Genomic DNA, 55339 nt, shown 5'->3' with positions numbered 1-55339 from the left:
GCTGGCGCCCTCGACGAGCCCCTGAACCCCGGGGAGCACGCGACCGGCCCGGACCTCGCCCGTCTCGCCGACGCCGACGACCTGCGCGCCGCCTTCGTCGAGGCCGCGCGCGCCTGGGTCCGGGCCGTCCGCGACAACGAGGAGGTGCGCGCTCTGCGCACCCTCGTCGCCGCCGAACTCCACCGCTTCCCCGAACTCGGCCGCGCCTGGCGCGAGCACGGCCCGGCCGGCCACCACCCCGCCGTCGCGGACGCCCTGCGCACGCTCGCGGACCGGGGCAGGCTGGAGATCCCCGACCTGGAGGTCGCCATCATCCAGCTGTACGCGCTGCTGATCTTCCCTCAGATGGTCTTCAGCCAGTACGGCACGGAGCTGGGCGAGGACCTGACCGAGCGGCTGATCGTGGACGGGGTGGACATGTTCCTCGGACGGTACGGCCGCCCTGAAGGGACCGCACGGGCGGCGGACCGGGCCCCCGGCGAGAGCCCCGCCGAACGCCCCGCCGAGCACCTCTAGCGAGAGCCCCGCCGAACACCCCTAGCGCTAGTCCCGCCGAACGCCCCGCCGAGCACCTCTAGCGAGAGCCCCGCCGAAGGCCCCGCCGCCCCCCTAGAAGGAGCCCTCGCGCAGGCGCGCCAGGGTCGCGTCCATATCCGTCCCACGGGCTTTCGCGCGGTTGTACGGGAGTTTGCCGAGGGCCACGGCCATGCCGCAGGTGTTCGTGAGCGCGGAGAAGACGAGGCCGCCCGCTATGCCCGCCGACAGGAGCTGGAAGGCCGGGTGCACCCACAGGCCGAGGGCCAGGCCGATCAGGACGAGGGACCCCGCGGCGAACCGGACCTGCCGCTCCATGGCCCACACCGGGCGCGCCGGAGCGCCCTCGGGCCGGGCCAGCTCGTGACCGCGCGCGACCCAGCCGCCCGTGCCGCCGCTGAGACTGAGCGCGGGCACGCCGTGCTCGGCGAGCCGGGCGCAGGCGCTCGCGGAGCGGCCGCCCGACTGGCACACCATGATCAACTCGCCACGGCCCGCGGCCTCCTGGAGCGCCGGAACGGCACGGCCGAGTTCGTCGAGGGGGATGTTGAGCGCGCCGGGCAGATGGCCGGAGGCGTACTCGGCGGGCGTACGGACGTCGACGACGGTCAGTTCGCCCAACCGGCCGCGGGCCTGGTCGGCGTCGAGGGAGGGGGGAGTCTTCATGACAGGCGGCATCCTCGCTTCGTGGGCGGCCTCGGCCACCCGTTCGGAACCCCCGTCCGAAGCAAAATACCTCCGGGGGTCCACCCCCGGAGGTACGTGACGTGCTGACCGCGGCGCGCCGCGGTCAGCCACAGCGCGGTGACGGGGCGTCAGTCCGTGGCGAGGCCCTTCAGGCGCTTGGCGATCTTGGCGAGGCGCTCGCCCTGGTAGCGGGCGGCCCGCAGGGTGTCCTCCTCCGGGGTGCCGTTCGCACCCGGGTGCGCGGTGCCGTAGGGGTTGCCACCGGCCGCGTAGACGGCCGGGTCGGTGTAGCCGGGCGAGACGATGACCGAACCCCAGTGGTGGAAGGTGTTGTAGAGGGCGAGCAGCGTCGACTCGTTGCCGCCGTGCACGTTGTGGGCGCTGGTGAAGGCGGTGGCCGGCTTGTCGGCCATGACGCCCTGCTGCCACAGCCCGCCCGTGGTGTCGATGAACTGCTTCAGCTGCGCGGCGACGTTGCCGAACCGGGTCGGCGAGCCGAGGGCGTAGGCGTCCGCCCACTCCAGGTCGTCGAGCGTGGCGATCTCGACGTCGCCGGTGGCGTCCACGTGGGCCCGCCAGGCCGGATTGGAGTCGATGGCGGCGTCCGGGGCCAGCTCGGGCACCCGGCGCAGACGCACCTCGGCACCGGCCTTCTCGGCGCCTTCGGCGACGGCCTGGGCGAGTTCGTGGACGTTCCCCGTGGCCGAGTAGTAGACGACAGCAACCTTGACGGACATAGCGAGCCCCTCGATCCCTCAACCGGATTGTTTTCCGCTTCAACGCATCCGAGAGTAAGTGGATAGACCTCCGCTTCGCAAGGGGAAGTCGAGAGAACCGGATAGCGCTCCGTTATGCTCGAGTCAGGGACCGGACCGAGGGGGCGAGGGGACGAAGGGCAGGCGGACGATGAGCGCGAAGACACCCGAGGAGCGACGGCAGGAGGGAGCGCGGGAGACCCCGCCCACGCCGCCCGGCACGGGAAAGCGGACGCCCGGCGCCGGAGACCCGACGCCCGGCGCCGGAGACCCGACGCCCGGCACGGGAAAGCGGACGCCCGGCGCCGGAGACCCGACGCCCGGCACGGGAAAGCGGACGCCCGGCGCCGGAGACCCGACGGCCGACACGGGAAACCTGAGCGCGGCAGGCCTGACGCCCAGCACTCGAGACCTGACGCCCGGCGGTCCGCCGCTCGACCTTCTGCCCACCGCCGGCCAGCCCACCCCCGAGCGCGCCGACGCCGCCCGCAACCGGCGCAAGATCCTCGACGCGGCAGCCCGGATCGTCGCCGAGGTCGGCCCCGAGGCCGTCACCATGAACCAGGTCGCGCACGCCAGCGGGATCGGCGTCGGCACCGTCTACCGCCGCTTCGGCGACGTCGCCCAGCTGCTCTGGGCCCTCCTCGACGACCGGGAACGCCAGTTCCAGCAGGCGTACATGAGCGGACCGCCTCCGCTCGGCCCCGGCGCCCCCGCCGCCGAGCGGCTGTCCGCGTTCTTCGACGCGCTCATCGACCGCGTCATCGAGCAGCGCGAACTCCTCCTCGCCGCCCAGGCCGCCGCGCCCAGCGCCCGCTACACCAGCGGCGCGTACCTGGCGATGCACACCCATGTGGCCCTGCTGGTCACCCAGCTCCGACCGGAGGCGAACGGCGCACTCCTCGCCCACCTGCTGCTCGCGCCGTTCTCACCGAGCCTGATGCACCACCTCACGGTGGAGCGGAACCTCTCCGCCGAAGAACTCAAGGCGGGAGTCGCCGACCTGCTCACCCTGACGGGCCCGGCCTGATCCGCCCCGGTCAGCCCGGTATCGGCCCGCCATCGGACCGGGTCGGCGCGCGCGTCACCCCGAGGGGATGAGCGCCGCCAGGCCGTCCAGCACACGGGCGAGCCCGAAGGCGTACGCGTAGTCGGGGCTGTACATCCCCTGGTACGCCACCGCCGACGCCTCCCCCACCCGCGCCGCCAGCGGGAACCGCTCATCGTCGAACACCCGTGCCAGCAGGGGCTCGTGCGCCGCCCACCACTCCTCGTCCGACATCGCGCTCTCCCGGTCCACCGCCCGCGCGTCCAGCTCCGCCCTGGCCGCGGACTGCACGAACCCCAGGACGTGCGTCAGCGCCGAGTCCATGGCCACGTCGTCGAGGCCCAGGCCCTCGAAGGCGCCGAGCTCGTGCTCGTACTTCGTCATCACGCCGGGCCCGAGCGGCGGCCGGTGGACCCGTAGCTCGGCCAGCCAGGGGTGGCGCAGATACAGCGCCCGGTTCCCGTCGGCGACCGCCGTCACGCGCGCCCGCCACGGCTCGTCCGCCGCGAAGGCGGTACGCGGCATGCGCAGGAAGACGGTGTCCAGCATCAGGTCGAGCAGCTCGGCCTTGCCGGGGACGTAGGTGTAGAGCGTCATGGGCGTCACACCCAGGCGCTGGGCCACCGCGCGGATGGTGAGCGCGTCGAGCCCGCCCTCGTCGGCGAGGCCGATCGCCGTGTCGACGACGGCGTCGACGCTCAGTCCCGGCCGGGGCCCGCGCCGGCTCCCGGGAGCGGTCGCGCCGTCCCGCCACAGCAGCTCCAGGGTCCGCGCCGGATCGCCCGCGCCGCTGCTCCGCTCCTTCGTCGCCATGACACCCATTCTCGCAGGTCAGAACTAAAGTCATTTTTATTGTACGCCGTATAGAGTACTCTGTACGGAGATTGGGACACCCACAGGACCACCTTCGGAGGGCGCACGCATGAACACCCCCGCTTCGACGAACCAGGCGGACAGCCACCACGTCATCCAGGTCCGCGGTGCCCGGGAGAACAACCTCAAGGACGTCTCCGTCGACCTGCCCAAGCGCCGTCTCACCGTCTTCACCGGCGTCTCGGGTTCCGGAAAGTCCTCGCTCGTCTTCGGCACCATCGCCGCCGAGTCGCAGCGGCTGATCAACGAGACGTACAGCGCGTTCCTCCAGTCCTTCATGCCGTCGCTGGGCCGGCCGGACGTCGACGGACTGCACAACCTCAGCGCCGCGATCGTCGTCGACCAGGAGCGGATGGGCGCCAACTCCCGCTCCACGGTCGGGACGGCGACCGACGCGTACACGATGCTGCGGATCGTCTTCAGCCGCCTCGGCACCCCGCACATCGGCACGTCCGGCGCGTTCAGCTTCAACCTGCCCGAGGGCATGTGCCCGCGCTGCGAGGGCGTCGGCCAGATCTCCGACATCGACATCGACCAGCTGGTCGACCGCGAGAAGTCCCTCAACGAGGGTGCGATCACCGTGCCCAACTTCGCCGTGGACTCCTGGTACTGGCAGATCATGGCCCACTCCGGTTTCTACGATCCCGACAAGAAGCTGAAGGACTTCACCGCGGAGGAGTGGGCGGACTTCCTCCACAAGCCGCAGGTCAAGGTGAAGGTCGGCAGCAACAACTTCACGTACGAGGGTCTGGTGGTGAAGGTCCAGCGGACCATGCTCACCAAGGACCGGGACGCCATGCAGTCCCACATCCGGGCCTTCGTCGACCGGGCCGTCGTCTTCCGCGACTGCCCGGAGTGCGGCGGCACGCGGCTCACCCGGGCCGCCCTGTCGTCGAAGATCGACGGGGTGAACATCGCGGACTGCTCGGCGATGCAGATCAGCGACCTGGCGGAGTTCATACGCCGGATCGACGACCCGTCGGTGGCCCCCCTCCTGGCCGGCCTGCGCGACCTGCTCGACTCGCTCGTCGAGATCGGCCTCGGCTATCTGAGCCTGGACCGGGCCTCCGCCACGCTCTCGGGCGGCGAGGCGCAGCGCGTGAAGATGGTGCGGCACCTCGGGTCCTCGCTCACCGACGTCACGTACGTCTTCGACGAGCCGACCACCGGTCTGCACCCGCACGACATCCAGCGGATGAACGACCTGCTGCGGCGGCTGCGCGACAAGGGCAACACGGTCCTCGTCGTCGAGCACAAGCCGGAGGTCATCGAGATCGCCGACCACGTGGTGGACCTCGGGCCGCGCGCCGGTTCGGCGGGCGGGGAGGTCTGCTACAGCGGCGACGTGGCCGGCCTGCGGACCTCCGGCACCCTGACCGGGAACCATCTCGCGCACCGGGCGAAGCTGCGCCCCGAGGTACGCGAGCCCACCGGCTTCCTGTCCATCGAGGGTGCCTCGCAGCACAACCTCCAGGATGTGAGCGTCCAGATCCCGACCGGCGTCCTCACGGTCGTCACGGGGGTGGCCGGCTCCGGGAAGTCGTCCCTGATCCACGGGAACCTGCCGGGCCGGGAGGGCGTCGTCGTCGCCGACCAGTCCCCGATACGCGGCTCGCGCCGCTCGAACCCGGCGACGTACACGGGTCTGCTGAACCCGATCCGGACCGCCTTCGCCAAGGCCAACGGCGTCAAGGCGGCCCTCTTCAGCGCCAATTCGGAGGGGGCCTGCCCGAAGTGCAACGGCCTCGGGCTCGTGTACACCGATCTGGCGATGATGGCGGGCGTCGCCTCCGTCTGCGAGGAGTGCGAGGGCAAGCGCTTCACGCCGGAGGTCCTCACCTACACGCTGAACGGCAGGAACATCCACGAGGTCCTGTCGATGTCGATCGAGGAGGCGTACGACTTCTTCACGACGGGGCAGGCGCGGACGATCCTGGGCCGGCTGCAGGACGTGGGCCTCGGCTATCTGCGGCTCGGGCAGCCGCTCAACACGCTCTCGGGCGGTGAGCGCCAGCGTCTGAAGCTGGCGATCCACATGGCGGAGAAGGGCGCGACCTATGTCCTCGACGAGCCGACGACCGGCCTCCATCTGGCCGACGTCGACCAGCTGCTGGCGCTGCTCGACCGCCTGGTCGAGGCGGGCAACACGGTCGTCGTGATCGAACACCACCAGGCGGTCATGGCGCACGCCGACTGGCTGATCGACCTGGGCCCGGGCGCGGGCCACGACGGCGGCCGGATCGTCTTCGAGGGCACACCGTCCGAACTGGTGGAGAAGGGCGACACCCTGACCGCCCGCCATCTGCGCGCGTACGTGAGCTGAGACCGCCGGTCCCCCGCCCCTCGGTGGGCGGGGGTTCGCGTTCACCGGGCGTGCTGCCTCAGCAGGTCGAGCGGCCCCGCCGACCGGGTCCTGCTCGTCGCCCCGCCCTCGCCGAGCGTCACCAGGTCGAACGGCCCCGCCGACCGGGTCCTGCTCGTCGCCCCGCCCTCGCCGAGCGTCATCACCGGCATCCCCGCGATCGCCGCCTTCGCCACCGGGCTCGACCTCGCGGACGTACGGCTGAAGGCCCCGACGCGGCTCGTGTACGGCGCGGAGGACCCGCACCGCCCCGGAGGCGCGGCCGCGCACTACGGCGACCCGCTCTCCCTCGACCGCGACCTCGTCCCGTCCGGCGGGCACCTGGGCATCCCGGCCGGCTACGGGGAGTGGCCCTCGGCCCTGGAGTGGTGCGAAGACCCGGCGGTACGGTTGCGCACCCGGTAGGGCGGGGCGGCCGACCGCCTCACCGCGTGACCGCGTGACCACGGAGAGGTGAACCCGACTCGGCCGGAAGGCAGAGCCCGCACGCGCGCGCACGGCCGTCGCGCGGGATCATCGGATCATGAACACCGAGATCCATCTCGCCCAGCAGCCGGAGGCCGACGAGCTCCTCGGTCGCAGCCCGCTCGCCGCGCTGGTCGGCATGCTGCTCGACCAGCAGGTCCCCATGGAGTGGGCGTTCTCCGGGCCGTACACCATCGCCCAGCGGCTCGGCGGCGACGATCTCGACGCGCACGAGATCGCCGCCTACGACCCCGACGCCTTCGCCGCGCTCCTCTCCGCCAAACCGGCCGTGCACCGCTACCCCGGCTCCATGGCCAAGCGGATCCAGCAGCTGTGCCAGTTCCTCGTCGACGAGTACGGCGGCGAGGCCGAGGCCGTCTGGAGGGACGCCGGGACCGGCAAGGAGCTGCTCGGCCGGCTTGTCGACCTGCCCGGGTTCGGCAAGCAGAAGGCGCAGATCTTCCTGGCCCTGCTGGGGAAGCGGTACGGCGTACGGCCCGAGGGCTGGCGGGAGGCGGCCGGGGCCTACGGCGAGGCCGGCTCGTACCGCTCGGCGGCCGACATCACCGGACCCGAGTCCCTGGCGAAGGTGCGCGCCTTCAAGCAGGAGGCGAAGGCAGCCGCAAAAGCGGCCAAAGCCATGGGGAATTGATGATTTCGGGCGTCAATCATGCTCAATGTGACAGGAATTGCGGCCGATCTGTTCCCAGGAAGCACCGGAGATCGCTAACTTCCCCTCAACCTCGTTCGCACCGGGAAGGACCTCTGTGAACGCATCCCATCGCAGAGCCGCGGCCACTCTGGCCGCAGCCGCACTCGCGACCCCGCTCCTGCTGGCCGCCGCCTCCCCCTCCACCGCCACTCCGGACCCCGGGGCCGCACCGGCCAGGGACGCCGCGAAGCTGGCGAAGAAGCTGGTCCGCGAGACCTCCGCCGACGGTGCCTACAAGCACCTGGAGATGTTCCAGGCCATCGCGGACTCGGCCGGCGGCCATCGCGCGGCCGGCTCGCTCGGGCACGACGCCTCCGCCGCGTACGTGTACCAGCAGCTCAAGAAGGCCGGCTACAACGTCTCGTACCAGAAGTTCGACTTCGACTACACCGAGACGCTGGCCGAGAAGCTCTCCGTCGTCTCGCCCGCCCCGCGCGCGGTCGAGATCAAGGCCATGACCTACACCAAGTCGACGCCGGTCGGCGGCATCAAGGCCGACCTGGCCGCCGTCCCGGTCGACGCCGACGGCACCTCCGGCTGCGAGCCGGGCGACTTCGCCTCGGGCACCTTCACCGGCAAGGTGGCGCTGATCAAGCGGGGCGGCTGCGCGTTCGCCGTCAAGCAGGAGAACGCCGCCGCGGCGGGCGCGGCGGGCGCCATCGTCTACAACAACACCGAGGGCGTCCTCTCCGGCACCCTCGGCGACCCGGCGGCCGGCAAGATCCCGACCGGCGGCATCACCCAGGCGGAGGGCGAGAAGCTCGCGGCCGACCTCGCCAAGGGGCCGGTCAGCCTCTCCTTCGAGATCCGCCAGCTCCAGGAGAAGCGCACCACCAACAACGTCATCGCGGAGACGAAGGGCGGCAACGCCGCCAACACCGTGATGCTCGGCGCGCACCTCGACTCCGTCACCGCCGGCCCCGGCATCAACGACAACGGCTCGGGCTCCGCCGGTCTGCTCCAGGCCGCCCTCGAGCTCGCCGAGTCGAAGGACAAGGTCCGCAACAAGGTCCGCTTCGCCTGGTGGTCGGCCGAGGAGAACGGTCTGCTCGGCTCCGAGCACTACGTCTCGAAGATGAGCGAGCTGGACAAGAAGGAGGTCAAGCTCTACCTCAACTTCGACATGATCGCCTCGCCCAACTACGGCCTGTTCGTATACGACGGCGACAACTCGGACGGCGTCGGCGCGGGCCCGGGTCCGGCGGGCTCGGCCCAGCTGGAGCGTGACATCAACGCGTTCCTGGACAAGCAGGGCACGCCGCACGAGGGCACCGACTTCACGGGCCGCTCGGACTACGGTCCGTTCATCGAGATCGGCATCCCGTCCGGCGGCACGTTCACGGGTGCCGAGGGCATCAAGACGGCGGGCCAGGCGGCGAAGTTCGGCGGGACGGCGGGTGTCGCGTACGACGTGAACTACCACGCGGCCGGCGACACCATCGAGAACATCAACATGACGGCCTTCGACGTCAACATCGACATCATCGCCAACGCCGTGGGCACGTACGCCCACGACATCAGCTCCCTGAAGAAGCCGGTCGTCTCCACCCCGACGGACGGCGACGCGGGCAGCGGCGGTGGCCTCCACGACGGTCACGACCACGAGGTCACGGAGTAGCCACGACCACGAGGTCAGGAGTAACCGACCAGCGGTTCCGGAAGGCCCGGCCCACAAGGGCCGGGCCCTTCCCCTGCTCTCCTGGCCCGGTCAGGGTCTCGGAGCGGGTCGGGCGGCGGCGCTACCGCCTCCGCCGTGCCGTACCGAAGACCGACCGGCTGATCTCCCGCCCCAGCTGCGTCCCGATGGACCGGGCAAGGGACTTGAAGATCCCGCTGCCCATGACCTGCTCGGCGAGCGACTCGTCCCGCCGGGACGGCGCCTCCTCCCGCTCTTTCCCCGCTCTCCCGACGCCTTTCCCCGCGCCTCTCTCCGCCTCTTTCTCCGCCGCGGCCTCCTCCGCCGCCTTCAGCGCCGCCGCCTCCGCCGCCCGCTGCTCGGCCGTCAGCTTCTCGTACGCCGACTCCCGGTCCACCGCCTCCGCGTACCGCCCGTACAGCGGCGATCCCCGCACCGCCGCCTCCAGCACGCTCGCCTCGACCGGCCCCATACGGGACTGCGGCGCCCGCAGCCGGGTCGCCGCCACCGGCGTCGGCGCGCCCGTCTCGCTCAGGACGGTGATCACCGCCTCGCCCGTGCCGAGCCCCGTCAGCACCTCCTCCAGGTCGTACGCCGAGTTCGGGAAGGTCCGCACCGTCGCCTTCAGCGCCTTGGCGTCGTCCGGCGTGAACGCCCGCAGCGCGTGCTGCACCCGGTTGCCCAGCTGCGCCAGCACGTCCCCCGGCACGTCCTTCGGCGTCTGGGTCACGAAGAAGACCCCCACCCCCTTCGAGCGGATCAGCCGCACGGTCTGGGTGATCGACTCCAGGAACGCCTTCGACGCCCCGTCGAAGAGCAGATGCGCCTCGTCGAAGAAGAAGACCAGCTTCGGCTTCTCCAGGTCGCCGACCTCCGGCAGATCGTGGAAGAGGTCCGCCAGCATCCACATCAGGAACGTCGAGAACAGCTGCGGCTTGTCCTGGACGGCCGGCAGCTCCAGTACGGACACCAGCCCGCGCCCGTCCGACGCGGTCCGCAGGAATTCGCTCGTGTCGAACTCCGGCTCCCCGAAGAAGCCGCCCGCCCCCGCCTGATCGAAGGCCGTGATCGCCCGCAGGATCACCCCGGCCGTCACCGTCGACAGGCCGCCGATCCCCTTCAGCTCCGCCTTCCCGGTGTCCGACACCAGGAACGCCACCACCGCCCGCAGGTCCTTCAGATCGAGCAGCTCCAGACCCTTCTGATCCGCGTAGTGGAAGATCAGGCCCAGTGACTGCTCCTGCGTCCGGTTCAGCTGGAGCACCTTCGACAGCAGCACCGGCCCGAAGCTGGTGACCGTGGCCCGGACCGGGATGCCGGGGCCGGTTCCGCCGAGCCCGTAGAACTCGCAGGGAAAGCCCTTCGCCTCCCACTCCTGCCCCACCTGCTCCGCCCGCTGCCGGAGTCTGTCGCTGTCATCCCCCGGCGCCGAGACGCCGGAGACATCGCCCTTGATGTCGGCGAGGAAGACCGGTACGCCGTTGGCCGACAGCTGTTCGGCGATGAGCTGGAGCGTCTTCGTCTTGCCGGTGCCGGTGGCGCCGGCGACCAGACCGTGGCGGTTGAGCATGGCCAGGGGGATACGGATCCGCGCGTCCGGGTGACACTCACCGCCCCAGAGCAGCGCGCCGAGTTCGAGCGCGGCGCCGGTGAACCCGTATCCCGCCGCGATCTCGGCGGCCGGAGACTCTTCGCTCACGCTCATGAGAGGACCCCAATTCCGGGTTTACTACGGTCTGCGACGGTTTGCCCCAGCATCCCACCGTGTCCGCGTGGCTGCGCCGGGAGCCGCTCGCCCGGTAGGCTTTCCGTGTGATCTTCAAGCGCATCGGTAACGGGCGGCCGTATCCCGACCACGGCCGGGAAAGCACCCGGCAGTGGGCGGACGTGGCGCCGCGCCCGGTCCGCCTCGATCAGCTGGTGACCACCAAGGGCCAGCTGGACCTGGAGACGCTGCTCGCCGAGGACTCCACCTTCTACGGCGACCTCTTCGCGCATGTCGTGAAGTGGCGGGGCGATCTCTATCTGGAGGACGGGCTGCACCGCGCGGTCCGCGCTGCCCTCCAGCAGCGGCAGGTGCTGCACGCGCGCGTCCTGGAAATGGACTGACCGGAGCAACGCTCACGCCGTCACTGACCCTTTCGGGGCCACTTCCCGCCCATCCGGACGCGATCACATGATCATCCAGTAGGCATCGTCGGCGGGCGGCATTACGCTGCGCTCATGAGCATGCTCACTCCCCCCGGTATGGGCGGAAAGTACCGCATCACGGGGAACGCGTACCCCCGTATGCGCCGCCCTCACCGCCGGCGCAGGATCGTCCTCGCGGCCGGCACCGCCGTGATCGTGCTCGGCGCGGCCGGTTGGGGCACGCTGCAGCTCGTCGAGGTCTTCTCCGGCGGCGACGGCACGCGGAAGACGGCCGCGCGCGGGACCGACTGCAAGCCCGCGCCCAAGCCCACGGCCGCCCAGGTCGCCGCCTTCCCCAAGCCCGCGCAGATCACCGTCAACGTCTACAACGCGACCCCGCGCAGCGGCCTCGCCAAGGCGACGGCCGACGAGCTGAAGAAGCGGGGCTTCCGGATCGGCAAGGTCGGCAACGCGCCCGTCGCGTACGACAAGAAGGTCCCCGGTACGGGAATCCTCCTGGGGGCCCCCGGCGCCGCCAAGGGCGCCTTCCCGGTCCTGGGCACCCAGCTGAAGGGCGCCACGGCCAAGACGGACACGCGCTCGACGGCGGACGTGGACCTGATCCTGGGCACGGCCTTCAAGAACCTGGACCCGAAGCCGACGGCGGACGCGGCCCTGGTCGCTCTGAACAAGCCCAAGGCCGCGCCCGCCGGTAAGTGCTGAACGGTCGAACGTCTTCCGCCGGAGGTCATCCGCAGGATGATTCCTCCGGCGGATTCGCTAGTCGGCGGTGCCGTACATGCGGTCGCCCGCGTCACCCAGGCCCGGGACGATGTAGCCGCTCTCGTTGAGGCGCTCGTCCACCGAGGCCGTCACCACGGTCACCGGCGTGCCCGCCAGCTCGCGCTCCATGATCTCGACGCCCTCGGGGGCGGCGAGCAGCACCACGGCGGTCACATCGTCGGCGCCGCGCTTGATCAGCTCCTGGATCGCCGCGACGAGCGTGCCGCCGGTCGCCAGCATCGGGTCCAGGACGTACACCTGGCGGCCCGAGAGGTCCTCCGGCATCCGCGTCGCGTAGGTCGACGCCTCCAGCGTCTCCTCGTTGCGGATCATGCCGAGGAAGCCCACCTCGGCGGTCGGCAGCAGGCGCACCATGCCGTCCAGCATGCCGAGGCCGGCGCGCAGGATCGGAACCACCAGCGGACGCGGGTACGACAGCTTCACACCGGTCGTCGGCGTGACGGGGGTCTCGATGTCGACCTGCTCGGTGCGCACGTCCCGCGTGGCCTCGTAGGCGAGCAGGGTGACCAGCTCGTCCGCCAGCCGGCGGAAGGTCGGGGAATCCGTGCGCTTGTCGCGCAGAGTGGTGAGCTTGTGGGCGACCAGCGGGTGATCGACGACGTGGAGACGCATGACCCCAACAGTAGCCCGCACTGGCATCAACCCACGCCGTGGAGGGAAGGTGGGGGTGCACAGGGACCCAGTCGTGGGGTGGTGTGGCCGATGCCGAAGCCGAAAGACCCGGACAGCGCCGGCGCCCCGGACGGTGACGCGGCCGCGGCCGGCGCCGAGCCGCCCGAGACCGACGCGGAGCGCCGACGGCGCCGCGCCCAGTTCCTGCGCGAGCTGCACGAGGCGAAGGCGCTGCGCGACCGTGTGCAGCCCCGGCGCGCCCGGGCGGCCAGGATGCGGCAGGCCATGCGTATGCGGACGTTCCGCTGGTGAGGCCCCGGCCCCGAGGGCCGGGACCCCTGTCCGGCCGTAGCGCTGGTACGGCCGCTACGGCTACAGGCCGCCCGTGTAGAGCAGCTTGTTGGGGCTGGACGCGCTGACGTTCCGCAGGACGCTCTCGGTGGACGCCTCGTCGAGCCAGAGGGCGACGCCCGCGACCGTCGCGTCCGGGTGTGCCTGCCGGTAGAGGACGGCGGCTCCGGTCACGTGCGGGGCGGCCATCGAGGTGCCGTTCAGGGCCACGCTGCCGCCGCCGAGCTTCGCCGAGACGATCGCCTGGCCGGGCGCGTAGAGGGAGAGGCACTCGCCCCAGTTGGAGAAGCTCGTCTCCGCGTCCGTCCGGTCGCTCGCACCGACCGTCACCACGCCGTCCGCGCCGGCCGGGGAGACGTCGCAGGCGTCGGCCGCGGAGTTGCCCGCGGCCACGACCGGCAGCACCCCCGCGGCCGACAGAGCCTCGGCGGCGTTGTCGACGGCGTCCGACTCGTGTCCGCCGAGGGAGGCGTTCAGGACGGCAGGCTGCTTGGCGTTCTTGGCCACCCAGTCCATGCCGGCCAGGACCCCCGACCAGGCGCCGCTTCCGTCACAGCCGAGCACCCGCACGCTGATCAGATTGACGTTGCGCGCCACTCCGTACGTCTTGCCGCCGACCGTGCCCGCGACATGGGTGCCGTGGCCCTGGCAGTCCGCTCCCGCACGCCCGTCGCCGATGGCGTCGAAGCCGAAGGCGGCCCGGCCGCCGAACTCCTCGTGCCCGTACTCGATGCCGGTGTCGAGGATGTACGCGTTGACCCCCGTGCCGTCACCGGCCGTGGTGAAGGTGTCGTCGAGGGGGAGCGCCCGCTGGTCGATCCGGTCCAGACCCCATGTCGACGCCGGTGCCCGGCCCGCCCCGAAGGGTTCCACGGGCGTGAACGCCGACACGGAGGCGTCCTCCTCCACCGCCTTGACGCCGAGGGTGCTGCGGACGGCCTTCACCTGGAGGGGATCCATGGACACCGCGAACCCGTTCAGCACCTCGCTGTAGACGAACGACGGCTTCACCTTCAGCTTCCCCGCGAGCGTCCGCGCGTCCGTCCCCTCCTCCAGGGTGACGATGTACCGCCCGGGGACGGCGCGGGGAGAGGTGTGCAGCGGGGCGGGCTCCTGCGCGGTGGGCTGCGGCTCGACGGGCCCGGACGGCGCGGTGGCGGCCGGCGGTGCGGCCAGGGCGAGCACGGCGGTGACGACGGCCGCCAGGGCGAGACTCGTAGGAGTGCCGGTACGAGCGCGAGTGCGATTGCGAGTGGTCATGCCGCGCACACCATCATGCAGAAACGATCAGCCCCTAGGGCATCCCCAGGCGGTTCACCCGACGTCGGAAGCACAATGGAGACACGACGGAACGCGCTCCTCCGAAGAGGTGGATCTTCGCCCCGCCCGACGCGCCGGAAGCGGTCCGCCGGGGAAGGCGCCCCGGGTGCGGATCAGACTGATGCACGACGCAAGAGCCGAAGACCTCTCCTGAGGCCGCCGTTTCTGCCACGATGCCGATTGGGCGGGGCACCAGGAGCGCACCGCCGGATCGTCACACCTCTGATCAGTGGGAGAGTCACGGTGTACTTCGCCGCACTGCTCGCGCGCACCGAAGACGGGTGGGAAGCGAGCGACACAGAGCTCGACGATGTGGAGACCCTGTCGGATCTGACCGAACTCGCCCGCGAGGCCTCGGTCGACGACGACACGGTCATCGTCTTCATCGAACAGGAGGACGCCTGGTTCGGCCTCCTCCGGATCGAGGGCGAGGACGACCCTCGCATCTACGTGTCGGACGGGGCGGCCGCCGCCCGCTCCTCGTACGGGGAGATCCTCATCAAGGAACTGCTCGGCGACGACCTGGACGGGGACGCCCCCGACCTGGACGCGCTGGACCTCGACGGCACGGAGGACGGAGAACCTCTGGACCAGGAGGAGGAGGACGAGGAGGAGGCGCCGGACGTGGCCGCCGACGCCGTACCGGCCGCCCCGATCGGCGACCGGCTGGTCCTGGCGGACCTCGGTCTGCCGGAGAAGGAACTGCTGGCGCTGGAGAGCGACGCGCTGGCCGAGATCGCGGACGCGCTGGGCGCCGCGGAGGTGCTGGAGACCGTTCGCTAGTGACCCACGCAGGACCCGGACACAGCCCAGAGCACGACACCGAGCACGGCCAGCCGCACGACCCCGCCCACGATCCCGTACGGGACTCGGTTCCCGATCCCGTACGGGACCCCTGGCGGGATGCCATGCGGCTGGCGCTCGCGGAAGCCGACCGGGCCGCGTCGGCCGGTGACGTACCGGTCGGCGCGGTCGTGCTCTCACCCGACGGCTCGCTCCTCGCCACCGGGCACAACGAACGGGAGGCGACCGGCGACCCGACCGCCCACGCCGAGGTCCTGGCCCTGCGCCGGGCCGCGGCGAAGACCGGCGAGTGGCGGCTGACCGGCTGCACCCTCGTCGTGACCCTGGAGCCCTGCGTGATGTGCGCGGGCGCGCTCGTCCAGTCGCGCGTCGAGCGTGTGGTGTTCGGCGCCTTCGACGAGAAGGCGGGGGCGGCCGGTTCGCTCTGGGACCTCGTACGGGACCGCCGGCTGAACCATCGCCCCGAGGTGATCCCCGGCGTGCTCGGCGACCAGTGCGCGCAGCAGCTGACGGCCTTCTTCCGTACCCGCTGAACCCCGCTCCCACCTGCGCGGGGATACGGATTTCATCGCAGGGGCACCTTTGGGCTAAGCTCTCTCTCGGTAGCGTGTCCGAGCGGCCGAAGGAGCTCGCCTCGAAAGCGAGTGTGGCGCAAGTCACCGAGGGTTCAAATCCCTCCGCTACCGCTTCGATCGAAGGACCCGGCGCATCGCACCGGGTCCTTCGGCGTGTTCGGGCGCGGGAACGGCGAGGCCCCGGCCGCGTGGTCGCGCGGCCGGGGCCTCTGCGTTTGTTGGACGGGGGGAGCGGCATCGGGGGGACAAGCCGCTCCCCCCGATGAGAACCGGGCCCGCGAGTCCTGCGCCGCGGTCGGGGGGAAGCTCGCGGCGCGGACCCCGCAGTGGGGGCCGGTTCCTCGCCCCGCGGACTCCTGCCGGATCCGCCGGGCTCGACATCCATACTGCTTTGCCGTCACCCTTCCCGAGGCCGGCGAAAGGCCTCGATCGCCGGGCCCTTGGTCCATAAAGGCCGGGTGAAGGGGCTCGGTTAGACTCACGCGACTCCGCAGGGGCGCAGACGGCGTGGGCGGGGCGGACAGGGCAGCAGGGCGGACCGGGGAGGGCGCGGCAGATGGCGCAAGCGAAGAAGATCGCGCTGTACGCGGTCGTGGTCTTCGTGCTGTACACGATCATCAATTCCCCGGCCAGGGCGGCCGATCTCGTGCAGGTAGGGTTCGAGGGCATATCGTCCGCCGCACAGGGCGTCGGCGAGTTCATGACCGAGCTCGTCAACTAGATCATCGACGAGGAGTCCCGCTGTGATCCGCCATCTGGTCCTGTTCAAGCTCAACGACGGCATCGCGAAGGACGACCCGCGCGCGGTCGCCGCGGCGGATGCCCTTCGGCCGCTGGGCGGGATCATCCCCGAGCTGACGTTCTGGGAGTGCGACTGGAACATCACCGACCGGCCGATCGCGTACGACTTCGCCATCAACTCGGCGGTCGAGGACACCGGGGCGCTCAAGCGCTACCTGGACCACCCGGCCCACCAGGCGGGTGTGGCCCTGTGGCGTGAGATCGCCACGTGGGTGATCGCGGACTACGAGTTTTAACACGCTCGAACCTCCACTTCCGGGCCCCCCGCCGTGCTGGCGGGGGGCCTTTCCGGCTGGTTTATGACCGTATTCATCCCAACTTGCCGTCAACACGTGGCTATACGGTGCTTGCACACAGTGGACATGTCTTGTGATGCTATGACCGCTTTTGACGGATGAGTTGACCGTAATCGACCAGCAGGACCAGCCAGAGGGGTGGCGTGCACGTGCCGGCCAGTACAGCGCCTCAAGTCCCGCCCCAGAACGAGGCGGGCGGCTCGGACGCCCCGCGCCCCCGGCCACAGAGCACCCGCGGCGCCGACACCCGCGCGCTCACCCAGGTGCTCTTCGGGCAGCTCAAGAAGCTGGAACCCGGCACACCGGAGCACCACCGGGTGCGCGGGGCGCTGATCGAGGCCAACCTGCCGCTCGTGCGGTACGCGGCCGCCCGCTTCCGGTCCCGCAACGAACCGATGGAGGACGTCGTCCAGGTCGGCACCATCGGCCTGATCAACGCCATCGACCGCTTCGACCCCGACCGCGGCGTCCAGTTCCCCACCTTCGCGATGCCCACCGTCGTCGGCGAGATCAAGCGCTACTTCCGCGACAACGTACGGACCGTCCACGTGCCGCGCCGGCTCCATGAGCTCTGGGTGCAGGTCAACGGCGCCACCGAGGACCTGACGACCGCCCACGGCCGCTCGCCCACCACCGCCGAGATCGCCGAACGGCTGAAGATCGGCGAGGACGAGGTCCTCGCCTGCATCGAGGCGGGGCGCTCCTACCACGCCACCTCCCTGGAGGCGGCCCAGGAGGGCGACGGACTGCCCGGACTGCTCGACCGGCTCGGCTACGAGGACCCGGCGCTCGCCGGGGTCGAGCACCGGGATCTCGTACGGCATCTGCTCGTACAACTGCCCGAACGCGAGCAGCGGATCCTGATGCTCCGCTACTACAGCAATCTGACGCAGTCCCAGATCAGCCAGGAGCTCGGGGTCTCGCAGATGCATGTGTCAAGGCTCCTCGCCCGGAGCTTCGCCCGTCTGAGGTCCGCAAACAGGATCGAGGCGTAACCGAAACGGGTAGACCGGTTCGGAGTAGTTCTGTGCGGACTTTCAGTGCCCCAAACGCCGTACACCCCTTGTTTCCTGCGGATATCCACCTTCGCCTTGTCGACAAGTCACTACAGCGTGTTGCCGACATGTGACATTCTGCTGGAACCGCGTTTGCCGCAGCCCCGCCTCCGGTATTCAGGTGGAGGCTGCGTTCCTCCGATGGTCGCGGCCGCCGCGACCGTCCGCGACCTCAAGGGGGTGGCATGTCCGCAGAACAGGGCAGCTCGAAGGTGCTCACGCTCACGCCCGCGCAGACGCCGGTACAGGTGCAGATGCCGGAGCAGACGCCCGTGCCGAGCGAAGAGCCCGCCGCGCCGCTTGTCGTCTCGCCGGAAGCCATCGACACCCGTACGCTCTCCCGCTCGCTGTTCCTCCGGCTGCGCGCCCTGGACACCGAAGGCGCCGCCGCCGACAGCCCCGAGCGCACCTACGTCCGCGACACCCTCATCGAGCTCAACCTTCCGCTCGTGCGGTACGCGGCGGCCCGCTTCCGCTCCCGCAACGAACCGATGGAGGACATCGTCCAGGTCGGCACGATCGGCCTGATCAAGGCGATCGACCGGTTCGACTGCGAACGGGGCGTCGAGTTCCCGACGTTCGCGATGCCGACGGTCGTCGGCGAGATCAAGCGCTTCTTCCGCGACACCTCGTGGTCGGTGCGCGTCCCGCGCCGGCTGCAGGAGCTGCGGCTCGCGCTGACCAAGGCGAGCGACGAGCTCGCGCAGAAGCTGGACCGCTCCCCGACCGTTCCCGAACTCGCCGCCGTGCTGGGCGTGTCGGAGGAGGACGTCGTCGACGGGCTCGCCGTCGGCAACGCGTACACCGCCTCGTCGCTCGACTCCCCCTCCCCCGAGGACGACGGCGGCGAGGGCTCGCTCGCCGACCGCCTCGGGTACGAGGACACGGCCCTGGAAGGCGTCGAGTACCGCGAATCGCTGAAGCCGCTGCTCGCCAAACTGCCGCCCAGGGAACGGCAGATCATCATGCTCCGGTTCTTCGCCAACATGACGCAGTCGCAGATCGGCGAGGAGGTCGGCATCTCGCAGATGCACGTCTCACGGCTTCTCACGAGGACGCTGGCGCAACTGCGTCAGGGCCTGATCGACGACTGAAGTCAGCAGAATCGCTTCCTTGCTGACGGTCCGTCAGCCACACTGGGCGCCATGCGGCGACAGAGGTCACTTCTGACGGTGGTCGCGCTCTGCCTCGGCGGAGCGCTGACCGCGTGCGGCAGCGGAGCCGACGGCGAGGGTTACGCGGCGGTGGGCGCGGGCTCCCCGCCGAAGGGCGCGGTACCGCCCTCCGGGAAGGTCACCCTGGTGCCCCTCGACGGCCCGTCTGCGAGCGGAACGACCTCCAGTACGTCATCGGCGTCACCGCCTCCGGCCACGCCGTCAGGCGGGGATACACCGGCCGCCCCGGCGCCCGGCATCACGCCGTCCGTCGGCACCACGCCGTCCGGCGGCAGGACGACCCCGGGGATGCCACCGCTCCCCCGACCACCCGGCCCGCCCGCCGTCCCGGGCGCCACCACGGCGCCACCGCCGGTCCCGGGGACGACTTCTCCGGCGCCGCCACCGGCTCCCGCGCCGACCACGCCCCGCCCGTCCGCCACCCCGGCCGCCCCCGCCACACTCACCCTCTCCGTGCCCGTACTCACGGACACCGACAAACGGTGGTGCGAGCGCGTGACGGTCACCTTCCGCAACACCGGCGGCTCGCCGGCCCGCTCGGGCACGGTCACCTTCGCCACCCACATCATCGGTGCGCTCGGCGTCGACTGGGCCACGATCGAATCGGCCCAGCCGCTGCCGGCCCCGATCGCCCCCGGAACGGCCAGGACCCAGACGTACACCGTCTGCGTGGACAGCTGGCGCGTGCCGCTCGGCATGCACGTCGACACCCGGAAGGTCACGGCCGCCTGGAAGTGAGCCCGGAAGTGAGCGGGCGGCCGGCTCTCCTCCGCTCACGACGGGGAAGCCGCCGCCGTGGCGGCTTCACCCGCTTGGGACCGATGATTTCTCACGGTGCGAGCGGTCTTCCCTCATGACCCGTGCGACACCCGAGGAGACACTCATGACCGAGGCAATCACCCGCACGCTGGCCGTGGGCGGGGCCACGCTCACCTACGACGTCCGCCCCGGCGAGACCGGTGGCGACGTCCTGTTCCTGGTGGGCTCACCCATGGACGCCACCGGGTTCACCACGCTGGCGTCGCACTTCACCGACCGGACCGTCGTCACCTACGACCCGAGGGGAGCGGGCCGCAGCCGGCGCACCGACGGCGCGGCGGAGACGACACCCGAGGAGCACGCCGACGATCTGCGGCAGGTGATCGAGACCCTCGGCGAAGGGCCGGTGGACGTCTTCGCGAGCAGCGGTGGTGCCGTCAACGCGCTCGCGCTGGTGGAGCGGCACGCGGATCTGGTGCGCACCCTCGTGGCCCATGAGCCGCCGACGGCGCAGGTCCTCCCGGACCGGGAAGCGGCGCTGGCGGTCTGCGCGGACATCCACGCCACCTACCAGCGGGACGGGATGGGCCCCGCGATGGCGAAGTTCCTCGCGCTGACGAGCCGGAAGGGCCCGATCCCGGCGGACTGGGCGGACGAGCCCGCGCCCTCCCCCGCGGACTTCGGGCTTCCGGTCGAGGACGACGGCTCGCGCGACGATCCGCTCCTCGGCCAGAACATGCGCGGCTGCACCAGCTACCAGCCTGACTTCGCCGCTCTGCGGGCCGCGTCGACGCGCCTCGTCATCGCGGTGGGCCAGGAGTCCGAGGGCGAGTTCGCCGCCCGCTCCGGGGCCGGGATCGCCGCCGGGATCGGTGTCGAACCGGCGGTGTTCCCCAGCCACCACGGCGGCTTCCTGGGCGGCGAGTACGGGCAGTACGGCGCCCCGGAGGAGTTCGCGAAGGCGCTGCGTCACGTACTGGACGACACCGGCCGCTGACGCGGAACAGCGGCCGAGCGCAACCGAACCACAGCCGCCACCGGCCGGAGCAGCGGCCGAGCGCCGCCGAACCACAGCCGCCACCGGCCGGAGCCGTGCCGCCGACAACCGCGGCCGCTTCCGCCGCCGAGCCGCCGACACCGCAGCGAGTCCGGAGTCCGGCAGCGGCTGCCGGAAAGGGGCGCCCACCGGGCGCCCCGCCCCGCCCGTTCGTCAGCCCAGCGCCAGCCAGGCCACCCCCGCCAGGACCGCGAGGACCACGACCACGCCCACGATCAGACCGACGCGCGGGCCGGAGGACTGCGGGGCGGCCTGCGGACGGCCCTGCGGGGCGCCCTCGTCGACGAAGGCGCGGAACATCTGCGTGCTGCCGGAAGGGTCGTAGTTGCCCTCGGGACCGGGGCCCTGACCGTGCGGTGCATGGGGGTTGTGTGCCATGGGTGAGGACCCTAGCGAACCGGGGGTTCCGGCCCCAACCTCCGGCACCCGCCCCGCCCGTTCCGGCACGGATCCCCCGCACCGCTCCCACCTTTGCCGATTCTTTAGCGCCGTTTGACCGATTTAGTTTGCCTGGAGCAACCATCCATCTCTATGGTTGCCCTAAGCAACAAGATGGAGTGTCGTGCGGTGGAGAAGCCGAACCGGTACGAGAACCTCGCCCGTCAGGTCAGCGCCATCGGCGCGGTGAAGCGCGGCATGGCACGGGCTCTCCCCGTCGACTGTCCGAGCGGCTCCGCCGTCGTACTGGCTCTGCTGAACCACCACGGCGGCATGCGGATGAGCCGTGTCTCGGAGCTGATGGCCGTCGACATGTCGGTCAGCAGCCGCCATGTGGCGAACACCGTGGAGCACGGCTGGGTCGAGCGACTGCCCGACCCGGAGGACAAGCGCTCCCGGATCCTGCGGCTCACCCCCGCCGGACACGACATGCTCGCCGAACTCGACCGACGGGTGACCGAGACCCTCGCCCGCAACCTCGCCGACTGGTCCGACGAAGACGTCGACCTCCTCACGGCGCTCCTCGCCCGCCTCCGAGGCTCCTTCGGGGACTGCCGGGCCCACCACGCGTAAGAGCAAAGGAAGTTCATGGCCACGACCACACCTGCCCTGTCGAAGCAGGCGGGCGGGCACGCCTCCGGCGGGGCGGCGCCCATGTCACACCGCCAGATCATGGAGGCGCTCTCCGGGCTGCTGCTCGGCATGTTCGTCGCCATCCTCTCCTCGACGATCGTCTCCAACGCACTGCCGCAGATCATCACCGACCTGGGCGGCGGCCAGTCCGCCTACACCTGGGTCGTCACCGCGGCCCTGCTCTCGATGACGGCGACCACGCCCCTGTGGGGCAAGCTCGCGGACCTCTTCTCCAAGAAGCTGCTCGTCCAGATAGCCCTGATCATCTACGTCGCGGGGTCGGTCGTCGCCGGTCTCTCGCAGAACACCGGCATGCTCATCGCCTGCCGTGTCGTCCAGGGCATCGGCGTCGGCGGTCTGACGGCCCTCTCCCAGATCATCCTGGCCGCGATGATCTCCCCGCGTGAGCGCGGACGGTACAGCGGCTACCTCGGCGCCACCTTCGCCGTCGCCACCGTCGGCGGCCCGCTGCTCGGCGGCGTCATCACCGACACCGACTGGCTCGGCTGGCGCTGGTGCTTCTACGTCGGCGTCCCCTTCGCGATCATCGCGCTCCTCGTGCTGCAGAAGACCCTGAAGCTCCCCGTCGTGAAGCGTCAGGTCAAGGTCGACTGGGCCGGCGCCCTCCTCATCAGCGCGGCCGTCTCGCTGCTGCTGGTCTGGGTGACCTTCGCGGGTGACAAGTACGACTGGATGTCCTGGCAGACGGCCGCCATGGTCGGCGGCTCGATCGTCCTCGGCGGGCTCTTCACCCTCGTCGAGGCCAGGGCGAGCGAGCCGATCATCCCGCTGCGCCTGTTCCGCAACCGCACGATCACGCTGGCCTCGCTCGCCTCGCTCTTCGTCGGTGTCGCGATGTTCGCCGGCACGGTGTTCTTCAGTCAGTACTTCCAGCTGGCCCGCAACGAGTCGCCGACGATGTCCGGCGTCCTCACCATCCCGATGATCGCCGGCCTGTTCGTCTCCTCGACCGTCTCCGGCATGGTCATCACCAAGACCGGCCGGTGGAAGGCGTGGCTGGTCAGCGGCGGCATCCTGGTCACCGGCGGACTCGGCCTGCTCGGCACGATCCGTTACGACACGGAGTACTGGCACATCGCGGTCTTCATGGCCGTCATGGGTCTCGGCCTCGGCATGATGATGCAGAACCTGGTGCTGTGCACGCAGAACCAGGTCGACCCGGCCGACCTCGGCTCCGCCTCCTCCGTCGTCACCTTCTTCCGCTCCCTCGGCGGTGCGGTCGGCGTCTCGGCGCTCGGCGCGGTCCTGGCCAACCGGGTCACCCACTACGCCCAGGACGGTCTGGCGGCCCTCGGCCCCAAGGCCGCGGGAGCGGGCCAGGGCGGTACGGGCGGCGGCATCCCCGACATGGACACGCTGCCGGCCCCGATCCGTACCGTCATGGAAAGCGCGTACGGACACGGAGTCGCCGACGTCTTCCTCTACTCGGCACCGTTCGCGCTGCTCGCCTTCCTCGTGACGCTGTTCATCAAGGAGGTCGCGCTCAAGAGCGCCTCGACCGGTACGGCCGCGGCGAAGGCCACGTCCGAGGAGCCGGCGGCAGCCGCCCCCGAGCCCGCCTCCGCCTCCGCGCCCGAGGTGACCGCCACGGGCCTGACCGTCAGCGGAACCGTCCGTACCGCCGACGGCACCGACGTGTCCGGCGCGACGGTCACCCTGATCTCGCTCGGCGGGCGGCAGCTCGGCCGCGCGGTCGTCCGGGACGAGGGCGGTTACGCCTTCGACGCTCCGGGCGCCGGATCGTACGTCCTGATCGCCTCCGCCGACGGCTACCAGCCCCAGGCCTCCACGGTGGTCGTGCACGACGGCCCGCTCACCCACGACGTGCTCCTGACCGGTACCAGCGGTCTCGCGGGCTCGGTGACCGCCGCCGAGGGCGGCGCACCGGTCGACGGAGCGATGGTGGTGATCACGGACGTACGGGGCGAGGTGCTGGCCACCGGGAAGTCCGGCGCCGACGGCGGGTTCGCCTTCGCCGAGCTGGTCCCCGGCGCGGTCACGGTCGCGGTCACCGCCTCCGGGTACCGCCCTCAGGCGATGCCCGTCGAGATCGGCGGCCAGGGCGTGACCCGGCTCGACGTGGCCCTGGCCGCCGGAGCGGTCGTCCAGGGCACGGTCCGCGCGGGGCGCGACCACCGGCCGCTGGCGGACGCGCGGGTCACCCTGGTCGACGCCACCGGGAACGTGGCGGCGTCGGCGACGACGGACACGGACGGCGCGTACGCCTTCGCGGACCTGGACGCCGGCGAGTACACCCTCATCGCGACCGGCTACCCGCCGGTGGCGGGGCGGCTGTCCGTGACCGGTGCCGGAGTCGACGGCCACGACATCGAACTCGCCCACCCGGGCGAGTGACCGACCCCCGGCCGCGCTCCGAGCGGAGGCGCGGCCGGGTCCGGGGCGGCGGGCACACAAGGGGACGGCCCGCCGCCCCGCTGTTTTCTGGGAAGAGTGAGGGTACGGATGGGACTGCACGCACAGGTACGGACCCGCGACGGGTGGCCGGTTCAGCACGCGGTGGTGACCGTGACGGACGGATCGGGCGCACAGGTCCTGCGGGCGGCGGCGGACGCGGACGGGATCGTACGCTCGGAGCCCGCGCTGGCCCCGGGGGCGTACACGGTCGTGGTGACGGCCGTCGGCTACGCGCCGGACGCTCGCACGGCGCTGGTGGGCGGCTCGGGCCGGGCGGAAATGGGGACGGTCGTCCTGGCCCGCGTGGGCGGGACCGAACTGCCCGAGCCGGGCGTGTGGACGCTGGACGCCGCGCACTCGTCGGTGGGGGCGGTGGCCCAGCACCTGGGGATCTCCAGCGTGCACGGCCGCTTCACCGAGTTCTCCGGCCGGATCGAGATCGCCCCGGACGCGCTCGCCTCGCGGGTGGAGGCGGTGATCGCGGCCGGGTCCGTCGACACGGGCAACGGCCTGCGGGACAAGCACCTGAGGTCCCCGGACTTCCTGGACGTCGACCGCTTCCCGGAGATCACCTACCGCAGCACGGCGCTCCGCCCGGCGGGCCCCGACCGCTGGACCGTGGAGGGCGCGCTGTCCCTGCGGGGCGTCACCCGCGAGGTGCCCCTGGACCTCTCCTACCTCGGTACGGGCCCTGACCCGTGGGGCGGCGTGCGGGCGGCGTTCCGCGCGGAGACGGAGCTGCGGCGGGAGGACTTCGCGATGAACTACAACCAGGTGGTGGCGGCGGGCATCGCGGCGATCGGCACCACGCTGCGGGTGACGCTCGACATCCAGGCCGTCCGGGAGGGGCAGGGGTGAGCGGCCGTCAGGCAGGCGGGGGTGAGCGGCCGTCAGGCCCAGCGAGCCGCGGGTGACGGCCCTCAGGCCGGCCGGGCCGCGGGTGACGCCCGTCAGGCCCAGCGAGCCGCGGGTGACGGCCCTCAGGCCGGCCGGGCCGCCATGACCTCGATGCCCGCGATCAGGATGTCGAGGGCGTAGGCGAAGTCCCGCTCCCAGATATTGCTGACGCTGCCGTGCGAGGCCCGCTCGTCGAGGATCTCCGTCAACGGTTCGAGCGCCTCCACGAAGTGGGGGTCGTCGCGGAAGGCCTTGATCGACTCACCGTAGAAGTCGTCCTGCGACATGCCGGCCTCCGCCGCCCGGCGCCCGAACTGGGCCTCGATCGTTCCGTAGCCGTACACGAACTGGAAGACCGCCGACATCGCGCTCGGCTGACGGTTCATCGGCAGGCCGGTGTCGCCGATCGCCTCCTGGATCTTGGAGCCGACGGCGATCGCGTTCGGGCCGATGTTCAGGTACTGGCCTGCGGACGGGGACATCCACGGGTGGCGGACCAGCATCCGGCGGTAGTCCAGGGCGAGCACCCGGATACGGTCCCGCCAGTCCCCGGCGGCGTCGACCGCGTCGAGGTCGATTTCGCCGTAGACCGTGTCCACGGCGTACTCGATGATGTCGTCCTTGGTGTCCACGTACCAGTACAGGGACATGGCCGTGACGCCGAGCTCGGTCGCGAGTTTGCGCATGGAGAGCTTGGCCAGGCCCTCCTCGTCGAGCATCCGGATCGAGGCCGCGACGATCCGGTCCCGGTCGAGCCCGGCCGGGCCGCCCCCGCTACGGGCGGCCCGCTTCTCCAGCCAGACGCTGGAACGCGCCGGGTTCTTCGCCCGGTCGGCTGCCTTCACCATCGCGTTCCTCCTCGGTCAGCGGTCGTGCCCATGCTATGCAGCGCCCGTCTTCTTCTCGGACTGCTCGGACTGCTCGGACCGCTCGGACCGCTCGGCGCGCGCGAGCAGGGCCGCGGCCAGCAGACCGCCCGCGAAGACCGCGACCGCACCGACCAGCTGGCTCGTCTGGAGCCCGGAGGCGAAGGCGTCGGAGATCTGCTGCCGCTCGGCTTCGCTTCCCGCCGCCGCGAGGGCCGCGGGCAGCGAGGTCGCGGTCACGGCGACGAGCGCCGCGAACCGGGCGTTGAGGACGGCACCGAGGACGGCGACGCCGAGACCGTTGCCGAATTCGGCGAGGGTGCCGTTGACACCGGCGCCCACGCCCGCCTTCTCCGGCGGGATCGCGCTCATGATGGCGTTGGCCATGGCGGGGTTGGAGACGGCGAGGCCGATGCCCATCAGGACCAGGCCGAGGAGCATGCCCCAGTAGCTGCCGTCCGTGCCGCCGCCGATCAGGGCGATCGAGGCGAGCCCGCCCGCGACCAGGGTCATGCCGACGGCCACGGTGGGCGGGGTGCCGAGCTTCATGACGATCCGCGGGCCGACGCCGGTGAGGTTGAGCGCGACGACGGTCAGGGCGAGCGGGGCCATCCGCAGACCGGCTTCGAGCGGCTCGTAGCCGAGGACGAACTGCAGGTGCTGGGTGAGCAGGAAGAGCGAGCCGCCCATGCCGAACATGACCAGGATCGCGCCGGCGACGGCGCCCACGAACTTCTGGTTGCGGAAGAAGTGCATGTCGAGCATGGGGTACGGGATGCGCAGCTCCCACAGCGCGAAGGCGCCGAGGACGACGACACCGATCGCGGCCGGGACCAGCACCTCGGCGGAGGTCCAGCCGTGCTCGGGGCCGGTGATGATCGCGTACACGGCGGCGGTCATGCCGATGGTGGAGAGCAGCGCGCCCATCAGGTCGGGGCGCTCGCCCTGCGGGTTCTTCGACTCCGGTACGAGCTTCAGGACGGCGATCAGGCCGACGAGCGCGACCGGGATGTTGATCAGGAAGATCATTCCCCACCAGAAGTGGTCCAGGATGACACCGCCGATCAGCGGTCCGGCGGCGAAGCCGAGCGAGCCGACCGTGGCCCACAGCGCGATCGCCTTCACCCGCTCCGATTCGTCGAAGATCTGCATGACGACGGCGAGCGTGGTGGTCATGAGCAGCGCGCCGCCGACACCCATGCCCGCGCGGGCGGCGATCAGCTGGGCCGTGGATTCGGCCAGTCCGGCGGCGAGCGAGCCGAGACCGAAGAGCGCGAGTCCGGCGGCGAGGAGCTTCTTGCGGCCGTAGCGGTCGGCGGCGTTCCCGGCGGTGAGCAGCAGACCGGACTGGACGAGCGAGTACGCGTTGATCATCCACTGGATGTCGCTGGTCGAGGCGTGGAGCTCCGAGGTCAGCGACGGGATGGCGACGCTGAGCACGGTGTTGTCGAGCAGCACGGTGAGCTGGGCGAGGCAGATGACGCCCAGGATCAGCCAGCGCTGCGGGTGGCCGCCGGAGGTCTTTCCGGCGGCGGGTCGGTTCTCGGCGGTCGTCGCCGTCATGGTTCCCCCTTGTACGGTGTACGGGACTCGGTCTCGTACACCGTACAAGGGTTCTCGTACGCTGTATAGGAGTTTTTTCGCGGGGCTCCTTCCGGGCTACTTCTTCCGCGTCAGGTCGTAGAAGGTGGCCCCGTCGACCGTGACCTTCTGGAAGGTGGCGGAGACCCAGGTGGAGATCTCGGAGTTGCCGCCAGGACCGCCACCCATGCGCATCCCGCCCTCGGCGCCTCCGGACTCGCCGCCGCCGATGAAGTAGTGGATCTTCCCCTGGGCGACGTACTGCTTGAACTGCGCGAGGGTCGGCGAAGGATCGCTGCCGTTGAAGCCGCCGATCGCCATCACCGGCTTCCCGGTGGCGAGCTGGTAGCCGGCGGCGTTCTGCGCGCCGACCGTCGCCGCCGCCCAGGTGTAGTCGTCGGCGTCCCGCAGGAGCGCCGCCTTGGCCTTCGCGCCGACGTTCGCGCCGTTGAGGAGGCCGCCCATGCCACCGCCTCCGCCACCACCCGGGCCGCCGAGACGTTCCGTCCGACCGTCGCCCGTGCCGGTGCCGGTGCCGGTGCCGGTTCCGGGGACGGCGCCCGTGCCGGTGCCGGTGCCGCCGCCGGTGGGCATGCCCTGCGGAGGAGTGCCGCCGGGGGCTCCGCCCTGCGTCTGGCCGGCCTGGCCGGCGGCGCCGCCCTGCGCCCCGCCCTGGCCGTCCGGCGGCCCGCCCTCGAAGACGCGCATCCCGCCCGGCCTTCCGCCCATGGCACCGCCCGACGGGCCCGCCGTCACGATCGACCCCTGGTGGCCGCTGCCCAGCGTGGACAGCGTGTACGCGAACGGTCCCGCCAGCCCCGCCGCCAGACCGAGCCCCGCGACCGCGCGTCCGAACCGCCGATCGAGCCGCCCCGCGAGCAGCAGCCCGAGCGCCGCCACCGAGCCCCCGATCAGCACGGCCCACCGCAGCCACGGCAGCCAGTCCGGGGTCCGGCCGAGGAGCGTCCAGCCCCACACCGCCGTCGCCCCGACCGTCACCGCGAGGATCGCCGAGGCGAGGAAACGGGTCCGCTCCTCCCACAGGACGCTCGCGCCCATGCCGACGAGCGCCGCGATGTACGGAGCCAGGGCCACCGTGTAGTACTCGTGGAAGATCCCGGCCATGAAGCTGAAAACGGCCACCGTCAGCAGCAGCGAACCGCCCCACACCAGGAACGCCGAACGGGCGGTGTCCGTCCGAGGCGCCCTCCAGGTGATCACCAGACCGGCGAGGAGCAGGATCAGCGCGGCGGGAAGCAGCCAGGAGATCTGGCCTCCCACGGCGTCGTTGAACATCCGGCCGATGCCCGTCTCGCCCCAGCCGCCGCCCTGACCGCCGCCGCGTCCACCGCCGCCGACACTGCCGGTCTCGTTGCCGTTGATCCGGCCGAGGCCGTTGTAGCCGAAGGTGAGCTCCAGGAAGCTGTTGTTCTGCGAGCCTCCGATGTACGGGCGGGAAGACGCCGGCCACAGTTCGACCAAGGCCACCCACCAGCCCGCCGAGGCGATCATCGCGAGTCCCGCGAGGGCGAGTTGACCGAACCGGCGGCCGATCCCGGCCGGCGCGCACACCGCGTACACGAGCGCCAGCGGCGGCAGGATCAGGAACGCCTGGAGCGTCTTGGCGAGGAATGCGAGACCGAACGCGACCCCCGCCCACACCAGCCACTTCGTCCGCCCGTCCTCCAGGGCGCGGAGCACCAGATGGATGACGACCGTCATCAGCAGCGCGAGCAGCGCGTCCGGGTTGTTGAAGCGGAACATCAACGCCGCGACGGGGGTGAGGGCCAGGACCGCGGCCGCGATCAGCCCGGCGCCGGCGCTGAACCGGCGCCGAACCGCCGCGTAGAGGACGGCGACGGTCGCCACGCCCATCAGCACCTCGGGCACGAGGATCTGCCAGGAGCCGAGACCGAAGAGGCGGACGGAGAGCGCCATCGGCCAGAGCGCGGCCGGCGGTTTGTCGACGGTGATGGCGTTCGCCGCGTCGAGCGAGCCGAAGAAGAAGGCCTTCCAGCTCTCGCTGCCCGCCTGGACGGCGGCGGAGTAGAAGGAGTTGGCGTAGCCGGAGGCCGACAGGTTCCAGAGGTAGAGGACGCCGGTGACAAGGAGAAGGGCGAGGAACGCGGGCCGCACCCAGGGGGCGTCGTCGGCCCGGCCCCGCCAGAGACGGGCGAGAGGCGTCCCGGTACGGCGTCGGGCGGGTGAGGCGGTCACCTCGGCGTGGGGCGTCCGAGGGGGCACCTGCGGGGAGGGCACCTGTGCGGTGGTCATCGGAAGGTCCTTGCGGTGGAGGCGGCGTCCGCGCCGACGGAATCGGTGTCGGCGCCGACGGAGAAGGTGTCCGCACCGCCGGAGAGGGTGTCCGCACCGGCGGAATCGGCGTCCGCACCGGCGGAGACGGCGTCCGCACCGGCGGAATCGGTGTCGGCGCCGACGGAGAAGGTGTCCGCACCGCCGGAGAGGGTGTCCACACCGGCGGAATCGGCGTCCGCACCGGCGGAGACGGCGTCCGCACCGGCGGAATCGGTACGGCGGTCCGGGAAGACCCAGAGCCGGAAGAGAAGGAAGCGCAGGACGGTCGCGGCCAGGTTGGCCGTGATCAGCACGGCGAGCTCCGTGGAGTGGGCGCGGTCGCCGGTGGCCACGGAGAGCGCGGCGAGGGAGCCGCTGGTCAGCGCGAGGCCGATGCCGAAGACGACGAGCCCCTGCGCCTGGTGGCGGACGGCGCGGTCCCCGCCCCGTACTCCGAAGGTGAGACGCCGGTTGGCGGCCGTGTTGGCGACAGCCGACACCAGGAGGGCGGCGGCGTTGGCGAGTTGAGGGCCGACACCGAGCCGGAAGGCCGAGTACAGCGCCAGATAGAAGAGGGTGGAGAGGACGCCGACGACACAGAAGCCGACCAGCTGCCGGGGCAGACCACCCGGCACGCCGACGAGTCGGCGGTCCCGGGGATCGTCGCCGAAGGGGCGGGCGAGCCGGTCGAGCGGCAGCGAGCCGGTGGCCAGCGCCCGGCCCACCCGCCAGACGCCCTTCAGGTCGTCGGTCGCGGTCCGCACGATGTGGACGGTGGAGTCCGGGTCGTCGACCCAGTCCACCGGAACCTCGTGGATGCGCAGCCCGGCCCGCTCGGCGAGGACCAGCATCTCGGTGTCGAAGAACCAGCCCGTGTCCTCGACCATCGGCAGCAGACGCTGCGCGACCTCTCCCCGTATCGCCTTGAACCCGCACTGCGCGTCGGAGAACCGGGCGGCGAGCGAGCCGCGCAGGATCAGGTTGTAGACCCGGGAGATGAACTCCCGCTTTGGCCCCCGCACCACCCGCGAGGAGCGGGCGAGCCGGGACCCGATCGCCAGGTCCGAGTGCCCGGAGATGAGGGGCGCGACGAGCGGCAGGAGCGCGTTGAGGTCGGTGGACAGGTCCACGTCCATATAGGCGAGGACCGGCGCGTCCGAGTGCGACCAGACGGTACGCAGCGCACGGCCGCGGCCCTTCTGCTCCAGGCGTACGGAGCGCACCTCGGGCAGTTCGGCGGCGAGGGCGCCCGCGACGGCCGGTGTGCTGTCGGTGGAGGCGTTGTCGGCGACGGTGATGCGGAAGCCGTAGGGGAAGGTGCGGGAGAGGTGGTCGTGGAGCCGCAGCACACACGGCTCCAGGTCCTTCTCCTCGTTGTAGACGGGAATCACCACGTCGAGGACGGGCCGCCCGGCCACACCGACGGGCAGGTGCTCCCGGGCGGGAAGGGCGCCGGACGCGGGCCCCGTTGTGGATTGGGTTCGCATGCCCCCGACACTCGCCGGGGCCGCTGTCACGGCTGTGTGATGAGGCTGTGCCCTGCCTGTGAGTCGCGGGAGCCCGCATCACCGCGGCGGGTGCCGGCATCGTCGGGGCGGGTGCCGGCTTCATCGGGGCGGGTGCCGGCATCGTCGCGGTGGCCGGAGCCGCCAGGGCGGGCTGCGCCATCGTCGCGGCGGGCTGAGCCGTCGGGACGGGCTCCGGCATCGTCGCGGCGGGCTGAGCCGTCGGGAGAGGCTCCGCCATCGTCGCGGCGGGGCAGCCGGACGGTGAAGACGGTCCGGCCGGGGACACTGTCGACGCTCACCTCGCCGCCGTGCGCGAGGACGACGGCCCGGACGATCGCCAGACCGAGCCCCGTACTCCCCGCCTGGTCCCCCGCCCGACGCGAGCGTGAGGCGTCACCACGGGCGAACCGCTCGAAGACGTACGGGAGGAGCGCGGCCGGGACGCCGGGCCCGTCGTCCTCGACCTCGACGAGGACGTCACCGCCGTCGCCGCGCACGCGGGCGGTGACGGTGGTGCCGGACGGGGTGTGGGTCCGGGCGTTGGCGAGGAGATTGACCAGGAGCTGGTGCAGACGCGCGCCGTCCGCCCGGATCTCGACCGCCTCCTCCGGCAGTTCGAGACGCCAGTGGTGGCCGGGCCCGGCGGCACGGGCGTCGCTGAGGGCGTCCACGACCAGCGGGGCGAGATCGGTGCTCTCGTACGAGAGCGGGCGTCCGGCGTCCAGCCGGGCGAGCAGCAGCAGATCCTCCACCAGGCCCGTCATCCGGGTCGCCTCGGACTCGATCCGTCCGAGCGCGTGCCGCGTGTCGGGCCCGCACTCCTCAGGGCCGCGGCGGGTCAGCTCCGCGTACCCGCGGATGGAGGCCAGCGGGGTGCGCAGCTCGTGGCTGGCGTCGGCGACGAACTGCCGTACCCGTGTCTCGCTCCGCTGGCGGGCGTGGAGCGCGGAGTGGACGTGGTCGAGCATGCGGTTGATGGCCGCGCCGACCTGTCCGACCTCGGTCCGTGGATCGGCCTCGGCGTCCGGCACCCGCTGGGGGAGGGCGACCTCGCCGCTGTGCAGGGGTAGTTCGGATACCTGTGTGGCGGTCGCGGCGACCCGCCGCAGCGGCCGCAGCGCGATCCCGACCATCGCCCCGCCGGCGAGCGAGGCGGCGACGAGCCCGGCGCCGGTGACGCTCACCTCGACGAGGATCAGGGTGGAGAGGGCGTCCTCGACATCGCCGAGGGGGAGCCCGACGAGGTAGTCCCCGCGCTCCCCGGTGGCGTACTCGACGCGATAGGCGTCGTCCAGGCCCGGCAGCTCGACGGTGTGCGGTTCGCCGTCGCGCGGGACGGTCGCGAGGGCGGTGCGCTGGGCGGAGCTCAGGTCGTGGACGGTGTACATCGGTCCGTACGCCCCTTGCTGCGGCGGATCGGAGACCCCGGCCTGCCCCAGCTCACCGTCGACGACCACCGCACCGAGCGTGCCGAGCGGGGCACCCGGGCCGATGACGAAGCCGAGCGGATCGTGCGAACCGCCGCCGGGCACGCCGCCCGGCACGCCCGGTGCGGTGATCGGCCGCCCGGCGGCCCGGTTGGACACGTTCCGCAGCTGGGCGTCGGCCTGGTCGTAGAGATAGGACCGGAACGCGAACGTCGTCACCGTCCCGATCACGGCGGCGACGACGGCGATCAGGGCGACGGCGGAGACGACAAGCCGCGTACGCAGCGACCACGGCCCGCGGAATCCGGACACCGGGCTACTCCCCCGGCTTGATCAGATATCCGGCCCCCCGCCGCGTGTGGATCATCGGGCTGCGCCCGGCGTCGATCTTCCGCCGGAGGTAGGAGATGTACAGCTCGACGACGTTCGCCTGGCCGCCGAAGTCGTACGACCACACCCGGTCGAGGATCTGCGCCTTGCTGAGGACCCGGCGCGGATTGCGCATGAGGTAGCGCAGCAGCTCGAACTCGGTGGCGGTGAGATGGATCGACTCACCGCCGCGGGTGACCTCGTGGCTGTCCTCGTCGAGGGTGAGGTCGCCGACCACGAGCATCGACTCGCTGCGCGCCTGCGCGGCCCCGGAGCGCCGGATGAGACCGCGCAGCCGCGCCACGACCTCCTCCAGGCTGAACGGCTTGGTGACGTAGTCGTCGCCTCCGGCCGTGAGACCGGCGATCCGGTCCTCGACGGCGTCCTTGGCGGTCAGGAAGAGGACGGGCACGTCGGGCAGATCGCGCCGCAGACCGCCGAGGACGGTGAGCCCGTCCATGTCGGGCAGCATCACGTCCAGGATGACCGCGTCGGGCCGGAACTCCCGCGCCGTGCGCAGGGCCCCGGCTCCGTCGCCGGTGCTGTGCACCTGCCAGCCCTCGTACCGCAGGGCCATGGAGAGAAGCTCGGCGAGCGACGCCTCGTCGTCGACGACGAGGACACGGACGGCGGAGCCGTCGGGCCGGAGCATGTCGGTGCGCCGTTGAGGCGTGGTCGCGGTCATGCCGCCACGCTGGCCGGAGGTACTGAGAGGTCCCTTTCGCTTCCCTGTGAATTCCCTGAGAACACCGCGGAGCGGTGGTGATCGGCTACGTGAGGCGGCCGGGAGCGGCGGAGACGGGGACCGGGCACGTGAGGCGGCGCGGTCGGGGACGACGGAGACGGGACCGGCTACGGGAGACGGCGCGGCCGGGGACGACGGCGAAGACACGACCGGCTACGTGAGGCGGAAGAGCCCCGCCGCGTTGTCGTGCACGACCCCGCGCAGCCAGTCGTCGCCGAGCCCGAGCCGTTCGAGGGCGTGGAGTTGGTGGACGTACGGATAGGGAATGTTCGGGAAGTCGGAGCCGAGGAGGATCCGGTGGCCCAGGGCCCGCAGCCGCGGCAGTTCGTCGGACGGGAAGGGCGCGAGGCGTTCGCTGAAGTCGGTGAAGGCCATGGTGGTGTCGAGGTGGACGTCCGCGTACCGCTCGGCGAGGTCGAGGAAGTCGGCGTACTCCGGCATGCCCATGTGCGCGACGACCAGCCGCAGGCGGGGATGGCGGGCGAGCAACCGCCCGACGGGCACGGGCCCGGTGAACTTGCCGGGGGCGGGCCCCGAGCCGCAGTGGATGACGACGGGTACGCGTGCGTCGGCGAGCGCCCCCCAGCTGTCGTCGAGCAGGTCGTCGTTGGGGTCGAAGCCGCCGACCTGGAGGTGCACCTTGAAGACACGGGCGCCGGACGCGAGGGCGTGAGCGACGTAGCCGGTGGCCTCCGGCTCGGGGTAGAGGGTGGCGGTGTGCAGACAGTCGGGGGTACGGGCGGCGAAGCCGGCGGCCCAGCCGTTGAGCCACCGGGCCATGCCGGCCTTGTGGGGGTAGAGCATCGAGGTGAAGGCGCGGACGCCGAACCCGCGCAGTATGTCGACCCGGCGGTCCTCCTCCTCGCGGTAGGTGATGGGCCACTCCAGGCCGGTCAGGGGACCGACGGCGTCGAAGTAGGCCCAGACCTTGTCGAGGACGTTCTGGGGCATGAAGTGGGTGTGGACGTCGACGAGCCCGGGAAGCCCGAGGGCCGCGGCGAACGCCCGGGGGCCCTCGGGGCCGTCCGCGCCGGGCCCGTCGTGCCCGAGGAGGTGCTCTCCGGGGCCGTCGTGCCCGAGGGGATCCTCCCCGGAACCGACGTCCCCGAGGGCGCCCTCCCCGCGGTCATCGCCTGTCAAAGCTGTAGCTCCGCTCGACCTTGCCGACGTGGACGCTGTAGCTCTCGTACCAATGCTCGCGCCCGTGGCGCTGGGCGGCCTGATGCTCGGCGTTTCGGCGCCAGGCGTCGAGACCTTCGGCGTCGCGGAAGTACGCGACGCTGATGCCGATGCCGCCGGGGGTGCGGGCGGACTCGTAGCCGAGGAAGCCCGGGACGTCCCGGACGATCTCCTGCATGCGGGCGGCGGTCTCGGCGTACCCCTCGGGGTCGTCGGCGCGCAGGGACGTGAAGACGGCGGTGTAGTAGGGCGGTTCGAGGCCCGCCACCAGGCGCTGGGTCATGTGGATCAGCCTGGGCCGGGGGAGGCGGGTGTGTCCATAAGAGCCGCCGGAAGGGATCCAAGTCTTTACGGAGGCGCGTCGGCGGGGCCGGTCAGAACAGCCCACGCCGGCCCGGCGCTACGAGCCCGGTCAGAACAGCCCACGCTGCTCCGGCGATACGGGCCCGGTCAGAACAGCCCACGCTGGTCCGGCGGTACGGGTCCGGTCACGGCGATCGGCACGGAGACGGGTGCGCCGGGGTCGGCCGAGACGATGCCCCAGCCGCTCATGAGCCGGGTGTCGAGGGCGAGACAGCGCCCCTCGGAGTCGAGAAGATGCAGGTCGGGCCCGGCGGCGGCGAGGAGGCGGCCGGCGACGACACCGCCTTCGACGAGTTCGGTGACGGTTCCGGACAGGGGCGGCAGGCCATCGAGATGGAAGGCGTCCGCGTGGTCGTGCACATGGAGTCCGGCCGGTTCGAGGGTCTCGGCCCAGCCGGGCAGGGCGACGGCCCGCCGGTACAGCTCCTCGATCTGCCGGGCGCGCTCGGGGGCGGGGGGCAGGTCGTGCCGTACGCCTCGCTTCCGCGCGTACGGGATCCGGTCGGGCACCTTCAGCGCGTGCCGGAGGACCTCCTCGGTCCGCCGCGCGGCCATGAGCGGCCCGCGGCCGAGCCAGCTGAAGGCGACGGCGCCCTGCTCCAGGAGCCGGGCGTCGCCGCGGGCCTCGGCCGTGATGCCGACCTTGGTCATCCCGGGCCCGAACCAGGCGAGGTACACGCGGTACGGCCGGGGATCGTCCGCGATCGTGTCCGCGGCCACCGAACGCAGCCGGTCGAGCCGCGCGCACTCGGCGCACTGGCCGCCGGTGGCGCGCCCGGGGACGGTCGCGTCGAGCGGACAGGGGTTGCCCCGGGCGCCGGGGCAGTGCCGGCGGTCGACGGCCTGGAAGCCGATCCGCTGCCCGTACTCCAGGCCGGACACGCGCCCGCCCACCCAGCGGAGCCCCGGCGTGCCCCCGCCCCACCGCATTCCGGCGCACCGCCACACCATGCGCGCTCTCCCCTGCCGTCGGCCGTCCGGCTGCCAGTCTGCGCCACGCCCGGCGGGCCCGCCGCCCCCGCCCTACTCCGCCTCAGCCCGGCGGGCCCGCCGCCCCGGGGACGGGCACGCCCCCGCCTCAAGCCGGCACTCCGCCGCCCCGGGACGGGGCCCCCGCCTCAGCCCACCGCCCCGCCTCACTCCGGCAGCAGATAGATCCGGGTCCCGTCCGGCGCGGTGCCGGTCTGACGGATGCAGCCGCGCGCCACCAGCAACGCCACGCAGTCCCCCACCCGCTCGGCGGCGAGCCCGGTCCGCCGCGCGATCTCCTCCAGCCGGTACCGTGCCCCGCCCCGCACGAGCGCGGGCGCGAGGTAGGCGGCGACAGCGCGCACGTCGTCGGTGAGGGCGAGGTGGTCGGCCTGCCAGGAGGCGAGGAGCTCCTCGGGGGTCACGGCGGGGCCGGTGCGCTGGGTGGGGACGGAGAGCCGTTCGAGGGAGTCGGCGATACGGGAGAGATTCCGGTTCGCGTCCCACAACAGAGCGTTCCGCTCCGCCTGCCGGGCGGCGATCTCCTCTTCCAGCCGCAGATTCCGCTTCTCGAGCCGGACGATGATGTCGACGACCTCCCGCGGCATGACGTAGCCGGGGTGCACGGGGGAGGGCTCGAGCGCGTAGGCACCGTCGCGCTGGACCGTGGCGACGACGTCGGAGACCCAGGCCTTGAAGGGCGCGCACTCGGGTTTGGTGCAGGCGTTGACGAGCTGGACGAGCCCTTGCAGATCCACCACCTTCATCGACTTCTTGAGCCCGTGACCCGCGATCTTGCGAGCGACGTCCGCTCCGAGGACACCGCGTGCGAGGTCACCGAGCACCTGCTGGCGCTCTGCCTCCACATGCGCGAGAACCGCCTGCCGGGTGTTGACGTATCCCAGCTGCCTCGCGGCGTCGACGGCCGGGAACCAGTGCGTCCCGTCCGGCATCGTCAGCCTCCGCAAGCGCGCGCCCGTCGCCGCGAACACGAAGTCGTTGATGTCGATCGCGTCCTTCTGTCCGAGCTGCTCGTCCATCGAGCCTCACCTCCGGAAGCGACGCTAGGCCGATGGCATATTCAACTGACATGTAAATCCAGGCGCGTTCACCCGAAAGAAGAAGGCCCCCTGGAAACCAGGGGGCCTCACTCCTCGCGTCCGGGCGGGCGGACTACCGCGCCACGAACTGGGTCAGGATCGCCTGCACCTCATAGATGTCCACGCCCTTGGTGAAGGTCTTCTGGATCGGCATGGCGTTGCCGGAGATCCAGATCTTCAGCTCGGCGTCGAGGTCGAAGGTCCCGGCGGTCTCGACGGCGAAGTGCGTGATGCTCCGGTACGGGATCGAGTGGTACTCCACCTTCTTGCCGGTGATGCCCTGCTTGTCGACGAGCACGAGCCGCCGGTCGGTGAAGAAGATGGTGTCGCGGATCAGCAGGTACGCGGCGTGGATCTGCTCACCCTGTCCGAGCAGCCGCGCGTACTCCTGCTGAGCCTGCGCCGGATTGATCGCGTGCGCGTTCCCGAACAGCGCCATGTCAGACCCCCCAAGAAAAAGACGACAAAAGGATCTTCAGACTATCTCGCGCGTGCTGTCACACTCACGCGCCGGGCAGTGTCGGGAACCGTGACGGACCCGCCAAGGGCCCAACCGCCAAGAAGCACCCGATGTCCACCACCGCCGTCGTCGTCACCGTCGTCGCCGCCGTCATGGCGGGCTTCCCGGCCACCTCGGTCTTCCTCAAGCCGCGTGGGTCACCAAGCCCCTCGCCGCCTACGACGTCCCCCTGGTGGACCTGGCTCGGCACGGCCAAGACCACCGGAGCGGGGAGTTCATGGGCGAGGCCGGTGACTTAGACCGCTTCCAGACGGAACGCGAGGCCGGCATCGCGGCAGCCGTGGAGGACCACTTCCCCGCCCTCCACGAGATCCACACGACGGCATACGCTCCGAGGACGCCCGAACCCGCGAACTGCCGGTCTTCGGCGGCGTCCCCGTGCACCACCCCACCCACGCCCGCCCCCCGTTCCTGATCCTCCGGCCCCCACCATGTGCGCACGGTGGCGGACTTCCTGACCGCGTCGTCCTTCGACAGCCTGTGGGAGCCGCCCGCCACAAGGTCCTGCCCCCCTTCGTCCGCTTCGACGAAGCCGAGGTCAAGCACTGGTTCCTCACCCACCACACCGACCTGCGCACCTTCTACTCCCACACAACCCCGACGGGCCAGGCCATCGTCAAGGCGTTCTGGTACTGACGGCGGACCGACCACCCCCGCGGCGCCTCCGGCACTCAGAGGGGCACCCCCGCGAGGCCCGCGAAGTCCGGGCCATCGGGCCGGTGAAGTCGTCGCGCTCGCGGTATACCGTCGCCGTCTGCCCTCACTGTTTCGCGGCCACACGGCTGGTGCACCGAGGGATCCCGGCGGGGGGCTACGGAACGGCGTCAGTTGCTGAGGCTGCTGGCCGGTGACGACGAGCATCCGCAGCTGCCCTGGCCTCCCTCGTAGGCGGCGCCGCCTACGTCGTGTGGGAGGGGACTTGCCCCCGCCGAGGCACATGCCCGGTCCTATGCGCTCCTACTTCGGCACACGCGGCGGTAGGGCACCGAGACTCCGGGTCCGAACGAGCGATGCCGCTCCTCGGCCGGCATGCCCAGCCGGTCCGCATCGGGCAGATCCCAGCTGCCGACAGAGCGTGGACCTTCATGCCGCGGGTTCAGGATGGTACTCACTCGTCAGCGTCGACGGCCGAGAGTGGGTAACCCACCCCGCAACGTGTGAATGCTCCCCGACCTCGTTCGGTCATCCGCGCCCCGGACGTGACCTCCGCCGAGCCATTCTCCGGCTGCCGCGGCGGCTTCTGCGTCATGCCGACGCTGTTCCGCAGCCAGTACGGCGATGGCCTCACGCATCCGCTGGGTGAGGGCCGCCGCGACCTCCGGACTGCGGCTTCCGTCGATCAGAACCCCGCGATCCTGCCGACGCGTGGTGACGAGCCTCGCGTGCCGGTCTTCCGGCTGTGCGACGCGCAGGCCCTTACCTGTCGCCAACAGACCAATGATCAATTCGAGGGCGTCGATCTTCTTCGGCAGTACCACCGTGTGCTTTCGCCGTGCCCAGTTCGTCGGCTCAAGCGAAGCGCCGTTGAGCCTGCCGTCCTTCGTGATGCTCCCCCAGACCTGTATCGACTTCCAGTTGGCCAAGATCCCCCCACTTGGTCACCCGCATACGGAATTGGCCGTCGCGTGCGCCTTGTTCCTACCCACCGCGACGTCGGACCTACGCCTCGCCGTGAGCACCAATCACCCCCCAGGACCTCGTGGAAGCCCGATCCCCCGCGCCCAGCGCCCATTCCGTCTGCCCGCGCGTCACTGGACTCGGTGCGGTCGGCTCCTCCCGGGCCGATGGCGGACAGGATGGGACTCCCCCGCCTCAGCACCCCACCGGCCGACACCCGCGTCCCAGCAGCGTCCCGCGGAGCGGAGCCGGGAAGCCCCGGCGGAGCAACAGCGAGGCCGGGTGCTTGATGAGGCAGAGAACCCACAGATCGCCATGACGATGGGGTCGACGCGGAGGCGAGGTTGTCGCACTTCGCTGCCGTACGGGCACAACACGAGAGGCCCCGGACTTTCGTCCGGGGCCTCTCGTCTGCTGTGCACTCGGCAGGATTCGAACCTGCAACCTTCTGATCCGTAGTCAGATGCTCTATCCGTTAAGCTACGAGTGCTTGTGCTTCCCGGCTTTTTTCTTGCCGGTCGGCGTTGCGGGAACAACATTACATGACCTGCGCCGTAGCGCGAAATCCATTAGCCAGACACCCTCTGACCTGCGGAAACGTCATTCCGGGGCCTTGTCGCGTCCCCCGGGAGGGCGGCCCGCGCCGGGGCGAGGAGTGTGCGCGGGGCGCGCGGGCGTGGGCTCGGGGAAGGGGTCGGGAACGGCCGAAGCCCCGGCCGTGTGGGCCGGGGCTTCGGGTGGGGCGGAGGCGGAGGGATTTGAACCCTCGATGGGCTTTAAGACCCAAACCGCATTAGCAGTGCGGCGCCATAGACCGGACTAGGCGACGCCTCCATGCACCCCGCGCGGGCGCGAGTGGTGCGTGCAGATGATGACACAGGCGGGCCTGGTGCCACCAATCGCTTCTCACCGTACTAGCCCTCCGGGGCGGAGAGCAAAGCCCGTCGGCGCATCGCACGGCCCCTCCCGCTTGCGCAACGAACGGCCGTACGGAGCGTTAGAGAGGACGGACCCCGAGTCCGTAGCCCCTCCGCCCCGCCGTCCTGGAGTTCGTATGCTGCGTCGCCTCGTCCTCGCGACCGTCACCACCGCCGTCGCGACCCTCGCCACCGCCACCACCGCGACCACCGCCACCGCGATCGGTGCCCTCGGGGGCGGACCGCTGCCGCCCCTGTCCCTCCTCAGCCCGGCCGACACCCTCACCGTGACCGTCGCGAAGAGCGGTCACCGCCAGGCCGACGGCACGTTCAGGCTCGAGTGCGGCGCCAAGTCCGGCGGCGACCACCCCGCCGCGCAGAACGCCTGCCGGCGCCTCGCCCAGCTCGCGAGGGACGGCGAGGACCCGTTCAGGCCGGTCGGCAAGGATCGGTTCTGCACCCAGATGTACGGCGGCGCCGCCGTCGCGCACATCAAGGGCACCTGGCAGGGGCGCAGTATCGACGCCCGTTTCTCCCGGGCCAACGGATGCGAGATCGACCGCTGGGAGAACCTGGAGCCCGTCCTGCCCCGCGTGCGCGGATGACGTGAGGAAGACGTTCGGATCTTGCCGGGGGCACGAGACCTCGCCCCCCGCCCCCCGAGCCTGCCCTTAGACTCCTTCAGTGACAGGCTGCGGCCCGAGGGGCAAGATGGGGCCGGCCAGCCGCCAGGCAAGGTGCAGTGGGTCAGGGAGGAAGCGTCGTCGTGAGCAGCAGGCCATCCCGAGGCGCTGCTCGCCTCGCAGCCATACTTGACGCCCTCCCTGACGGCCTCGTGCTCGTCAACTGCAACGGCACGGTCGTCAACGCCAACACCATCGCCCTCGGCATGTTCGAGACCCCCGGCACCGCGCTCGTCGGGCGCGGCCTGCTCGATCTGCTGCCCGGTTTCGACTCCCGGCTGATCCCCGGCTCCATGCGGCTCCCCGAGGGCACCGACGAGCGGGGCCGCACCAAGCCGACCCGGATGATCGCCCGTCGCACCGACGGCAGCGAGTTCGCCGTCGAGGTGACCAGCGCCAGCCTCGAGGACGGCCGCGAGGCCTACGACTCGTACAGCGGCTACACCGGCGACGAGCTGCTCATGCTCGTCGTACGCGATCTCACCGGCACGCTCGACACCGAGGCCGAACTCGCCCGCTCGCAGCGCCAGACCGAGATGATCCTGCGCGCCGCCGCCGAGGGCGTCGTCGGTACGGACACCGAGGGGCGCGTCGTCCTCGTCAACCCCGCCGCCGCGCAGATCCTCGGCTTCCGGGCCAGCGATCTCGGCGGCAAGGAGCTGCACCCGCTGATCCTGCACTCGCGGCCGGACGGCGAGCCGTTCCCGTACGAGGAGTCGCCGCTCGCGGACACGCTCAAGTCCGGCCGCAAGCACCGGGTCCGCGGGCAGGTGCTGTGGGCGAAGAACGGTTCGCAGGTGCCGGTCGACCTGACGACCGCTCCCGTGCGGGACGGGGATCAGCTCGTCGGCGCGGTGATGACCTTCACCGACCGCCGGCCGTACCAGCAGCTTCTCGACAAGCACGCCGCCGAACTCGCCGAGCACACGGAGCGGCACGCGTCCGAGCTCGCCGACCGCACCGAGCGGCACGCCGCCGAGCTGGAGCGCCAGAAGGAGCGGTACGAGGAGCTGGCCGCCCGGCACGAGCAGCTGACGGCCGTCCTCGGCGAGTCTCTGCGCGGGCCCCTGGAGGAGCTGCGCACGGAACTCGCCACGCTCGCCGCCGACGACGCGGGGCAGCTGTGGCCCGAGGCCAACCAGCTGCTGCACCATCTGGCCGCCGGGTACGCCCGGATGACCACCCTCGTCGACAACGTTCTGGGCTATCAGCGCCTGGATGCCGGAGCGGAGACCCTGGACAAGAGCGTGGTGCTGCTCGACTCGGCCGTGAGCGCCGGTGTCGACGGGGCCGTGGAGCTCATCGGGCCGGGCCGCGTCCAGTTCGCCGTGCACGCGCCGCCGATCGAGGCCGAGGTGGACGCCGGACGTCTCGCGACCGCGCTCGCGCATCTCGTCGCGGACGTGGCAGGCGTCGACTCGACCGGCAAGGCCCGGGTCGTACCGGGGGCCGGATACGCCGACTCGACGATCGTGGTGGCGGCCGCGCAGCGCGGTGACGTCGTACGGATCGAGGTGCGCGGACCGTACGCCGGAGGCGACCCGGTCCACCAGCCCATCGTGCGCGGGATCGTGGCGGCGCACGGCGGTGTGGTGCAGACGCACGAGGTGCCGGGGACGAGCGGCAGCGCGTACGTCCTGGAGGTTCCGCTCGGGAGCGGGAGGGGGACGGTCGCTCAGCCGCCCGCCCCCGAACTCGAGCCGAAGCCCCAGTCCGCGCCGAGGCCCCAGGGCGGACAGCTCGCCCTGCCCGCACAGGCCTCGGAGACCCACGGAGGCGGTCGGCGGCGGGCCCGGCGGGCTTCGACCGACGCCTTCCTCGAGAGTTCGGTGGCGGCGGAGGACGGTTCCGGTTCCGGTTCCGCCGGCAGTGCCGGTGTCGGTGCGGGACCGACGGGTCGTCGGCGTGGTCGTACGGAGACGGCGGACGCACCGGCCGCCGCCGAGCTGATCCCGGCCCAGAGCGCCGACACCGGTACGCATGCCGGTACGGGCACGGGTTCGGAGGCCGGGCCGGGCGTGGCCGAGGCCGCGGGGCCCACCGGACGTCGTCGCGGTCGTCCCGCCGAGGGCGCCGTGGTGACCGCCGCCGAAGGCGCGCAGGGCCGCGCCGCGCTCGGGAACACCGTTCCCCCGCAGGGTGTCCCGGCCGAGGCGCCCGCTCTGGCACGGGCTCTGCCCGCCGTCGCGAGCCCCGATGAGGCGCCGCAGGGGCAGCCCACCGGGCGCCGCCGCCGGGCGCTCGCGGCCGCGCAGGAGCGGGCCGCGGCGGCCGAATCCGGACCGCGTACCCCGTTCGCGCTCCCCCCGGCGGACGCGGACCGCAACCCCGACCCGGCACAGGCACAGGTCCCGGCGCCGACCCAGGCCCGGACGCACGTACCGGCACCGGCCGCACCGGGCCCGCTCCCCGTCGGCGATGAGGGGCGGCACGACGCCGTACCGTCCCGGCCGGGCACCGCTCAGCCGTCTCCGCAGCCGCAGCCGCAGCACCCCCAGCCGCTGCCCGAGCCGACCGGTCGGCGCCGGGCCGCCCAGGACACGTCGGCCGGGGTCCCGGGGAGCGCCCCGCAGGAGACCCGGGCCGCCACCGGCTCCGCACCGCTGCCGCCGACCGCTCAGCCGCTGCCGTCCGAGGCACCTGGGCAGCAGGACCATGTGCGGCAGCATCAGGCGCAGAAGGACCGGACGCAGGGCGGGCGGGCGTTCAGCGTCCGGACGCTCGGTCAGGGTGTCCCGTTCGCCCAGCAGATCGCGGCGCAACAGAACCAGCAGAACCAGCAGAACCAGGAAGGTCCGCAGAACCAGCAAGGTCCGCAGAGCCAGCCGAGCCTGCAGAGCCCTCAGCACCAGCCGAGCCCGCAGAGCCCGCAAAGCGCTCAGGGCCCGAGCGGCGGCACGCCCGTCGGCGGCGGGACCGGCACGATCGGCTCCCCCGCGTCCAACGGGTCCAATGGCTCGAACGGCTCCAACGGCTCCGGGCGGCGGCGCAGGCTCGCCACCCCGCCCGAGGGCGACCGGCCGGCCCCCGCCCCCGTGGAACCGGTGGCCAAGCCGCACCCGCAACAGGCCACCCCCGCGCCCAAGCTCGCTCCCCCCGCCCCGGAAGGCCGCGCGTACGCCATAGGGGCCCCTGCCGAGGGCGCCGCCGAGGGCCCCGAGCCGCTCGACGGCCCGGGCGGTGCGGTCGAGGTCGCGAACAAGCCGCTTCCGCAGCCCGTGGACGACGAGCTGCCCCCGGAGCCGCTGGACAATCCGCGCCGTCTGCTCGTCTGGCCCGCGCCGGACGTCGCCACGCAGCAGGCCCTGAGCGACCGCGGCTACCGACCCGTGATCGTGCACTCCCGCGAGGAGGTCGACGCCCAGATCGCCGCCTTCCCGGCCGCCCTGTTCGTCGACCCGCTCACCGGGCCCATCACCCGTACCGCGCTCCAGTCGCTGCGCCAGGCCGCCGTCGCCGCCGAGGTCCCGGTGCTGCTCGCGGCCGGCCTCGGGCAGGCCACCCGCGAGGCGGCGTACGGCGCCGACCCCGCCGTACTCCTGAAGGCGCTGGCGCCCCGCGACAGCGAGCAGCACCCGTCCCGCGTACTGCTGATCGAGGAGCACGAGGAGATCGCGCAGGCGCTCGCCGCCACCCTGGAGCGGCGCGGGATGCAGGTGGCGCGGGCCGCGACCGACACGGAGGCGGTCACGCTGGCCACCCAGACGCGGCCGAACCTGGTGGTGATGGATCTGATGCAGGTGCGCCGCCGCCGGGCCGGGATCATCGACTGGCTCCGTGCGAACGGGCAGTTGAACCACACCCCGCTCGTCGTCTACACCTCGGCCGGTCTCGACGAGGCCGAGCTGCCGAAGCTGTCGTCCGGCGAGACGGTCCTCTTCCTGGCCGAGCGCTCCACGAGCAGCGAGGTGCAGGCTCGGATCGTGGATCTGCTGGCGAAGATCGGAACGAACTAGCCGAACCGCCGTACGGGGAGAGGGCCAGGCCCCCTCCCCGTACACGCGGTGTCCCGCTCGTCGACCCGACAGCTGGGTCCGCCCTACAGCTGGGTGACGTCCAGCTCGCCCTCCGCGTACTGCTTGCGGATCACCTTCTTGTCGAACTTCCCCACGCTCGTCTTCGGCACCGCCGGGACGATCGCCCAGCGCTCCGGCAGCTGCCACTTGGCGATCCCGCCCTCGGTGGCGAGGAAGACCCTCAGCGACTCGTAGTCCGCCGTCGAGCCCTCCTTGAGGACGACGGTCGCGAGCGGCCGCTCGCCCCACTTCTCGTCCGGCACGGCGACGACGGCGGCCTCGGCGACCTCCGGGTGCGCCATGATCGCGTTCTCCAGCTCGACGCTCGAGATCCATTCGCCGCCGGACTTGATGACGTCCTTGGCGCGGTCGGTGAGCGTGAGGTACCCGTCCGGGCTGATGACGCCGACGTCTCCGGTCTTCAGCCAGCCGTCCTCGCTGAACTTGTCCGCCGGGCGGATCGGTTCGCCGTCGATCCCGCCGAAGTACGCGCCCGCGATCCAGGTGCCACGGACCTCCAGCTCGCCGGCCGACTCGCCGTCCCAGGGGAGGTGTTCACCGCCGGGACCGACGAGCCGGGCCTCGACACCGGCCGGGAAACGGCCCTGGGTGACGCGGTACGGCCACTGCTCCTCCTCGGTGAGACCGGCCGGAGGGTGGGCCATGGTGCCGAGCGGGGAGGTCTCCGTCATGCCCCAGGCGTGACAGAGGCGGACGCCGAGCTTGTCGTACGCCTCCATGAGGGAGGGCGGGCAGGCCGCGCCGCCGATGGTGACCTGACGCATGGACGAGAGGTCGCGCGGGTTGGCGGTGACCTCGGCGAGGAGGCCCTGCCAGATGGTGGGGACGGCGGCGGCGTGGCTGGGCTTCTCGCGCTCGATCATGTCGGCGAGCGGGGCCGGCTGGAGGAAGCGGTCCGGCATGAGCATGTTGATGCCGGTCATGAAGGTGGCGTGCGGCAGGCCCCAGGCGTTGACGTGGAACTGCGGGACCACGACGAGCGTCGTGTCCTTGTCCGTCAGCCCCATCGACTCGGCCATGTTCACCTGCATGGAGTGCAGGTAGATGGAACGGTGGGAGTAGACGACACCCTTGGGGTCGCCGGTGGTGCCGGAGGTGTAGCACATGGCGGCCGCGGAGCGCTCGTCGAGATCGGGCCAGTCGAAGGTGGTGGGGCGGGCGGCGATCAGCTCCTCGTAGTCGTGCACGCGGGGCGCCACGCCGTCGAGGACGGAACGGTCGCCGGGGCCCGACACCACGATGTGCTCGATGGTCGGCAGGTGCGGCAGCAACGGCGCCAGGAGGGGGAGCAGGGAGCCGTTGACGAGCACGACGCGGTCGGCGGCGTGGTTGACGATCCAGATGAGCTGCTCAGGGGGAAGCCGCAGGTTGAGGGTGTGGAGCACCGCGCCCATGGACGGGATCGCGAAGTACGCCTCGACATGCTCGGCGTTGTTCCACATGAGGGTGGCGACCCGCTGGTCGCCGGTGACTCCGAGCTCGTCGCGCAGGGCGTTCGCCAGCTGGGTCGCGCGTGCCCCCGTCTCCGCGAAGGTGCGGCGCTGCGGCTCGGGCTCACCGGTCCAGGTGGTGATCAGAGACTTCCCGTGGATCGTCATCCCGTGCTTCAGGATGCGGGTCACGGTCAGCTGTACGTCCTGCATGGTGCTCAGCACGGCGTCCTCCCGGTGGGCGCTACGTGGCAGTAAGGGTGTGCAGATTCTGCGCACGTACCGCGCGGTATGTCACTACCCGGGAGTACTGAAATGCCAGTGATCGCTGGCGAGGCGGGCTCTGGTCAGCGCACGGGGGCCAGCTCCGGGTCCTCGCGCAGCTTGCCGAGCGCTCTCGACACCGCGCTCTTGACCGTACCGATCGACACGCCGAGCACCTCAGCCGTCTGGGCCTCGCTGAGGTCTTCGTAGTACCGCAGGACGACCATCGCCCGCTGCCGGTCGGGGAGCTTCATCACGGCACGCCACATGGCGTCGTGCAGGACCTGCCGCTCGGCGGGGTCGGGCTCGGGCAGACCGGCCGGCTCCGGCAGTTCCTCGCAGGCGAACTCGTCGACCTTGCGCTTGCGCCACTGGGACGTGCGCGTGTTCAGCAGCGCACGGCGGACGTAGCCGTCCAGGGCGCGGTGGTCCTCGATCCGCTCCCAGGCGACGAAGGTCTTGGCCAGCGCTGTCTGCAGCAGATCCTCGGCGTCCGACGGGTTCGCGGTCAGCGAGCGCGCGGTGCGCAGCAGTACGGGCCCGCGAGCCCGTACGTACGAGGAGAAGGACGGGTAGCCGATGGTCGCGGCGGCCCCCAGGGCGACCGTGGAGGCGCCGGCGCAGACGGGGCCAGAGGGTGGCGGAGTCATGGCTCCACGCTAGAAGCGGCGACGATCCCGGGGATCGGCCCCAGGTCCCGAACCGCACTCCGCCTCAGGTTGTAGGGGCGAGGACGGCTGGACCTCCTGAAGGTGGAGTCGGGCGGGGGAACGGCTCAGGGTCGGCGGCCGGGGGGAGGGTGCCCGGGGGAGGCGCCCAGAGTGGTGCACCGGGGGTGGTGCGCCGGGGGGGACGGGCCGGGCGTCAGGCGCCGGGGCGGGAGGGCAGGGCAGGAGGAGGGGGAGCAGGAGGAGGGGGAGCAGGAGGAGGGGGAGCAGGCGCCTCAGGACTCGGGCAGGTACCTCAGGAGGCGGGCAGGCGCCTCAGGACTCGGGCAGGTACCTCAGGAGGCGGGCAGGACGTGAGCGACCGGGGCGTCGACCGAGTTGCGGTCGATCACCAGCCGGTTGCCGCCGTACGACTCCGCGACATTGCCCGCGTACTGGTGGATACGCCCGTACTCCCGCCAGGCCGTGGAGGGCAGCACGGCCTCCGTGTACAGCGCCGGCGCGCCGACCCAGCGCGCGAACCACAGCACCGCCGGAAGGTCTTCGGCCCCGGCCTTCCGCGCCTGCTCCATGTGGCGGACGCCGGTGTCGACGCTGCTGTAGAAACCGGGCAGATAGCCGTGGCGGCGGACCTCGCGATTCCAGGCGCGGACGAAGAGCAAGGTGGTCGCGGCACAGGACGTGTCGGTGATCCGATAGGCCTCCATGTCGAGGTAGAGCGGGCTTGAGGGGCCGATCCCAAGCGCGCGGGCCGCCTTCACGGCCTCACCGGCCTCCTGGGTGCCCTGGCGCCAGGGAGTGGAACCGATCGGGACGTCCTTCTTGTGCTCGGCGAAGACGCAGGGCGCCTGGGAGCCGACGAAGAGCGGGAGCAGCCGCCAGCCCATCGCATGCACCGAGGCCACCCAGGACGGGGTGAGGTGCCGCTGGGTGAGGCACCCTCGGCCCCGGCCTCCGAAGTAGATGCCGACGGCCTGGTACGGGGAGGTGCGCCAGGCCTTCATCACCGCGAGAGAGGGCGCCTCGCAGGTGTCGAAGGCCCGGCCCAGGAGGTGCTGGTACGGGGCGGGAACGGGGGCTGCGGGCGGTGCCGGGGCGGGGGATGCGGTGTCGGGGGGCGCGGTGTCGGGGGACGTGGTGTCGGGGGACGTGGTGTCGGGGGACGTGGATGCGGCCGGCGAGGGGTCGGCCGGCGGTGCGAAGGCCGGGGCAGGGGTGTCGGCGTGGGCGGGCGGGGCGGAGGCCGGGGCAGGGGTGTCGGCGTGGGCGGGCGGGGCGGAGGCCGGGGCAGGCGCGCCGGCGTGGGCGGGCGGTGCGGAGGCCGCTTCCGGGGGCGACGGCGCCGATGCCGGGGCGGCGAGCACCGCGACGGTGAGCGCGGCCGCCACGGTGGGGCCCAGGACCCGCGCCCGTACGGACCGGTGGTGAGGCCCCGTCACGTTCAGGGAGCTTTCCATGGGGCGAGTGAAGAGCCACCCGCCCGGCCCGGCCACCGCTCGGGCCGTCGCCTCAGCCGTCCGTGCCCAGGATCAACCCGGACGTGGGAACCCCGGTGCCTGCCGTGACCAGCGTCCTGGCCACGCCGGGTATCTGGTTCACGGATGTGCCGCGCACCTGCCGTACCGCCTCCGCGATGCCGTTCATCCCGTGCAGATACGCCTCACCCAGCTGTCCTCCGTGCGTGTTCAGCGGCAGCGCCTCCGCCGCCACGAAGTCCGCCGCCTCCCCCCGTCCGCAGAACCCGAACTCCTCCAACTGCATCAGTACGAACGGAGTGAAGTGGTCGTAGAGGATGCCGACGTCGATGTCGTCCGGGCCGAGCCCCGAGCTCTGCCACAGCTGCCGCGCCACCACGCCCATCTCCGGGAGCCCGGTCAGGTCGTCGCGGTAGAAGCTGGTCATCGCCTCCTGGGCGCGCCCGGCGCCCTGGGCGGCGGCGACGATCAGCGCGGGCGGATGCCGCAGGTCGCGGGCCCGCTCGGCGGAGGTGACGACGATCGCCTGTCCGCCGTCGGTCTCCTGGCAGCAGTCGAGGAGGCGGAGCGGCTCCACGATCCAGCGCGAGGCGGCGTGGTCTGCGAGGGTGATCGGCTTCCCGTAGAAGTACGCGGCGGGGTTGCGGGCCGCGTGGCGGCGGTCGGTGACGGCGACATGGCCGAAGGCCTCCGGCGTCAGGCCATACGTGTGGAGATAGCGCTGGGCGGTCATGGCGACCCACGAGGCCGGAGTGAGCAGCCCGAACGGAAGCTGCCAGCCCAGCGCGGCGCCCTCGGCCGAGGGCTCGCGCCGCTGGACGCCGGACCCGAAGCGGCGGCCCGAGCGTTCGTTGAACGCGCGGTAGCAGACGACGACTTCGGCGACCCCGGTGGCGACGGCGAGGGCGGCCTGCTGGACGGTGGCGCAGGCGGCTCCGCCGCCGTAGTGGATGCGGGAGAAGAACGACAGTTCGCCGATGCCGGCCGCTTGGGCGACGGTGATCTCTGGACTGGTGTCCATGGTGAACGTGACCAGGCCGTCGACGTCGCCGGGGGTGAGACCGGCGTCGTCGAGGGCCGTGTGCACGGCCTCGACGGCGAGCTTGAGCTCGCTGCGGCCGGAGTCCTTGGAGAACTCGGTCGCACCGATACCGGCGATGGCGGCGCGGCCGCCGAGGGTGTCGGCCCTGCGGATGCTCACGGCGCTCCCTTCCCGGCGCGCTCGGGCAGGGTCACGGTCACCGTGCCGGTGACATGGTGGCCGAGACGGTTGGCGCCCACGACCCGCACCTGGACCGTGGCGCCGTCGACCTCCGTGACCGTGCCGGTCAAGGTCATGGTGTCGCCCGGATAATTGGGGGCGCCGAGCCGTATCGCCACCTTGCGGAGGACGGCGCCGGGACCGAAGTGGTCGGTGATGTACCGACCCACGAGGCCGTTGGTCGTCAGGATGTTCATGAAGATGTCCGGGGAGCCCTTCTCCTTCGCGAGCTCCGCGTCGTGGTGCACGTCCTGGTAGTCGCGCGAGGCGACCGCTCCGGCGACGATCAGTGTGCGGGTGATCGGGATGTCCAGCGGCGGCAGTTCGTCCCCGGCGTTCATGACAGGTCTCCGTTCGCGAGCAGGTCGCCGAGTTCGGCGAGGAGTTCGGTGCCGCAGCCGAGGTACGCGTCGAGCTGTCTGCCCCAGAGGAAGTGCCGGTGGACGGGGTGGTCGAGATCTGCCCCCGTGCCACCGTGCAGATGCTGCCCGGCATGGACGACCCGCTTTCCGGCCTCGGAGGCCCACCAGGCGGCCGTCAGCGCCTGCTCCGCCGCCGGAAGGCCCTGGTCGTGGCGCCATGCCGCCTCGTACGCGGTGACCCGGATCGCCTCGGTGTCCATATGGGCGTCGGCGGCCCGGAGCTGCACCGCCTGGCGGGTGGCGAGCGGGCGCCCGAACTGCTCGCGTACGGAGGTGTGGGCAACGGCCCGGGCGAGTGACCCGGCGCAGACCCCGGCCTGAAGCCCGGCGAAGGCGATCCGGGCCATGGCCAGCACGTCCTCATAGGCCCCGACGCCCTCGATCCGCTCGGCTCGGGCGCTGCCGATCCGGTGGCCTCGGGCACGGCCGATCCGCTTGGCTCGAGCGCTGCCGATCCGGTGGCCTCGGGCACGGCCGATCCGCTCGGCTCGGGCGCCGTCGAGGACGAGCCGCCCGGCGGCCCAGGGGGCGGTGAGCTCGACGGGTGTCACGGACGCCTCCGCCGTGGGCACCCACCAGAGCGCGCGCTCCTCGTCCGGCACGAGAACGTGGGTGGCGTCCCTGAGCCAGGGCACCCAGTCCACCGCTCCCGCGAGGCGGCCGTCACTGTCGGCGCGTACCGCCCCCGGCCCGGGAAAGGCCCCGGTCACCACCGTCGTACCGTCTCTCAGCCCGGGCAGCAGTCGGGCTCGCTGTTCGTCCGTACCGTGCCGGGCGACGGTGAGGAGTCCGTACACACAGCTCGCCGTGAACGGCACCTGTGCGGTCGTCCGCCCCTGTTCCTCGGCCAGCAGGACGAGTCCGAGCAGTCCGGTCTCCTCGACGGCTCCCGGCAGCCCGGCCGCGCACAGTGCCTTCCACAGTCCGGCGTCCGAATCCGTGCCGGCGTCCTTGAGCCGTTCGTGCGTGGCGAGATCACCGAAGATCCGCGCCGCGAGCTCCACGGCCGCGGTCTGCTCCTCCGTGGGGGTGAAGTCCATGTCAGACCTCGCTCCCCGCCGCCGCCCGGAAGACGGGCAGCTCCAGCTCCTCGTCCACGCGGCGGAACTCCAGCTGGACCGGCATCCCGATCCGGACCTTGTCGTAGGGCACTCCGACCACATTGCTGACCATCCGGACGCCCTCGGCGAGTTCGATCAGCCCGACGGCGTACGGGGGGTCGAAGGCGGGGAAGGGCGGGTGGTGCATCACGACGTACGAGAAGACGGTGCCGGACCCGCTCGCCTCGACGGCGTCCCACTCCTGCGAGCCGCAGGCGTTGCAGCCCGGCAGCCAGGGAAAGCGCGGCGTCGCGCACTCCGCGCACCGCTGGATGAGCAGCCGGTGCGCGGCGACGCCCTCCCAGAATTCGGCGTTGTCCCGGTTGATCACGGGCCGTGGCCGCTTCCCCCAACTTCTCTTCGACGCCGGGGCGTACTTGAGGATGCGGAATCGGTGGGTTCCGGCGAGTTCACCGCCCGCCCGCACGTCCATGCGGGTCGTGACGAAGTGCCCGGTCCCGAGCTTGGTGGTCTTGCGCTCCGACACCGACTCGATCACCGCGTCGAAGGTGATCACATCGCCGGGCTTCAGGGGCCGCAGATACTCCTGCTCGCAGTCGGTGGCGACGACCGAGGTGTATCCCGCGCCGTCGAGGAGCGCGAGCAGCCCGTCGTACGCCTCGGAGCGGTCGGTGTGCCCGGAGAGGCCACCCATCGTCCACGCCTGGAGCATGGTCGGCGGCGCGACGGCGTCCGGTCCCCTGTACGCCGTGTTGGTGTCGCCCATGGCCTCGCACCAGTGCCGGATCATCGGTGCGTTGACGGGGTCCTTGCCGGCGCCCGCGATGGCGGCGGCCCGTCCCTCGTACGCCTTCAGCCGCTCCTGAATGCCATCGACCTCCGCGACCCCTGCGGCCTCCGCGGCCTCCTCGACCCCCGCGACCCCCGCGGCCTCCGCGGCCTCCGCCATCTTCCTGACCTGCCCGAGCTGCCCGACCTGCCTCATCGGCCCGACCGGCCCGCTCTCCTTGGTGTCGTTCACCGGCGCCCACCTCCCCTCTGCGCACGCCCCATGCCGAGTCGCATCGTGGCGACGATCTCGCGCTGCACCTCGCTCACCCCTCCCCCGAAGGTGTTGATCTGTGCGGCGCGGTTCATCCGCTCGAGCTCACCGCCGTCGAACTCCCCCGGCGACCCCGCCCTCACCAGCCCCGCCCCGCCCGCGATCTCCTGACACATTCGATACACCTCGACCGCCGATTCGGTTCCCACGAACTTCACTCCGCTCGCGTCCCCGGGGGCGAGCCGACCGGCCCCCACATCGGCCACCAAACGCCAGTTGAGGAGGCGTGTCGCCGCCAGCCGGGCATGTGCTTCGGCGGCCCGGATCCGCACCCACGGCTCGTCAATGCGGCGCCACCCAGTCGCCGGATCGGGTGTACCGGCCCGGCGGAGCGCGGCCTTGTAGAAGTCCTCGGCCTGCATGCCGATGGCGGCGAGCGCGACCCGTTCGTGATTGAGCTGGTCGGTGATCAGCCCCCAGCCGGTGTTCTCCGCACCGACCAGATTTCCCGCGGGGACACGGATGCCGTCGTAGTAGGTCGCCGTCGTCGTCAGCCCGCCGACGGTCTCGATCGGGGTCCACGAGAAGCCGGGGTCGTTCGTGGGGACGAGGACGATGGAGATGCCCTGGTGCCTGGGGGCGTCGGGGTCGGTGCGGCAGGCGAGCCAGATCCAGTCGGCGTTCTGGGCGTTCGAGGTGAAGATCTTCTGCCCGTCGATCAGCCAAAAGTCCCCGTCCCGTACCGCCTTCGTGCGCAGCGAGGCAAGGTCGGTGCCGGCCTCGGGCTCGCTGTACCCGATGGCGAAGACGGTCTCCCCGCGCAGGATCCCGGGCAGGAGGGTGGCCTTCTGCTCCTCGGTGCCGTACTTCATGAGGGTCGGGCCGACCGTGTTGAGGGTGACCATGGAGACGGGGGCACCGGCCCGGTAGGCCTCGTCGAAGAAGACGAACTGCTCGTCGGGACCGCGGCCCTGGCCGCCGTACTCCTCGGGCCAGCCGAGCCCGAGCATGCCGTCGCCGCCGATCCGGCGGAGGAGTCGCCGCTGCGCGGCGGTGTCGGAGGCGTGCGGCGGGCCGTCGGGCATCACATCGCGGAAGTACGCGCGGAGTTCGGCGCGCAGCCGCAGCTGCCGCTCGGTCGGGGCGAGGTGCACGGCGACGACCTCCCGGGTCGGACGAGGTTTCTGACTGTCCGTCAGCTACATGACTCCTGTCAAGGTCACGAACGCCGCCCGGCTCGCGACGTCCCAGCAACACGGGAACGGCCTGTACACCGGCACCGAAGTACCGCCACCCGATTCCTCCTCAAGCGTGAGGACAAGTCGACGAACCTTCTCCACGCCCCCAACGTCGCGGCTCAGCGCCACGGAGGGCGGAGCGCGTGGGCGACACCACAGCGCACGCGTGACACGGGGGCGAAACCGCGGCGCCGCGAGGGGGAGCGATCCGGCCGATTTCCAGCCGATCCTCCCCACTTCCTTTCTTCGAACGCATGTACGAAACTAAATCCATGGCCATCTCCGACCGGCACGCCGCCACCCTGGCCCTCGCCTACGCGCTGTCCGCCGCAGAGCGCGGGCTTCCCGTCCTTCCGCTCTCCGCCACCAAGCTCCCCGCCGTGCCCTCACCCCACCGCCGGGACCCACGGCCGGCCCGCTGCCGCGGCGAATGCGGACTGCCCGGACACGGGGTGCACGACGCCACCACGGACCCCGCGGCCGTACGGGCCCTGTTCGCGGCCGCGCCCTGGGCCACCGGTTACGGCATCGCGTGCGGACGTCCGCCGCACCACCTGATCGGCGTCGATGTCGACGTCACACCGCCCCTGGACTCACCCCCGGGCGCCTCACCCCACTTGACCGCGGAGCTCCGGCACCTGGCCCTCACGCACCTGTTCACAATCCCGCCCACGGTCACGGTCCTCACGCCCAGCGGCGGCCGTCACCTGTGGCTGACCGGCCCACCGGACGTCGTGGTGCCCAACTCCGCGAGCCGCCTCGCCCCCGGCATCGACATCCGTGGCGCCGGCGGCTACCTGGTCGGCCCGGGCTCGGTCTCCACCCGGGGCGCGTACCGGCTCGCCCCCGGCGCAGCGAACCTCGCCCCCGCGCCCTGCCCCCGCGCCCTCCTGACCCTGCTCGCACCCCCCACACCACCGACGCGCCCCCACCGCGCCGGGCCGCCCCACGGCGAGGGTCTGATCCACTTCGTCCGCACGGCCCACGAGGGCCAACGCAACACCCGCCTGTTCTGGGCCGCCTGCCGCGCCTACGAGAACGGTCTCGGCGACACCCTCACCGAAGCCCTCACCTCAGCGGCGATCCA

The 55339-nt window shown here is 71.8% G+C and carries 54 protein-coding genes and 3 tRNA genes (2 of these 57 running past the window's edge); 26 read left to right on the top strand and 31 right to left on the bottom strand.

All coding sequences use genetic code 11. From position 1 onward, the window contains the following. Positions 1 to 516, top strand: partial view of a TetR/AcrR family transcriptional regulator gene (locus ABZY12_RS05850; RefSeq protein WP_356887522.1) — the 3' portion only. The gene continues 204 nt to the left of window position 1, outside the view; the window shows 516 of its 720 coding nt (coding positions 205-720); the start codon falls outside the window, past its left edge; its stop codon occupies positions 514 to 516. Between the two features lie 93 nt (positions 517 to 609). On the opposite strand, the gene ABZY12_RS05845 is transcribed toward ABZY12_RS05850, so the two are convergent. Continuing rightward, positions 610 to 1200, bottom strand: a complete 591-nt coding sequence (locus ABZY12_RS05845; protein ID WP_356887520.1) for a rhodanese-like domain-containing protein — start codon at positions 1198 to 1200, stop codon at positions 610 to 612. A gap of 149 nt (positions 1201 to 1349) precedes the next feature. Then, positions 1350 to 1958 (bottom strand): NAD(P)H:quinone oxidoreductase, encoded by a 609-nt coding sequence (wrbA, locus tag ABZY12_RS05840; RefSeq protein ID WP_356887518.1) that lies wholly within the window; start codon positions 1956 to 1958, stop codon positions 1350 to 1352. Between the two features lie 169 nt (positions 1959 to 2127). Here wrbA and ABZY12_RS05835 point away from each other — a divergent pair, with 169 nt between their 5' ends. Next, a complete protein-coding gene (locus tag ABZY12_RS05835; protein WP_356887516.1) occupies positions 2128 to 3006 on the top strand; it encodes a TetR family transcriptional regulator in 879 nt (292 codons plus the stop codon). A gap of 54 nt (positions 3007 to 3060) precedes the next feature. Here ABZY12_RS05835 and ABZY12_RS05830 read toward each other — a convergent pair whose 3' ends face one another. Continuing rightward, positions 3061 to 3837 carry a TetR/AcrR family transcriptional regulator C-terminal domain-containing protein gene (locus ABZY12_RS05830; RefSeq protein ID WP_356887514.1) on the bottom strand — a complete coding sequence of 259 codons (777 nt, stop codon included), beginning with the start codon at positions 3835 to 3837 and terminating at the stop codon, positions 3061 to 3063. A gap of 109 nt (positions 3838 to 3946) precedes the next feature. Between ABZY12_RS05830 and ABZY12_RS05825 the strand changes: the two genes are divergently transcribed. Next, positions 3947 to 6220, top strand: coding sequence for an excinuclease ABC subunit UvrA (locus tag ABZY12_RS05825; protein WP_356887512.1), 2274 nt, complete (start codon positions 3947 to 3949; stop codon positions 6218 to 6220). A gap of 41 nt (positions 6221 to 6261) precedes the next feature. On the opposite strand, the gene ABZY12_RS05820 is transcribed toward ABZY12_RS05825, so the two are convergent. Next, entirely contained in the window at positions 6262 to 6435 is a 174-nt protein-coding gene (locus tag ABZY12_RS05820; protein ID WP_356887510.1) for a hypothetical protein, read from the bottom strand. Here ABZY12_RS05820 and ABZY12_RS05815 point away from each other — a divergent pair. The 3 genes from ABZY12_RS05815 to ABZY12_RS05805 all read left to right on the top strand — a co-directional run bounded on the left by ABZY12_RS05815 (position 6371) and on the right by ABZY12_RS05805 (position 9054). Then, entirely contained in the window at positions 6371 to 6664 is a 294-nt protein-coding gene (locus tag ABZY12_RS05815; RefSeq protein WP_356887676.1) for an alpha/beta hydrolase, read from the top strand. The genes ABZY12_RS05820 and ABZY12_RS05815 overlap by 65 nt on opposite strands. 118 nt (positions 6665 to 6782) lie before the next feature. Then, positions 6783 to 7376, top strand: a complete 594-nt coding sequence (locus tag ABZY12_RS05810; protein ID WP_356887508.1) for an HhH-GPD-type base excision DNA repair protein — start codon at positions 6783 to 6785, stop codon at positions 7374 to 7376. 115 nt (positions 7377 to 7491) lie between these two features. Further along, positions 7492 to 9054: a M28 family metallopeptidase gene (locus ABZY12_RS05805; protein WP_356887506.1), complete on the top strand. Its 1563-nt coding sequence runs from the start codon at positions 7492 to 7494 to the stop codon at positions 9052 to 9054. 121 nt (positions 9055 to 9175) lie between these two features. Here ABZY12_RS05805 and ABZY12_RS05800 read toward each other — a convergent pair whose 3' ends face one another. After that, positions 9176 to 10777 carry a helicase HerA-like domain-containing protein gene (locus ABZY12_RS05800; RefSeq protein WP_356887504.1) on the bottom strand — a complete coding sequence of 534 codons (1602 nt, stop codon included), beginning with the start codon at positions 10775 to 10777 and terminating at the stop codon, positions 9176 to 9178. Between the two features lie 107 nt (positions 10778 to 10884). Here ABZY12_RS05800 and ABZY12_RS05795 point away from each other — a divergent pair, with 107 nt between their 5' ends. Both ABZY12_RS05795 and ABZY12_RS05790 read left to right on the top strand, forming a co-directional pair. Continuing rightward, the gene (locus ABZY12_RS05795) at positions 10885 to 11181 is read left to right on the top strand and encodes a type II toxin-antitoxin system VapB family antitoxin (protein WP_009067182.1); all 297 of its coding nucleotides are present in this window, start codon (positions 10885 to 10887) and stop codon (positions 11179 to 11181) included. 114 nt (positions 11182 to 11295) lie between these two features. After that, positions 11296 to 11925 carry a LytR C-terminal domain-containing protein gene (locus tag ABZY12_RS05790; protein WP_356887502.1) on the top strand — a complete coding sequence of 210 codons (630 nt, stop codon included), beginning with the start codon at positions 11296 to 11298 and terminating at the stop codon, positions 11923 to 11925. Between the two features lie 57 nt (positions 11926 to 11982). Here ABZY12_RS05790 and upp read toward each other — a convergent pair whose 3' ends face one another. Further along, entirely contained in the window at positions 11983 to 12618 is a 636-nt protein-coding gene (gene upp / locus ABZY12_RS05785) for a uracil phosphoribosyltransferase (RefSeq protein ID WP_355110873.1), read from the bottom strand. A gap of 90 nt (positions 12619 to 12708) precedes the next feature. Between upp and ABZY12_RS05780 the strand changes: the two genes are divergently transcribed. Beyond that, complete coding sequence (locus ABZY12_RS05780) at positions 12709 to 12930, top strand: hypothetical protein (RefSeq protein ID WP_356887500.1); 222 nt, start codon at positions 12709 to 12711, stop codon at positions 12928 to 12930. A gap of 60 nt (positions 12931 to 12990) precedes the next feature. Here the strand turns inward: ABZY12_RS05780 and ABZY12_RS05775 are convergent, their stop codons facing one another. After that, positions 12991 to 14229, bottom strand: a complete 1239-nt coding sequence (locus ABZY12_RS05775; protein ID WP_356887498.1) for a S8 family peptidase — start codon at positions 14227 to 14229, stop codon at positions 12991 to 12993. A gap of 303 nt (positions 14230 to 14532) precedes the next feature. On the opposite strand from ABZY12_RS05775, the gene ABZY12_RS05770 reads away from it, so the two are divergent. The 7 genes from ABZY12_RS05770 to ABZY12_RS05740 all read left to right on the top strand — a co-directional run bounded on the left by ABZY12_RS05770 (position 14533) and on the right by ABZY12_RS05740 (position 18914). Continuing rightward, complete coding sequence (locus ABZY12_RS05770; RefSeq protein ID WP_356887496.1) at positions 14533 to 15072, top strand: hypothetical protein; 540 nt, start codon at positions 14533 to 14535, stop codon at positions 15070 to 15072. 125 nt (positions 15073 to 15197) lie between these two features. Then, positions 15198 to 15626, top strand: a complete 429-nt coding sequence (gene tadA / locus ABZY12_RS05765) for a tRNA adenosine(34) deaminase TadA (RefSeq protein WP_356887674.1) — start codon at positions 15198 to 15200, stop codon at positions 15624 to 15626. A 68-nt stretch (positions 15627 to 15694) separates the two neighbouring features. Next, positions 15695 to 15779: transfer RNA gene (locus ABZY12_RS05760), tRNA-Ser, on the top strand. Positions 15780 to 16224: 445 nt separating this feature from the next. Next, entirely contained in the window at positions 16225 to 16389 is a 165-nt protein-coding gene (locus tag ABZY12_RS05755; RefSeq protein WP_356887494.1) for a hypothetical protein, read from the top strand. A 22-nt stretch (positions 16390 to 16411) separates the two neighbouring features. Then, a complete protein-coding gene (locus ABZY12_RS05750; protein WP_356887492.1) occupies positions 16412 to 16705 on the top strand; it encodes a Dabb family protein in 294 nt (97 codons plus the stop codon). Between the two features lie 209 nt (positions 16706 to 16914). Then, complete coding sequence (locus tag ABZY12_RS05745; RefSeq protein ID WP_356887490.1) at positions 16915 to 17760, top strand: RNA polymerase sigma factor SigF; 846 nt, start codon at positions 16915 to 16917, stop codon at positions 17758 to 17760. 245 nt (positions 17761 to 18005) lie between these two features. Then, positions 18006 to 18914, top strand: a complete 909-nt coding sequence (locus tag ABZY12_RS05740) for an RNA polymerase sigma factor SigF (protein ID WP_356887488.1) — start codon at positions 18006 to 18008, stop codon at positions 18912 to 18914. Between the two features lie 140 nt (positions 18915 to 19054). On the opposite strand, the gene ABZY12_RS05735 is transcribed toward ABZY12_RS05740, so the two are convergent. Further along, positions 19055 to 19468 (bottom strand): hypothetical protein, encoded by a 414-nt coding sequence (locus tag ABZY12_RS05735; RefSeq protein ID WP_356887486.1) that lies wholly within the window; start codon positions 19466 to 19468, stop codon positions 19055 to 19057. Between ABZY12_RS05735 and ABZY12_RS05730 the strand changes: the two genes are divergently transcribed. After that, entirely contained in the window at positions 19449 to 19733 is a 285-nt protein-coding gene (locus ABZY12_RS05730) for a hypothetical protein (protein WP_356887484.1), read from the top strand. The two genes, ABZY12_RS05735 and ABZY12_RS05730, sit on opposite strands and share 20 nt — an antisense overlap. A 145-nt stretch (positions 19734 to 19878) precedes the next feature. Beyond that, positions 19879 to 20751 carry an alpha/beta hydrolase gene (locus ABZY12_RS05725; protein ID WP_356887482.1) on the top strand — a complete coding sequence of 291 codons (873 nt, stop codon included), beginning with the start codon at positions 19879 to 19881 and terminating at the stop codon, positions 20749 to 20751. Between the two features lie 213 nt (positions 20752 to 20964). On the opposite strand, the gene ABZY12_RS05720 is transcribed toward ABZY12_RS05725, so the two are convergent. Continuing rightward, positions 20965 to 21189 carry a hypothetical protein gene (locus tag ABZY12_RS05720; RefSeq protein ID WP_356887480.1) on the bottom strand — a complete coding sequence of 75 codons (225 nt, stop codon included), beginning with the start codon at positions 21187 to 21189 and terminating at the stop codon, positions 20965 to 20967. Between the two features lie 189 nt (positions 21190 to 21378). On the opposite strand from ABZY12_RS05720, the gene ABZY12_RS05715 reads away from it, so the two are divergent. The 3 genes from ABZY12_RS05715 to ABZY12_RS05705 all read left to right on the top strand — a co-directional run bounded on the left by ABZY12_RS05715 (position 21379) and on the right by ABZY12_RS05705 (position 25176). Continuing rightward, positions 21379 to 21822 (top strand): MarR family transcriptional regulator, encoded by a 444-nt coding sequence (locus tag ABZY12_RS05715; RefSeq protein ID WP_356887478.1) that lies wholly within the window; start codon positions 21379 to 21381, stop codon positions 21820 to 21822. Positions 21823 to 21837: 15 nt separating this feature from the next. After that, positions 21838 to 24258 (top strand): MFS transporter, encoded by a 2421-nt coding sequence (locus tag ABZY12_RS05710; RefSeq protein ID WP_356887476.1) that lies wholly within the window; start codon positions 21838 to 21840, stop codon positions 24256 to 24258. A gap of 108 nt (positions 24259 to 24366) precedes the next feature. Further along, positions 24367 to 25176 carry a YceI family protein gene (locus tag ABZY12_RS05705; protein ID WP_356887474.1) on the top strand — a complete coding sequence of 270 codons (810 nt, stop codon included), beginning with the start codon at positions 24367 to 24369 and terminating at the stop codon, positions 25174 to 25176. Positions 25177 to 25298: 122 nt separating this feature from the next. Here the strand turns inward: ABZY12_RS05705 and ABZY12_RS05700 are convergent, their stop codons facing one another. From ABZY12_RS05700 to ABZY12_RS05650, 11 genes are all read right to left on the bottom strand, one after another. Beyond that, the gene (locus ABZY12_RS05700) at positions 25299 to 26063 is read right to left on the bottom strand and encodes a TetR/AcrR family transcriptional regulator (RefSeq protein ID WP_356887472.1); all 765 of its coding nucleotides are present in this window, start codon (positions 26061 to 26063) and stop codon (positions 25299 to 25301) included. A 33-nt stretch (positions 26064 to 26096) separates the two neighbouring features. Further along, positions 26097 to 27644, bottom strand: coding sequence for an MFS transporter (locus tag ABZY12_RS05695; RefSeq protein ID WP_356887470.1), 1548 nt, complete (start codon positions 27642 to 27644; stop codon positions 26097 to 26099). 96 nt (positions 27645 to 27740) lie between these two features. Then, positions 27741 to 29936 carry a glycosyltransferase family 39 protein gene (locus ABZY12_RS05690; protein ID WP_356887468.1) on the bottom strand — a complete coding sequence of 732 codons (2196 nt, stop codon included), beginning with the start codon at positions 29934 to 29936 and terminating at the stop codon, positions 27741 to 27743. Then, the gene (locus tag ABZY12_RS05685; RefSeq protein ID WP_356887466.1) at positions 29933 to 31444 is read right to left on the bottom strand and encodes a bifunctional glycosyltransferase family 2/GtrA family protein; all 1512 of its coding nucleotides are present in this window, start codon (positions 31442 to 31444) and stop codon (positions 29933 to 29935) included. Before ABZY12_RS05685 ends, ABZY12_RS05690 begins: the two co-directional genes overlap by 4 nt. 26 nt (positions 31445 to 31470) lie before the next feature. Next, positions 31471 to 33204 carry a HAMP domain-containing sensor histidine kinase gene (locus ABZY12_RS05680; protein ID WP_356887464.1) on the bottom strand — a complete coding sequence of 578 codons (1734 nt, stop codon included), beginning with the start codon at positions 33202 to 33204 and terminating at the stop codon, positions 31471 to 31473. 4 nt (positions 33205 to 33208) lie between these two features. Continuing rightward, positions 33209 to 33946 (bottom strand): response regulator transcription factor, encoded by a 738-nt coding sequence (locus tag ABZY12_RS05675; protein ID WP_356887462.1) that lies wholly within the window; start codon positions 33944 to 33946, stop codon positions 33209 to 33211. A 213-nt stretch (positions 33947 to 34159) separates the two neighbouring features. After that, complete coding sequence (locus tag ABZY12_RS05670; RefSeq protein WP_356887460.1) at positions 34160 to 35146, bottom strand: amidohydrolase family protein; 987 nt, start codon at positions 35144 to 35146, stop codon at positions 34160 to 34162. Continuing rightward, positions 35133 to 35468: an antibiotic biosynthesis monooxygenase gene (locus ABZY12_RS05665; protein WP_356887458.1), complete on the bottom strand. Its 336-nt coding sequence runs from the start codon at positions 35466 to 35468 to the stop codon at positions 35133 to 35135. The genes ABZY12_RS05670 and ABZY12_RS05665 overlap by 14 nt, the downstream gene beginning before the upstream one ends. 167 nt (positions 35469 to 35635) lie before the next feature. Continuing rightward, positions 35636 to 36499, bottom strand: coding sequence for a DUF2797 domain-containing protein (locus ABZY12_RS05660; protein ID WP_356887456.1), 864 nt, complete (start codon positions 36497 to 36499; stop codon positions 35636 to 35638). Between the two features lie 185 nt (positions 36500 to 36684). After that, the gene (locus ABZY12_RS05655) at positions 36685 to 37557 is read right to left on the bottom strand and encodes a Bro-N domain-containing protein (protein ID WP_356887454.1); all 873 of its coding nucleotides are present in this window, start codon (positions 37555 to 37557) and stop codon (positions 36685 to 36687) included. A gap of 133 nt (positions 37558 to 37690) precedes the next feature. Then, positions 37691 to 38056: a PH domain-containing protein gene (locus ABZY12_RS05650; RefSeq protein ID WP_356887452.1), complete on the bottom strand. Its 366-nt coding sequence runs from the start codon at positions 38054 to 38056 to the stop codon at positions 37691 to 37693. A 131-nt stretch (positions 38057 to 38187) separates the two neighbouring features. On the opposite strand from ABZY12_RS05650, the gene ABZY12_RS05645 reads away from it, so the two are divergent. After that, complete coding sequence (locus ABZY12_RS05645; RefSeq protein WP_356887450.1) at positions 38188 to 38376, top strand: hypothetical protein; 189 nt, start codon at positions 38188 to 38190, stop codon at positions 38374 to 38376. Positions 38377 to 38617: 241 nt separating this feature from the next. After that, positions 38618 to 38773 carry a hypothetical protein gene (locus ABZY12_RS05640; RefSeq protein ID WP_356887448.1) on the top strand — a complete coding sequence of 52 codons (156 nt, stop codon included), beginning with the start codon at positions 38618 to 38620 and terminating at the stop codon, positions 38771 to 38773. Between the two features lie 479 nt (positions 38774 to 39252). Here the strand turns inward: ABZY12_RS05640 and ABZY12_RS05635 are convergent, their stop codons facing one another. The 3 genes from ABZY12_RS05635 to ABZY12_RS05625 form a co-directional block, all read right to left on the bottom strand. Next, positions 39253 to 39720 (bottom strand): hypothetical protein, encoded by a 468-nt coding sequence (locus tag ABZY12_RS05635; protein WP_356887446.1) that lies wholly within the window; start codon positions 39718 to 39720, stop codon positions 39253 to 39255. 451 nt (positions 39721 to 40171) lie between these two features. Beyond that, positions 40172 to 40244, bottom strand: a tRNA-Arg gene (locus tag ABZY12_RS05630). A 253-nt stretch (positions 40245 to 40497) separates the two neighbouring features. After that, positions 40498 to 40588: transfer RNA gene (locus ABZY12_RS05625), tRNA-Ser, on the bottom strand. 220 nt (positions 40589 to 40808) lie between these two features. On the opposite strand from ABZY12_RS05625, the gene ABZY12_RS05620 reads away from it, so the two are divergent. Continuing rightward, entirely contained in the window at positions 40809 to 41276 is a 468-nt protein-coding gene (locus ABZY12_RS05620; protein ID WP_356887444.1) for an SSI family serine proteinase inhibitor, read from the top strand. Positions 41277 to 41437: 161 nt separating this feature from the next. Next, positions 41438 to 45310 carry a PAS domain-containing protein gene (locus ABZY12_RS05615; RefSeq protein ID WP_356887442.1) on the top strand — a complete coding sequence of 1291 codons (3873 nt, stop codon included), beginning with the start codon at positions 41438 to 41440 and terminating at the stop codon, positions 45308 to 45310. A gap of 83 nt (positions 45311 to 45393) precedes the next feature. Here ABZY12_RS05615 and ABZY12_RS05610 read toward each other — a convergent pair whose 3' ends face one another. The 8 genes from ABZY12_RS05610 to ABZY12_RS05575 all read right to left on the bottom strand — a co-directional run bounded on the left by ABZY12_RS05610 (position 45394) and on the right by ABZY12_RS05575 (position 54168). Further along, complete coding sequence (locus ABZY12_RS05610; protein ID WP_356887440.1) at positions 45394 to 47046, bottom strand: long-chain fatty acid--CoA ligase; 1653 nt, start codon at positions 47044 to 47046, stop codon at positions 45394 to 45396. Positions 47047 to 47168: 122 nt separating this feature from the next. Then, positions 47169 to 47735: a SigE family RNA polymerase sigma factor gene (locus tag ABZY12_RS05605; RefSeq protein ID WP_356887438.1), complete on the bottom strand. Its 567-nt coding sequence runs from the start codon at positions 47733 to 47735 to the stop codon at positions 47169 to 47171. A gap of 353 nt (positions 47736 to 48088) precedes the next feature. Then, positions 48089 to 49210, bottom strand: a complete 1122-nt coding sequence (locus ABZY12_RS05600) for a DUF1906 domain-containing protein (RefSeq protein ID WP_356887436.1) — start codon at positions 49208 to 49210, stop codon at positions 48089 to 48091. Between the two features lie 52 nt (positions 49211 to 49262). Continuing rightward, entirely contained in the window at positions 49263 to 50429 is a 1167-nt protein-coding gene (locus ABZY12_RS05595; RefSeq protein ID WP_356887434.1) for a lipid-transfer protein, read from the bottom strand. Then, positions 50426 to 50830: a MaoC family dehydratase gene (locus ABZY12_RS05590; protein WP_356887432.1), complete on the bottom strand. Its 405-nt coding sequence runs from the start codon at positions 50828 to 50830 to the stop codon at positions 50426 to 50428. The genes ABZY12_RS05595 and ABZY12_RS05590 overlap by 4 nt, the downstream gene beginning before the upstream one ends. Further along, complete coding sequence (locus ABZY12_RS05585; protein ID WP_356887430.1) at positions 50827 to 51951, bottom strand: acyl-CoA dehydrogenase family protein; 1125 nt, start codon at positions 51949 to 51951, stop codon at positions 50827 to 50829. The genes ABZY12_RS05590 and ABZY12_RS05585 overlap by 4 nt, the downstream gene beginning before the upstream one ends. A gap of 1 nt (position 51952) precedes the next feature. Beyond that, positions 51953 to 52993, bottom strand: a complete 1041-nt coding sequence (locus ABZY12_RS05580) for a bifunctional MaoC family dehydratase N-terminal/OB-fold nucleic acid binding domain-containing protein (RefSeq protein WP_356887428.1) — start codon at positions 52991 to 52993, stop codon at positions 51953 to 51955. After that, a complete protein-coding gene (locus ABZY12_RS05575) occupies positions 52990 to 54168 on the bottom strand; it encodes an acyl-CoA dehydrogenase family protein (protein ID WP_356887426.1) in 1179 nt (392 codons plus the stop codon). The genes ABZY12_RS05580 and ABZY12_RS05575 overlap by 4 nt, the downstream gene beginning before the upstream one ends. Before the next feature lie 356 nt (positions 54169 to 54524). On the opposite strand from ABZY12_RS05575, the gene ABZY12_RS05570 reads away from it, so the two are divergent. After that, positions 54525 to 55339, top strand: the 5' portion of a protein-coding gene (locus ABZY12_RS05570) for a bifunctional DNA primase/polymerase (protein WP_356887424.1). It continues 124 nt past the right edge of the window; the window shows 815 of its 939 coding nt (coding positions 1-815); its start codon is at positions 54525 to 54527; its stop codon lies beyond the right edge, outside the window.

The organism is Streptomyces sp. NPDC006551 (genome assembly GCF_040611675.1).
Classification (GTDB): Bacteria; Actinomycetota; Actinomycetes; order Streptomycetales; family Streptomycetaceae; genus Streptomyces.
Note: the sequence above shows the minus strand (reverse complement) of the source record. Positions and strands in the feature narration are given on the sequence as shown.

What these genes read in the sequence shown, in the direction of transcription:
- ABZY12_RS05825 (WP_356887512.1), top strand. Translation starts at nt 3,947, where the DNA reads ATGAACACCCCCGCTTCGACGAACCAGGCGGACAGCCACCACGTCATC.
- ABZY12_RS05800 (WP_356887504.1), bottom strand. Translation starts at nt 10,777, where the DNA reads ATGAGCGTGAGCGAAGAGTCTCCGGCCGCCGAGATCGCGGCGGGATAC.
- ABZY12_RS05675 (WP_356887462.1), bottom strand. Translation starts at nt 33,946, where the DNA reads ATGACCGCGACCACGCCTCAACGGCGCACCGACATGCTCCGGCCCGAC.
- ABZY12_RS05585 (WP_356887430.1), bottom strand. Translation starts at nt 51,951, where the DNA reads ATGGACTTCACCCCCACGGAGGAGCAGACCGCGGCCGTGGAGCTCGCG.
- ABZY12_RS05665 (WP_356887458.1), bottom strand. Translation starts at nt 35,468, where the DNA reads ATGACCCAGCGCCTGGTGGCGGGCCTCGAACCGCCCTACTACACCGCC.
- ABZY12_RS05810 (WP_356887508.1), top strand. Translation starts at nt 6,783, where the DNA reads ATGAACACCGAGATCCATCTCGCCCAGCAGCCGGAGGCCGACGAGCTC.
- ABZY12_RS05740 (WP_356887488.1), top strand. Translation starts at nt 18,006, where the DNA reads ATGTCCGCAGAACAGGGCAGCTCGAAGGTGCTCACGCTCACGCCCGCG.
- wrbA (WP_356887518.1), bottom strand. Translation starts at nt 1,958, where the DNA reads ATGTCCGTCAAGGTTGCTGTCGTCTACTACTCGGCCACGGGGAACGTC.
- ABZY12_RS05645 (WP_356887450.1), top strand. Translation starts at nt 38,188, where the DNA reads ATGTCCACCACCGCCGTCGTCGTCACCGTCGTCGCCGCCGTCATGGCG.
- upp (WP_355110873.1), bottom strand. Translation starts at nt 12,618, where the DNA reads ATGCGTCTCCACGTCGTCGATCACCCGCTGGTCGCCCACAAGCTCACC.
- tadA (WP_356887674.1), top strand. Translation starts at nt 15,198, where the DNA reads ATGCGGCTGGCGCTCGCGGAAGCCGACCGGGCCGCGTCGGCCGGTGAC.
- ABZY12_RS05780 (WP_356887500.1), top strand. Translation starts at nt 12,709, where the DNA reads ATGCCGAAGCCGAAAGACCCGGACAGCGCCGGCGCCCCGGACGGTGAC.
- ABZY12_RS05660 (WP_356887456.1), bottom strand. Translation starts at nt 36,499, where the DNA reads ATGGTGTGGCGGTGCGCCGGAATGCGGTGGGGCGGGGGCACGCCGGGG.
- ABZY12_RS05655 (WP_356887454.1), bottom strand. Translation starts at nt 37,557, where the DNA reads ATGGACGAGCAGCTCGGACAGAAGGACGCGATCGACATCAACGACTTC.
- ABZY12_RS05685 (WP_356887466.1), bottom strand. Translation starts at nt 31,444, where the DNA reads ATGCGAACCCAATCCACAACGGGGCCCGCGTCCGGCGCCCTTCCCGCC.
- ABZY12_RS05620 (WP_356887444.1), top strand. Translation starts at nt 40,809, where the DNA reads ATGCTGCGTCGCCTCGTCCTCGCGACCGTCACCACCGCCGTCGCGACC.
- ABZY12_RS05690 (WP_356887468.1), bottom strand. Translation starts at nt 29,936, where the DNA reads ATGACCACCGCACAGGTGCCCTCCCCGCAGGTGCCCCCTCGGACGCCC.
- ABZY12_RS05600 (WP_356887436.1), bottom strand. Translation starts at nt 49,210, where the DNA reads ATGGAAAGCTCCCTGAACGTGACGGGGCCTCACCACCGGTCCGTACGG.
- ABZY12_RS05845 (WP_356887520.1), bottom strand. Translation starts at nt 1,200, where the DNA reads ATGAAGACTCCCCCCTCCCTCGACGCCGACCAGGCCCGCGGCCGGTTG.
- ABZY12_RS05830 (WP_356887514.1), bottom strand. Translation starts at nt 3,837, where the DNA reads ATGGCGACGAAGGAGCGGAGCAGCGGCGCGGGCGATCCGGCGCGGACC.
- ABZY12_RS05605 (WP_356887438.1), bottom strand. Translation starts at nt 47,735, where the DNA reads ATGACTCCGCCACCCTCTGGCCCCGTCTGCGCCGGCGCCTCCACGGTC.
- ABZY12_RS05695 (WP_356887470.1), bottom strand. Translation starts at nt 27,644, where the DNA reads ATGACGGCGACGACCGCCGAGAACCGACCCGCCGCCGGAAAGACCTCC.
- ABZY12_RS05790 (WP_356887502.1), top strand. Translation starts at nt 11,296, where the DNA reads ATGAGCATGCTCACTCCCCCCGGTATGGGCGGAAAGTACCGCATCACG.
- ABZY12_RS05705 (WP_356887474.1), top strand. Translation starts at nt 24,367, where the DNA reads ATGGGACTGCACGCACAGGTACGGACCCGCGACGGGTGGCCGGTTCAG.
- ABZY12_RS05725 (WP_356887482.1), top strand. Translation starts at nt 19,879, where the DNA reads ATGACCGAGGCAATCACCCGCACGCTGGCCGTGGGCGGGGCCACGCTC.
- ABZY12_RS05755 (WP_356887494.1), top strand. Translation starts at nt 16,225, where the DNA reads ATGGCGCAAGCGAAGAAGATCGCGCTGTACGCGGTCGTGGTCTTCGTG.
- ABZY12_RS05710 (WP_356887476.1), top strand. Translation starts at nt 21,838, where the DNA reads ATGGCCACGACCACACCTGCCCTGTCGAAGCAGGCGGGCGGGCACGCC.
- ABZY12_RS05650 (WP_356887452.1), bottom strand. Translation starts at nt 38,056, where the DNA reads ATGGCGCTGTTCGGGAACGCGCACGCGATCAATCCGGCGCAGGCTCAG.
- ABZY12_RS05835 (WP_356887516.1), top strand. Translation starts at nt 2,128, where the DNA reads ATGAGCGCGAAGACACCCGAGGAGCGACGGCAGGAGGGAGCGCGGGAG.
- ABZY12_RS05700 (WP_356887472.1), bottom strand. Translation starts at nt 26,063, where the DNA reads ATGGTGAAGGCAGCCGACCGGGCGAAGAACCCGGCGCGTTCCAGCGTC.
- ABZY12_RS05590 (WP_356887432.1), bottom strand. Translation starts at nt 50,830, where the DNA reads ATGAACGCCGGGGACGAACTGCCGCCGCTGGACATCCCGATCACCCGC.
- ABZY12_RS05775 (WP_356887498.1), bottom strand. Translation starts at nt 14,229, where the DNA reads ATGACCACTCGCAATCGCACTCGCGCTCGTACCGGCACTCCTACGAGT.
- ABZY12_RS05720 (WP_356887480.1), bottom strand. Translation starts at nt 21,189, where the DNA reads ATGGCACACAACCCCCATGCACCGCACGGTCAGGGCCCCGGTCCCGAG.